This is a genomic window from Brevundimonas sp. TWP2-3-4b1, from assembly GCF_049897665.1.
GTDB classification, from domain to species: Bacteria; Pseudomonadota; Alphaproteobacteria; order Caulobacterales; family Caulobacteraceae; genus Brevundimonas; species Brevundimonas subvibrioides_B.
This window is the reverse complement of sequence record NZ_JAFCWQ010000011.1, coordinates 1-54,530: the sequence shown is the minus strand read 5'-3', so window position 1 is coordinate 54,530 and position 54,530 is coordinate 1. Positions and strand designations below refer to the sequence as shown.

Sequence of the window (54,530 nt, the reverse complement as noted above, 5' to 3'; positions counted from 1 at the left end):
AGCATGACGCGGCCGAGATCTGGGCTGCGACGCTGCAGACCTGTCGCGAGGTCATCAAGACCGCAGGCGGCGTCGGCCGGTTCGCGGCCATCGGCATGACCAACCAGAGGGAGACCTCGGTGCTGTGGGACGCCGCAACCGGCGAGCCCCTGCACAGGGCCATCGTCTGGCAGGACCGACGGACGGCGGACGTCTCGGCGCGCATGGCGGCGGAGGGGCATGAGGCCATGGTGCAGGCGGCGACCGGCCTGATCCTCGATCCCTATTTCTCGGCGACCAAGTTCGCCTGGCTGCTGGACGCCGTGCCGGGGGCGCGGGAGCGGGCCGCGAAGGGCGAGGTCAAGTTGGGGACGATCGACAGCTGGCTGGTCTGGAAGCTGACGAACGGCGCGCGCCACGTCACCGATGCGACCAACGCCAGCCGTACCTCCCTGATGGACCTCAGGACGCGCGAGTGGCGCGACGACCTGTGCGAACTGTTCAGGGTTCCGAAAGTCGCCCTGCCCCGGATCGTCGGCTGCGCCGAGGTCTTGGGCGAGAGCGATCCCGGCCTGTTCGGGCGCGCCCTGCCGATCGCGGGCTCTGCGGGAGACCAGCAGGCGGCCCTGGTCGGGCACGGCGCGCTGAAGCCCGGCGACGCCAAGATCACCTATGGCACCGGCGCCTTCCTGGTCGCCAATGTCGGCGCCGATCCGGTGGCCTCGTCGAGCAGGCTGCTGGGCACCCTCGGCTATCAGGTCGGGGAGACCGTCGCCTGGGCGCTTGAGGGGTCGATCTTCTCGGCCGGGTCGGCGATCCAGTGGCTCAGGGACGGGGTCGGGATGATCTCCGACAGCCGCCAGTCCGAGGCGGTGGCCCAGGGACTCAAGGACAATGGCGGGGTCTATCTGGTTCCCGGATTCACCGGCCTGGGGGCGCCGTGGTGGGAGCCGGATGCGCGCGGCGCGGTGATCGGCCTGACGCGGGACACGAAGCCGGCCCATTTCGTGCGGGCGGCGCTGGAGGCCCTGGCCTATCAGACGCGCGACCTGCTGGACGCCCTGGCGAAGGACGGTGCGCCGAGATTCAGCGTGCTGAAGGTCGACGGCGGGGTCACGGCCAACGCCTTCGCCATGCAGTTCGTGGCCGACATCTGCGAGGTCACGGTCGAGCGCCCGGCGTTTCAGGAGATGACGGCGCTGGGCGCTGCAAGACTGGCGGCGCTGGGCGTCGGGCTGATCGACGATCTGGAACCCCGCAACGAGGAGGCCCCGGCCGTGTGGAAACCGCGGATGTCGGCGGAACGGCGTGAAGCGCTGCTGGGGGGCTGGCATCGCGCGGTCAAGGCCGCCATTGTCGCCGCGCAATGACCGACAGTTCCACAGATCCCCAGGCCGCCTTTTCCGGAACACGGGAGGTCGACCCTCGCTACCGACTGGACGAGGCCGCGCTGGATGTCTGGATGGCCGCGAACGTCGAGGGCTATGCCGGGCCGCTGACCCTCCGCCAGTTCAAGGGCGGACAGTCGAACCCCACCTATGAACTGTCCACGCCGGGCGCGGCTTATGTGCTGCGCCGGAAACCGCCGGGCGTGCTGCTGCCCTCGGCCCATGCCGTGGATCGGGAGTTCGCGGTGACCTCGGCTCTGTACAAACAGGGCTATCCAGTCGCTCGGCCCTATGCTCTGTGCACGGATGATGCCGTGATCGGATCGATGTTCTACGTCATGGACAAGGTCGAGGGCCGGGTCCTGTGGGACCTGAAGCTGCCGGGGATGGAGCCGGCCGAACGTCGCGCCATCTTCGAGGCCCAGACCGATGCGCTCGCCGACCTGCACAAATTCGATCCCGCCGCGATCGGGCTGGCCGACTACGGCAAGCCGGGAAACTATTTCGCGCGTCAGGTCGGGCGCTGGACCAGACAGTACCGCGCCTCCGAGATCGATCCGATCCCGGAGATGGACCGGCTGATCGACTGGCTCCCGCAGGGTCTGCCGGCCGAGGGACCAACGCGAATCGTCCACGGCGATTTCCGCCTCGACAACATGATCATGGCGCCCGGGTCGGCCGAGGTATGCGCGGTGCTGGACTGGGAACTGTCGACGCTCGGCGACCCGATGGCGGACTTCTCCTATCTGCTGATCGGCTGGGTCCTGCCACCGACGGTGCGCAACGGCCTGGCGGGCCTGGACCTGCCCGCGCTGGGCATTCCGACGGTCGAGGAGACGATCGAACGCTATGTGGCGCGCAGCGGGCTGCGGCCGCCGGAGAACCTCGACTGGCTGATGGCCTACAACCTGTTCCGGCTGGCGGCGATCTGTCAGGGCATCGCCGGACGGGTGCGCGACGGCACGGCGGCCTCGGCCCATGCCCTCGAGACGGCGAAACAGGTGGTCCCGCTGGCCAGGGCGGCGTGGGGCTTCGCGGTGAAGGCGGGGGCTTAAGCCACGTCTCCTCCCCGTCGCCACTTGGCGATGGGGAGGTGGCAGCGAGCCCTTCGCGAGCTGACGGAGGGGTTCTTCGCTCGCGCGGACAGAACCCCTCGGTCTCCTCCGCTTCGCTGCGAATCCACCTCCCCATCGCTGCGCGACGGGGAGGAGACCCCTGATCCTAGTTCGTCAAGATCTGCACCCGCGACCAGACCTCGCCGCGGTTGACGATCTCGATGCGGATCGGGCCGGCCTGGGGGCGGGCGACGGTACAGACCGGGTAGTGGTCGAGCGAGCCGTCGGAGCAGACGACGGCGCCGTTCTCGTCCCGCAGCGCGAGGTCGATATTGGTGTCGCCGTCGCCGATGGCGGCCACGCGCAGCACTTCGTTGCGACGGGCCTCGATGGTGAAACTATAGGTCGCGCGCGCGCGCAGGCGGCGCACCACAACGATCGGACCGGCACCGAAAGGCGAGGCGCGCACACCCTTGTCCGGCGACCGTTCGCGCGAAATCTGGTCCAGCAGGACGCGGTCGCCCCCGGCGAAGGTCTCGGCTTCGTCCAGCAGGGCGGCATGGGTCAGGAAGGGTTCGTCGCCGTTCTCGCGTCGGGTCGGGATGTCGCCCAGCATGCGGGCCGCAACGATCATCGCCGGGGCGTCGCGACGTTCACGCGCCCAGTCGGCCACTTCGGCGGCAGTGACCATCCGGGTGATGGCGCGGGCCTCGAGATCGGGGTTGGGAGCTGACGCCGGACGGGTTTGCGACCCGGCCGGCGCCGCCGTCAGGGTCAAGGACGCGACGGCTGCGACGATGGCGAGCGCGGCGGCGATAGGGGTGCGTCCCCCGACGACCCGACCCGCGCGCTCAATCATCTTCGCTCCCCCAGAGCGCCGCCATCGGATGGCGACGAATCGTCAATAGCGACGATCGTTTCACGGCGGACAGTGACCGAAACTGATAGGGGCGCCAAGGGTTTGGCTGACTCGGACAACGGAAGGCGTCAACGCGCCGCGGCGCTGAGAATCCGCCGATCGGCGCGCGACTGGACCATCACGACAACCTTGTCCTGGGGATCGACGGCCTCGGGCAGGTCGAGCAGGATCGGACGACCGGTCCAGTCGCCGAGCCGGGTCAGGCTCTGGACGACATTGATGTGGCGGACGTCGCGGCCCCGGTTGTCGCCCCCGGCCACGGTCACGGTCTGCAGCCCCGGACGATAGACAACGGCCCAGACGTCGGCGCCGCCGGAGGGCGCGCGGCCCGAGCCGACCCCGACCGCGTCGCCGCTCTCGCGGAACTGGACCTGCGGCGGGAAGTTGCGCCGGGCGGCTTCTTCGTTGACGGCGACCTGGATCGCCTCCCCTTGCGCGCCCGAGACCTGTCGACGCCCGTCGATCACGATCTGGGGCGTATAGACGTTCCGCAGACGCATGGCGGTCTGATAGGCACGCTGGCGCTGGGCGAACTCGGGCTTGGCGAAGGTGTCGGGCCAGCCGAGGTAGTCCCAGTAGTCGACGGCGTAGGTCAGGGCGATGACGCCCGGCTCCCCGGCCAGACCCTCGACCACCTGGTTGGCGGCGGGACAGCCGGAACAGCCCTGGGCGGTGAACAGCTCCACCACCACCGGCTCGGCGGTCGTCCCCGACAGGCGAACGGGGCGTGCGCCCGCCGACTGGGCGGTCGAACCAACCGCGCCGAGCAGACCCAGGGCGGCGACGCCCGCGACGATGATGCCCCTAGCCTTCATGGGCTGGAGTCCTAGCGGGAGCAGAGTTCGCGCGCGCCTCATATTCCCGTGAAGGGAGGTCTCCTCCCCCATTGGGGGAGGTGGCGCGGCGCGCCTTCGCGACGTGACGGAGGGGGCCAGCCGCGCACACCGTGTTTGGCCCAGGCCCCCTCCACCACTTCGTGGTCCCCCTCCCCCGATCGGGGGAGGATCGCTAATCCATCAGCTGCTGACTCAGATAGACATAGTGCCGGGCCCACCGCCGCGCGTTGGCGACCGGGTCGGCGTCGTTGGAGTGACCGCCCGAGGTCTCCTCGTAATAGAGGTGGTCGTGGCCCTGGTCGCCCAGGCGGGCGGCGAATTTGCGCGCATGGCCGGGGTGGACACGGTCGTCGCGGGTGTTGGTGGTGATGTAGAGGCGCGGATACTCCGCCTCCGGACGCAGTTGCTGATAGGCCGAATACTGGCTGATGAAGGCGGCGTCGCCGGGAATGCGCGGGTCGCCGTATTCGCCGATCCACGACGCGCCGGCCGGCAGGTCCTGATAGCGTAGCATGTCGATGAGGGGGCTCTCGATCACCGCGCCGTTGTAGAGCTCAGGGTGCTGGGTGATCGAGACCGAGGTCAGGACCCCGCCGTTCGACCGGCCGTAGATGCCCAGGCGGCGGGCGGAGGCGACACCTCGCGTCGCGAGATCCCGGGCCACAGCGGCGAAGTCGTTGAAGGCGCGCTGGCGGTTCTCGCGCAGGGCCGCCTGATGCCAGGCCGGACCGAACTCGCCGCCGCCGCGAATATTGGCCACCACATAGGCGCCGCCATTCTCAAGCCACAGCTTGCCCAGCTCCGGCTTGTAGGCGGGCGGGAAGGAGACCTGGAAGCCGCCGTAGCCGAACATGATCGTCGGGGTGGAGCCGTCCATGGGGGCATTGGTCGGCCGGACGAGGAAATAGGGGATCTTCGTCCCTTCCGAAGAGGTCGCCTCGAACTGCTCGACCACATGGGTGGAGGCGTCGAACATCGCCGGGCCGGACTTGAGCGTCGTCAGTTCGTCGGCATTCGTCGGCAGCAGGCTGAGGGTAGGCGGCGTCAGGAAACCCTGGGTCGAGACGAACATCCGGCCCGAACCGCGCGACACGTCGCTGATCCCGACGGCGCTGTTGGCGGGGGCCTCGACCGGGGTCGAGCTCCAGGCCGCGCGGCCGCCCTGACCGAAGGCGAGCCGGTGCAGCGTGCCCACGACGTTGTCGGAGACGCCGACCACCAGACCGTCGTCCAGCACGGCGACATCCTGCACCGACTGGCGGGCGGTCGGCTTGAAGATGGTCTCGGGATCGCTGTCGGGCGATGGCGGCGGCATGGTCGGTTGGGCCAGGTCGTCGAGCGACAAGGACAGCAACGTTCCCTCGGCGACGGGGAAGCCGCCGCGATCCCATGCCTCGTCCAGCCCGACGATCAGTCGGCCGTTCTGGACCCCGTGGATGGCGACGCGTTCGGGCAAATTCAGGCGGATGGCGACGCCGCCGTTCAGCCGCCAGGTCTCTGCGCGATAGGTGTCGAGCGGGCGGGAGATGATGGTGGCCAGAACCTCGCCCGTGCCGTCGCGGAAGACCGAGGGGCTGACGCCATAGCCGCCATCAGAGATGTCGCCGCGATAGATTTCGATGCCGTCGGCCAGGGTCTGGCCGCGCTTCAGCCGCTTGACGATGAAGGGATAGCCGCTCTCGGTCAGGGTGCCGGGACCGAAGTCGCTGGCGACCAGAAGCGTATCGATGTCGAACCATTCGAGCCGATGCTTGCCTTCGGGCAGGATGAAACCGTCCTCGACGAAGGCCTTGGTCATGGTGTCGAACTCACGCACGACCACGGCGTCCTTGCCACCCTCGGAGAGAGAAACCAGGCAACGGGTCTCGTCCGGGGCCAGGCAGCGCGCGCCCTTCCACACCCAGTCTCTGCCCTCGGCGCGGGACAGGGCGTCGACGTCGATCAGGGTCTCCCACTCAGGCGCGTCCGTGCGGTAGCTGCCCAGCGTCGTGCGGCGCCACAGGCCCTTGGGATTGGTCGCGTCCTGCCAGAAATTGCCTATGCCGTCGCCGAGGAAGCCCGGCCCCGGGATGCGGGCGGTGGAGGACAGGATGTCGAAGGCCTCGGCGCGGAAGGTCTCGTAGCGCCGGTCACCGGTCAGGGCGGCCAGGGACCGCTCGTTCTCGGCCCGGACGAAGGCCATGGCCTCGGTCCCCTCGACCTCCTCCAGCGCCAGATGATCGTCGGCGGCGCGCACGCCGGCCGGCGACAGGTCGGCGGGGAAGTGCGGCGGTGGCGTCTGGGCCAGGGCGGGGGCCGAGATGGCGATGGCGGCGACGCCGAACAGGAGAGAACGCAACATGGGAACGACCTTGATTGGCGAAAGCACGGGGTGCTCGCTTTCGCGGGGATGAGCGGATGCCGAAACCTATTCCTGCGCCGGCGCGTCCATCAGGCGGCGCGAAAGGTAGGTGTATTCCAGCGCGATGCGGCGGGCCGTTTCGCGCAGGTTGGCGCCGGCCGCGTGCCCGCCGTCGGTGTTCTCGTAGAACAGGACCGGATAGCCCAGTTCCTCCAGACGCGCCGCCGCCTTGCGGGCGTGGCCCGGGTGGACGCGGTCGTCCTTGGTCGAGGTGTGAATAAAGACTTCCGGGTAGGGCTGGCCCGCGCGCAGGTTCTGGTAGGGCGAGTATTCGCCGATCCAGGCGCGTTGTTCCGGGATGTCCGGGTCGCCGTATTCCGCCCGCCACGAGGCGCCCGCGAGCAGGCGGTGGAAGCGGAACATGTCGAACAGGGGCACCTGGATGACTGCCGCGTTGATCAGGTCCGGACGCTGGGTCAGCATAGCCCCCATGAACAGCCCGCCCTGCGATCCGCCCATGATGCCGAGCCGGGGCTGGGAGGTGATGTTGCGGGCCTCAAGGTCTAAAGCCACGGCCTGGAAGTCCTCGTGGGCGCGCTGGCGGTTCTGCTGCAGGGCCGCCTCGTGCCAGTTGGGGCCGAACTCGCCGCCGCCGCGGACATTGGCGACGACATAGACGCCGCCCCGCTCCAGCCACAGCTTGCCGACCGTGGGCGAATAGCCGGGCAGTTGCGACACCTGGAAGCCGCCGTAGCCGTAGAGCAGCGTCGGGTTGGACCCGTCGAGCGCCATATCGGTCTTATGCACCACGAAATAGGGGATCATCGTGCCGTCGGCCGAGCGGGCCTCGAATTGTTCCACAGTCATGCCCGAGGCGTCGAACTTGGCCGGGATCGACTTGACCTGGGCCATCTCGCCGGTGGCCGCGTCGACCAGCGACAGGGTCGAGGGGCTCAGGTAGCCGGCGACGCTGACGAAGATGCGATCGTCCTGTTTCGAGGCCGAGCCCAGACCGACGGTCGAGTTGGCGGGCAGGTCGAGACGGGTGCGCGACCATTCGCCGGACCGGTTCGGCGTATAGACATAGGCGGCGCCGCGCACGTTTTCGTACAGGGCGACGACCAGCTTGTTGCGGGTGGCGGTGACGGATTCGACCGACTCGCGCGCGCCCGGGCGGATGATCAGCCGGGCCGGCGCGGCCTGGTCGGCCAGCCAGGCGTCCAGGTTCCAGGCGACGACGTCACCGGTCTTGAAGGCCTGCCCGGACGGCGCGGTCCAGTCTTCCTTGACTGTCACGACCAGCTGGCCCTGGACCAGGGCGTCGATGTCGGACTTGGCCGGCAGTTGCAGCCGGGTCGTGGTCCCGTCCGCGTTCAGCAGATGGGTCTCGCTCTCGTAGAAGTTCACGCCGCGATTGATGATCACCGCCTGGATCACGCCATCCGCGTCGCGCAGCGTGCCTGCGCCGACCGAAACATCCGAGGGCTGGCCGGTGAAGAGGGTCTCGGCCTGTTCGATCGACTGGCCGCGCTTCAGCCGTTTGACGATCATCGGATAGCCAGAGGAGGTCATCGTGCCCGGACCGAAGTCGCGGGCGATCAACAGGGTGTCGGCATCGACCCAGGTGGCGCTGCCCTTGGATTCCGGCAGTTCGAAGCCGCCGTCGACGAAGGTGCGGCTCTCGGAGTCGAACTCGCGCACCACCACGGCGTCCTTGCCGCCGTCGGACAGGGAGATCAGGCACAGACGTTCTTGCGGCGGCAGGCAGGACGAGCCCTTGTAGACCCAGTTCTTGCCCTCGGCCGTCGACAGGGCGTCGAGGTCGAGGATCGTCTCCCACTGCGGTGCGTCGGTGCGATAGCTGGCGATCGTCGTGCGCCGCCAGATGCCGCGCACATGCGTCGCGTCCTGCCAGAAATTGTCGATGTGGCCGTCATGGGTGAAGCCCGGTGACGGGATGCGGTCGCGCGCCTGGACCAGGGCCAGGGCCTGTTCGTGCAGGCCTTCGTAGCGCGGATCGCCCTGGAGCACGCCGAGCGAGCGGGTGTTGTGGTCCTCGACCCAGGCCATGGCGCGGGCGCCGTCGACCTCTTCCAGCCAGAGATAGGGATCGGTCGCGTCGGTGGTGGCGAAGCCCCCCTCGACCAGCGGCGGGTTGGGCGGGGTGTGGGTCTGGGCCAGGGCGGAAGTTCCAAGAATGGAGGAGGCGAGGAGGGCGGCCGTGAGGCTCAGCGAACGACGCATGCGGGGGCGCTCCGAAATAAGGATGGCGCACCTTAGTCGCGAGGGGGCGGGCGGCAAGGCGGCGAACCTTACCGTTTTGTCACGTGGGACCGACCCTGGCGAATCAGACGGCGCCCTCGTCGGGTATGCAAAGAAGGTTGCCGCAGGCCTTGCAGTGGACGGCGTCAGGGTCATGGACCTGAAGGCCGCACTTCTCGCACGGATAGCGGACCTTGTGCGGCCGGAGCAGGGTCTGGCCCAGTCGCACGAACAGGGTGACGCCGACCAGCATGATGACGATCGACACGAGCCGCCCCCAGATGCCCGGCAGCAGGATATCGCCGTAGCCCGTGGTCGTCAGGCTGGTGACCGTGAAATACAGGGCGTCGACCCAGCCGCTGATGCCTTCATAGCGGCCCATGAAGCCGGTGTAGACGAAGCCCGTGGCGACGAAGACGAAGGTGACCAGGGCGACGACAGCCTTGGTGGTGTCCTCGACCCGGGTGTCATCGTATTTGCGGCCGACGGTGCGCCAGAAGAAGTCCGAGCTGACCAGGGTCCACAGCCGGATCACCCGCAGGAAGCCCAGGTTGAACAGCCAGGCCGGGAACAGCAGGGTCGCGAGAATGAACAGGTCGACCCAGACGATCGGCCGTTTCAGCCAGTCCCGGATGTCGGAGTAGGCGAGGGCCCGGGCCGCGAGGTCGGCGGCGAGCAGCGCCGCCACCACATAGTCGAGCACATAGAAGGCGGGGCCCGCCTGCTTCAGCAGCGGCGCGGCGATGAAGAAAGCGACGATGATCAGGTCGACGGTCAGGACCGCCAGCCGGAACCGGACAGCCGTGCGGGACGAGCCGTGATAGAGGGCGCGCAGTCGGGCGCGGATGCGAGTTCCGCTCCGCGGAAGCCGGTCGGTGGCTGTCATGCCATCCCTCTAGTCGCGCGATCGCCCGGTCGCCACGGTCCGGCAGGCCGGACCGTGGCGACCGGATCAGGCCTTGCCGATGGCCGCGGCGATCTGGTCGGTCGAATGGCCGGTCAGGTCCTTGGAGATCTCGCCCACGAGCCGCGAGGAGAGTTCCCTGTGCCAGTGCTTGCGCAGCTCGCCGAGCGTCTTGGGCGCCGCGATCACCAGAAGCTTGTCGAACTTGCCGCCCAAGGCCCATTTGTTGAGCACCTCGGCCACGCCCATGGCGAAACCGTCCTCGGCCTGGGTGTCGTTGTCCGGATTGGCCTCGCTGGAGCCGCGACCGGCCGAGCCCGAGGCCCGCTCCTCGATTTCCGGGTTCGACAGGGCGGTCAGGGCGACGTCGTTGTGGCCAGTGTTCTTGAACAGGGCCAGCTTCTCGCCGTCCACCACTGCCACCATCGCGCCATTGGGAAGATTCATTGGTAAGGCCTCGTCGTCCGTTTCAGAGAAGAGACTAACGAGTCGCGGCCGGGGGCGTTGCGTGACTGCGACCTTGGGGCCTTCGTCCGACGTGTCTATATGGCGTCCATGAGCGGCGCGCCCTCCAGACCCTTCGTCAAGATGAACGGCGCTGGCAACGACTTCGTCGTCGTTAATGCGCTGGACCGGCCCTTCACGCCGGGCCCCGACGCCGTGCGCGCGCTCGGCGATCGCAAGATCGGCGAGGGCTTCGACCAGCTGATCGCCATCGAGCCTTCGGACACGGCCGACGCCTTCATGCGGGTGTGGAACGCCGACGGCGGCACGGTCGAGACCTGCGGCAACGCCCTGCGCTGCGTCGCCTGGATGCTGATGCAGGCCAACGGCTCGGACGAGGTCACCATCGACACCCTGGGCGGGAAGACCGTGGCGAAGCGTGCAGGCAAGGGCGCGGATGGAGACCGGATCACCGTCGACATGGGTCCGCCCCGGCTGGACTGGCGCGACATCCCCCTGGCCGAGGAAATGGACACCCGCGGCATCGAGCTGCAGGTCGGGCCCATCGACGATCCGGTTGTGCATACGCCCGGCGCCGTCTCCATGGGCAACCCGCACGTCGTCTTCTTCACCGATCGGCTCGACGATGACTTCGTTGTGGGCGCGGGCTCCCTGATCGAGCACCACCCCCTGTTCCCGGAGGGAGTCAATGTCGGGTTCGCCAGCGTCCTGGCCCCCGACCGCATCCGCCTGAGGGTGTTCGAGCGCGGCGCCGGCCTGACCAGGGCCTGCGGCACCGGCGCCTGCGCGGCCCTGGTCGCCTGCGCGCGGCGCGGGCTGACGGGGAGGAAGGCCACGGTCGTCGTCGACGGCGGCGAACTGGTCATCGACTGGGATGAGGCCACCGGCCATGTCTTGATGACCGGCCCGGTGGAGGTCGAGCGCACGGGCGCCCTGGACCTCTGATCCTCGCCGCCCGGGCGTCGGCGGTTGTCCCGAGGGAAGGGCGCCGCTAGACCGGACGGGCCCAAACCGTCAGAGCCCCAAATGCCCGATCAGACCGACAAGCAGACCTTCTCCGACGAAGAAGCGCTCGATTTCCATCGTCTGCCGCACCCTGGCAAGATCTCCATGGCGCCGACCAAGCCCATGGCGACCCAGCGCGACCTGTCCCTGGCCTATTCGCCCGGCGTCGCCGTGCCGGTGCGCGCCATCGCCGAGGATCCGGACAAGGCCTACGACTACACCTCAAAGGGCAATCTGGTCGCCGTCATCTCGAACGGCACGGCCATCCTGGGCATGGGAAACCTCGGCCACCTGGCGTCCAAGCCGGTGATGGAGGGCAAGGCCGTCCTGTTCAAACGCTTCGCCGACGTCGACAGCTTCGACATCGAGGTGAAGGCCACCGATCCCGACGAGTTCATCACCGTCGTCAAGAACATCGGCGACAGCTGGGGCGGCATCAACCTGGAGGACATCAAGTCTCCGGAATGCTTCGTCATCGAGAGCGAGTTGCAGGACCTGCTGGACATTCCCGTCTTCCATGACGACCAGCACGGCACAGCGATCATCTCCACCGCCGGCCTGATCAACGCCTGCCACGTCACCGGGCGCAAGTTCGAGGACGTGAAGATGGTCCTGGTCGGCGCGGGCGCAGCCGGACTGTCGTCGCTGAGCCTGATGAAGTCGCTGGGCGTCAAGCCCGAGAACGCCACCGTCGTCGACCTGCACGGCGTTATCTATCGCGGTCGTACTGAGGGCATGGACCAGTGGAAGTCGGTGCACGCCATCGATACCGACAAACGGACCCTGGCCGAGGCCATGCGGGGAGCCGACGTCGTTCTGGGCCTGTCGGCCAAGGGCGCGATCACGCCCGAGATGGTCGCCTCCATGGCGCCGCGCCCGATCATCTTCGCCATGGCCAATCCGGATCCGGAGATCACTCCTGAAGAGGTGCTGGCCGTGCGCAAGGACGCCATCATCGCCACCGGCCGCTCGGACTATGTGAACCAGGTCAACAACGTCCTGGCCTTCCCCTATCTGTTCCGCGGCGCCCTGGACGTCCGGGCCAGACGCATCAATCACGAGATGAAGATCGCCTGCGCCCACGCCCTGGCCCAGCTGGCGCGCGAGGACGTGCCGGACGAGGTGGCCGTGGCCTATCGCGGTCGCAAGCTGAAGTTCGGCCCCGACTACATCATCCCGACGCCGTTCGATCCGCGCCTGATCTGGTACATCCCGCCCTTCGTCGCCCAGGCGGCGATGGACACCGGCGTCTCACGCGTCAGCATCGACGACATGGACGACTACCGCGCCCGGCTGCGCGGACGGGTCGACCCGTCCGCCGCCCTGATGCAGAAGATCTCGTCCGCCGTGCGCGCCGCGCCGAACAAGCGCGTGGTGTTCGCCGAGGGCGAGGAATCGACCGTCATCCGCGCCGCGTGGGCCTTCAAACAGGCCGAGCTGGGCACGCCGATCCTGATCGGGCGCGAGGATCTGGTCCGCAGGAACGCCGCCGAGGCGGGCCTCGACTTCGACGCCATGGGCATCGAGATCGTCAACGCCCGGGTGTCGGAGCGCAACGTCGAGTACACCGACTTCCTGTACGAAAAGCTGCAGCGGCGCGGTTACCTGCGCCGCGACGTGCAGCGCATGATCAACCAGGACCGCAACTATTTCGCTGCCGCCATGCTGGCGCGCGGCCAGGCGGACGCCATGGTCACGGGCACGACCCGCAACTTCAACATGGTGCTGAAGGAGGTCCGGCGCGTGCTGGACGTCGAGGGCGACAGCCTGATCGGCCTGTCGATCGTCCTGGCCAAGGGCCGCACCATCTTCGTCGCCGACACCTCGATCCACGAATTGCCCTCGGCCGAGGAACTGGCCGATATCGCCATCCAGGCCGCCGCGACGGTGAAAAAACTGGGTCGCATGCCGCGCGTGGCCTTCCTGAGCTATTCCACCTTCGGCAACCCGCCTGGAGAGCGCGGCGAGAAGGTGCGCGAGGCCATCCGCATCCTCGACAACAAGGGAGTCGACTTCGAATACGAGGGCGAGATGCCGCCGGAACTGGCGCTCGATCCGGACCTGCGGACCAACTATCCGTTCATGCGGTTGAGCCGCGAGGCCAATGTGCTTGTCATGCCGGCCCTGCATTCGGCCGCCATTTCGACCCAGCTGATTCAGGCCCTGGGCGGGGCGACCGTGATCGGTCCGCTGCTGGTCGGTCTGGAGAAGTCGGTGCAGATCGTCTCCCTCGGAGCCCAGGTCTCGGAGATCATCACCGCCGCCACCTTCGCCGCCTACGAGCAGGGCGTCAGCGTCGAGTTCGAACCCGAGGACGAGGACGCCACGCCGCACCCGAGCACCGCGGCCGAGCGGTCGATGACGGCGGTGCCGCCGACGGTCTGATCAGACCGTCAAGGCTCCGGTCCGGGCCAGCTTGCGGGCCTCGAACCCCAGCCGGACCCATTCGATCAGGACGAAGACGATGGCGATCACCCCCATCCAGGCGGCGATGACGAACATCGGCGCATAGCCCTGGGCATCGATGAGCTCACCGAGCGCGCCGCGCCCGAGCGTGCCGATGAGCAGGGCCAGAGAGATGAAGACGGCGAACTGGACCGCGCCGAAGGTCTTGTTTGACAAGGCCGACAGATAGGCCACGAAGGCGGCGCCCGCGAAGCCGCCGGCGATGTTCTCGCCCGCGATGGCCAGCATCAGACGTGACAGGGGCTCGCCCACGCCGATCGATCCGAACACGGAATAGAGACCGGTCGCCGACATGAAGGGCCCGATGCCGGGGGCGCCGAGCGCCAGGTCCATCATCAGGAGGTTGGTGGCTGCCGACAGGATGGCGCCGAGCAGCAGGCTCCACATCCGGCCGATGACCAGCAACGCCCAGCCGCTGAGCCCAATGCCGACGATGGTCATGATAACGCCGAAGGTCTTGGACGCCAGGGCGACCTCGGCGGCCGTGTGACCCAGAGCCCCGCCCGTGTCCCCCATGTAGAAGGGGAAGGCGAACGGACCCCAGACGCCGTCGGTGATGCGGTAGGTCAGGATCAGTCCCAGCACGATCACCGCGCCCCAGCCCAGACGGCCCATCAGCTCGACCAGCGGGGCCAGGATGGCGTCATAGAGAGTGTCGGCCAGCTTCGGCGCCGCCGTGGCCTCGGCGGCGGTCGCGGCGCGGCCCTTCCACACAATCAGGCCGGCGAGGGCGGCCGGCAGAACAACGGTGGCCCCGACGATCCAGGGGCCCCAGGAGCTGGTGAAGGTCCCGGCGCTCGGCGCCGGCGAGGTGGTCAGGGCGATAACCATGAAACGAACCAGCATAAAGGCGGCCCAGCCCCAGGCGGCCAGGGTGGCGACCAGCACGATCAGCCGCAGACGCGGCGACCCGCGCCGCTCGCGCGCAACCGCCGTCCGGGACGACGGGACGGGCTCGGGCGCGATCAGGGTGCCGATGATGCCAAGCCCCATCAGCAGGGCGGCGGTGATGAAGACGCCGGGCCAGCCGATGACCACGGACATCAGCAAAGACCCTGCGCCGCCGACGAGGGCGGCCGTGCGATAGCCCAGTTGATAGACGGTCGAGAGCAGGTCGATGGGCGTCTTCTCGTCTGCCACCTCGATCCGCCAGGCATCGATGACGATATCCTGGGTGGCGAAGGCGAAGGCTCCGAGCGCGGCGCCCAGGGCCAGCGGTCCGAGCACGCCCGCGCTCGGATGCGACAGGGCGACCAGACCCAGGGCAATGGCGATGATCACCTGAAGCACCAGCAGCCAGCTACGGCGGCGGCCGAGCCGCTTGCCGAGGCCGGGCGGCGTCCAGCTGACGGCCGGGGACCACAGGAAGCGGAAGGCGCCGAACAGGCCGATCCAGGAGAGGATGCCGATGGTGGCGACCGGGATCTTCTCCTCGGTCAGCCAGGCGTTCAGCGTGCCGATCAGCATGGCGAACGGCAGGCCGGCGGAGAAGCCCAGCAGCAGCATGGCCAGGGTGCGCCGTTCGCGGAAGGCGACCTTCAGAACGGCCAGCCCCTTGGGCTTCAGGTCGATCTCTGTCGGCGCAGTGGGGGGCGCGGCGGGAGCGGTCATGGAACGGAGCCTCTGTCTCGAAGGGGCTCCGATCTGATCGCCGGTTCGCCCTATGCGGCGGAGACCTTGGCGCGGATGTCGCCGCTCGTCCAGCGGGCCAGGGCGGCGCGCAGGGCCTCCATCTCCAGCGGCTTGACGAGGTGGTCGTTCATGCCCGCCGCGAGGCAGGCCTGACGGTCTTCGGCGAAGGCATTTGCGGTCAGGGCGACGATGGGGGTGCAGTCGCCGCCGGCTCGGATGGCCCGGGTCGCGGCCGGGCCGTCCATGCCGGGCATGCGCATGTCCATGAAGACGAGATCGTAGCGGGCCCGCTTCAGGGCGGCGAGGGCCTCGTCCCCCGTTGCGGCGGTTTCGACCACGCAACCCTCGCGGCGCAGAAGGGTGCGGGCGAGGAGAGCGCCGACCGGATTGTCCTCGACCAGCAGGATTCGGGTGCCGGCGAAACGGATGGGAACAACCCGGTCGTCCTCGGGCGGGAGGCCGCGCGGGACGCCGACGGTTTCTCCAGCCGTGGCGGCGGCCAGCACCCGTTCGACGAGCGAAGCGCGGCGCAGGGGTTTGATCAGATAGCCATGGAAACCGACCGACCGGTAGCGGGCGATCAACTCGCGTTCCGACGGCTTCAGCAGAATCACGCCGCGTCCGCCCTCGGGCAAGGCTGCCAGCGACAGGCCCGATACGGCAGTTTCGGCGTGGTCGACGAGGGTGACGGGCGCCACATCGCCGGCGGGCCAGACGGAGCCGCCCGACGCGGTGATCTGGGCCTCTGCGGCGGCGCGGACGAAGGCGTCAGGGGTGCGGACGGCGACCGCCCGATCGGTCAGGGGCCGGGCGCGGGGCGTGGCGCCCGGAGCGACGGCGAAGGCGGCCTCGAACACGAAGCGCGAGCCGTGAGCGGCCTTGCCGCCCGGCGCATCCTGGACCCGCACCACCCCGCCCATGGCCGTGGCCAGTTTCTGCACCACTGCGAGACCCAGACCGGCCCCGCCGTGGCGGGTGGCGTCGGAGGCATCGACGTGGCCGAACTCCTCGAAGATGCGGCCGCGGGCCTCGACCGGCACGCCGGGGCCGGTGTCGTCGATGATGAATGCCAGCCGCGGCCGATGATCGGAACCCCCGGCGCGTTCAACCGAGATACTGACGCCGCCGGCGTCGGTGAACTTCACCGCATTGCCCGCGAGATTGAACAGGACCTGACGCAGACGGCCCTGGTCGGCGAGGACATCGGGGGCGTCGGGCGAGACCGACCAGACAATCTCAAGCCCCTTGTCGTGGGCGCGGGGGCTGAGCAGTTCGGCGACGCCGCGCACCAGACCCTCCAGCTCGACGGGCGCGGGATCGAATTCCAGTTTCCCGGCCTCGAGCCGGGCGTAGTCGAGCAGGTCGTTGACGAGGCCCAGCAGGTGTTCGGCGGATTCGCGCGCGGCCTCGGCATAGGCGCGCTGGGCTCCGTCCAGCCGGGTGCGGGTCAGGAGGCCGATCATGCCGATGACGCCGTTCAGGGGCGTGCGCATCTCGTGGCTCATGAGCCGCAGGAAGGGATCGGCGCCGCCCGCGCGGATCGCCTGCCCGGTTTCGCCCGCCTGCTCCGTCTTCCGTCGCGCCATGCCGCTCTCCGTTTCGGGAGGATCATGCAGGATCAGGCGTTAAGGCCGCTTCAACTGCGTGCTGAAGGCTACCAGGCCGGGAGACTGGTCCGGGCGTCCTGCTGCCGTTCGAACTGGTCCTGGGCGCCGACCGTCGTGCGGCGATAGATCAGGGCCTCGGCGATGTGGCGGCGCAGCACCCCGGTCGACCCCTCCAGATCGGCGATAGTGCGGGCCAGACGCAGGGTCCGGGTCCAGCCGCGCGCCGTCAGTCCCCCGGCCTCCCCGGCCCGCATCAGCAGGGCGCGGCCCGCCTCATCCGGAGTGGCGAACCGTTCCAGCACATCGCCGGACGAACGGGCGTTCAGCGCCTGAAGCGGGTCGAGGCCAGCCTCGCTCACCCGCTCTTCCTGCATGGCGCGGGCGACGGCGACACGGGCGGCAGCTTCGGCCGTGCCCTCGGCCGGGCTCGGCAGGGCCATGTCGGCGGCCGTGACGGGCGGGGTCTCCACCGTCAGGTCGATGCGGTCGAACATCGGGCCCGAGATGCGGTTCTGATAGTCGCGCTGGCAGCGCGGGGCCTTGCCGCACGCCCCCTTGCCCGCCCCGCCGACGCCGCAGCGGCAGGGGTTCATCGCCGCGACCAGCTGGAATCGCGCCGGATAGCGCACATGGGCGTTGGCCCGCGCCACCACGATCTCGCCCGTTTCCAGCGGCGCCCGCAGACTGTCGAGCGCCTGGGCCGAATATTCGGGCAGTTCGTCCAGGAACAGGACGCCGTTGTGCGCCAGGGACGCCTCGCCCGGCTTGGCGCGCAACCCCCCGCCGGTCAGGGCGGCCATGGAGGCGGAATGGTGGGGCGAACGGAACGGCCGGTCGCGCGTCAGGGCGCCCCGCTCGATCAGTCCGGCGACGGACCAGACCATGGAGGTCTCCAGCAGTTCCTGCGGCGTCAGCGGCGGCAGCAGGCCGGGCAAACGCTGGGCCATCATCGACTTGCCCGAGCCCGGCGGGCCCACGAACAGGATGTTGTGCCCCCCGGCAGCGGCCACCTCCAGCGCCCGCTTGGCGCTCTCCTGTCCCTTGACGTCGCGCAGGTCGGCGGCGCTCGCGCCGATCTTCACCGGCCCCGGCTCCGGCGGGCGCAGCACGGTCGTACCCTTGAAGTGATTGATCAGGCCGATCAGCGACCGCGGCGCGAGGAGTCGGACGTCGCCGGCCCAGGCCGCCTCGGGCCCATTCGCCTCGGGACAGATCAGGCCGAGCCCCATGGCGGCGACCGCGACGGCGGCGGGCAGGGTTCCGCCCACCGGCTGGATGCGGCCGTCCAGCCCCAGTTCGCCCAGCGCCGCCCAGCCCTCCAGAGCGTCCGGCTGGATCACCCCCAGGGCGGCGAGCAGGGCCAGGGCTATGGGCAGGTCGAAATGGCTGCCCTCCTTGGGCAGGTCGGCGGGGGCCAGGTTGGCGATTATCCGCTTGGCCGGCAGGGCCAGGCCGATGCCGGCGAAGGCGCCGCGCACCCGCTCCCGGCTCTCGGCCACGGCCTTGTCGGGCAGACCGACGATCGAGAAAATGGTCGGGCCGTCGTTGCCGACCAGCTGCACCTCGACAGCGACGCGCCGCGCCTCGACCCCCTCGAACGCCACCGTCGCGATACTGGCCAGCATGATGCTCTCCTTGCTGCGCTAACGCATGTCGCGCTGCTTGAGCGCGAAGAGAACGAACCATGAACATGTCCAGATTGCAAGAGCGCCGTTATGCGCTCGGAACGTGTTTCGCCTCGATCACGTCCCACAGGATTGCGGCGGCGTCGATGCCGGTGAATTCCTTCAGCTGCACGGCGCCCGTCGGCGAGGTGACGTTGATCTCGGTCAGGTAGTCGCCGATCACGTCAATTCCGACGAACAGCAGGCCGCGCGCCTTCAGCTCCGGCCCGATGATGGCGCAGATCTCCAGGTCGCGGGCCGTCAGCTCAACCGGCGCCGCCGTGCCGCCGACGCGCAGGTTGGACCGCACCTGACCCTCGGCCGGGACGCGGTTGATGGCGCCGACCGGCTCGCCGTCGATCAGGATGATGCGCTTGTCGCCCTTAGAGACGGCGGGGATGAATTTCTGGATCACCAGCGGATCGCGCGATCCGGACATGTGGATCTCGATCAGAGCCTCCAGGTTCGGATCGTCGGCCTTGAGGCGAACGACGCCCGAGCCGGCCGCGCCGTGCAGGGGCTTCAGCACCACATCTCCGTGACGCTCGTGGAAATCGACCAGGGCGACGGGATCGGACGAGATCAGGGTCGGCGGCTGGACGCCCTCGAACCGGGTGGCGAACAGCTTCTCCGGCGCGGACCGGACCTCGGCCGGGTCATTGACCACCAGGGTGCGCGGATGGACTGTCTCCAGCAGATAGGTGGCCGTGACATAGGCCATGTCGAAGGGCGGATCCTGGCGCATCAGGATGACGTCGACGTCACGGCCGAGATCGAGCTTCACCTCGTCGCCGAGGGTGACATGGTCGCCATGCACCTGACGGATCACCGCCGGGCGCGCGCGACAGAACAGGGCGCCGTCCTCCAGCGCCAGGGTGCGGAAGTCGTAGACCCAAAGCGGATGACCGCGCTGCTGCGCCTCCATGGCCAGGAAGAAGGTCGTGTCCGAGGCGATGTTGACCGCCTCGATGGGGTCCATCTGGATGGCGACTTTGAGCATGGAGAAGGACTTCCTTGGTGCGCTATCGCCAGGCCCCTCTTTGAAGGTTGGGACGCCTCGCTGCTTGAGCGCGTTCGCGCCTGGCTTTCAAGTAGTACGAAGCGCGACGGTTCCAAGCAGAAGCGTCAGTTCAGCCGCATCCGCAGCCGGTCGGCGGCCATCTGATGCATCTCGTCGTCCTGCCCCGCCACGGCGCGGGCGCGACGCAGGGCCTCGAGGGCGCCGGTCAGGGCGCCCTGTTTCTCGCGCGCCGCCGCGACATCCAGCCACGGCCGGTGATCCTCGGGATCCAGCAGGGCGCGGCGGACGGCCGACCGTTCGGCGCAGAGATAGTCCCCCGCCTTGATGGCGCGGCTGAACAGGACGTTCTGCAGCCGGATCAGGCACTCACGGTCGCTGACCGGGGCCATCAGCACGTCCAGACGGTCGGCGACGTGCGGCGTCAGGCCGGCGCGCAGGGCGCGGCGGGTCAGCTCCGACGGCATGACGACCCGGCCCTGGCTGAACGGGTCCAGCGCGACAGGACCAGAGGGGGTCTCGACCCGCAGCAGGAAATGGTTGGGAAAGTCGACGCCCTGGGCCTTCACGCCCGCGCGGCGGGCGGCGTCGAGATAGAAGACGGCCAGAGCCGCCGACAGCCCCCGCCTCCGCTCCGCGACGTCGAGCACATCGGTATTGGCCGGATCGGCATAGCGCAGCAGGTCGCCGTTCAACCTCAGATCTGAGGCCATGGTCTCGGCAAGAGCGTCGTCGGGGCTCTCGCCGCCGATGCGCTCGGCCAGCCGTTCGGCGGCGGCGTCCGCGAGGACGCGGGCCGGCGAGGAGTCGCGGAACGGATAGTCATGCAGGGCGCAGGCGATCGCCGCGTCCAGCAGCGGGAACGCGTCGTCGTCGGCCCGACCGGCCTCTTCCAGTGCGACTTCCGCCTCTTCGCGCGTCACAGCCCCGTCCCCCGACGACCCGTTCCCACCCCCCAGTGGAACTATAGATTGCGACGATGGCGCGGAACTCGTCCTGGCGCCAGCGCTACGGTATCGATCCGCAACCCAAGACCGGCCAGGCTGGGCCTTTGACGCAACAGTGCGGCGCCGGCGGCACGCAGTCTCTCTAGCTGATGGGGATCCACGGCGTTCAGGGCGGCCTCGATCGTGGCGCGGCGTTTAACCTCGACCACAACGGCGGTCTTCCCCTGTCGGGCGAGAATGTCGATCTCCACGCCCCTGGCCTTCAGACGGAAACCCAGCACCTGATAGCCCTTCAGCATCAGGAAGGCGGCGGCCAGCCATTCGGCGCCGTGACCCTCGCGAAACGCCTGCCCGCCCAACGCCTGACGCCATTCCGCCTTCGGCTTCGCGGGAAGCGCGGCGCGGACCTTCGACGGCCTCATCCCTTGCCCTGAAGCTCGAGCGCCCGGCGGTAGAGGGCCTTTCTTGGGAGGTCGAGGGCGCGTGACACCTCGGACGCCGCCTCTCCGGGGGCCAAGCGCGCGAGGGCTTCGGTCAGGGCCGCGTCCGCATCGGCGGCGCTGGCGGTCTCGACCTCACCGGGGCCGATGACGATGACGATCTCGCCCCTGGGGTTGTCGCAGCGCGGGTCGACGGCGAGCGCGGCCAGGGTGCCGCGCACGGCCTCCTCATAGAGTTTGGTCAGTTCGCGGGTCACGGCGGCGGGGCGCGGACCCAGCACCTCGGCCATGTCGGCGAGGCTGGCGGCCAGACGCGGGCCGCTCTCGAAGAAGACCAGGGTCTGGCGCGCCGCCTTGACCTCGGCCAGGGCCGTCTTCCGCGCGGCGGACCTGGGCGGCAGGAAGCCGGCGAACAGGAACCGGTCGGACGGCTGGCCGGCGATGCACAGGGCGGCCAGCAGGCTGGAGGGGCCGGGGATCGGATGCACCGGCAGGCCGGCGGCAATGAAGGCGCGGGCGACGACGAAGCCGGGGTCCGAGATCACCGGCGTGCCCGCGTCGGAGACCAGGGCCACGACCTGGCCCTCGCGCACCCGCTCGATGGCCAGTTCGGCCGCATGGGCCGAGGCGTGGTCGTCGCAGCGTTCCAGCTTCGCCTTCAGTCCGTAGGCGCCGAGCAATTTACCGGTGACGCGGGTGTCCTCGGCCAGGACCAGGTCCGCGGCGGCGAGGACGTCGAGCGCCCTCAGCGTCATGTCCCTGAGGTTCCCGATCGGGGTGGCGACCAGATAGAGCCCGGGCGACACGGGCCGGGGTGGCGGCGCGGTCGGGGGAAAGGGGCTGGGCTGGCTCATCGCCCGACCGTGCCACAATCCGCCGCCCGAGCGAAGGTCAGGTGAGCAGCGCCTTCAGCACCGCGTCGAGGACGGGGCGGCCCTGAGGGGTCGCTGCGACGCGGTCGTCGGCGAACGTGAGGAAGCCGTCGGTGATCAGGTCCGCGACAGGATCGGCCGCAGGCGACAGGCCCAGCGCCGCCAGATCGGCCAAGGCGACCCCCTCGACGGTGCGCAGCCCCAGCAACAGACGCTCCTCGGCGGCGGCGCGGGGGTCCAGCATGTCTTGGTGGGACCAGGGCGTTCCGGCAGCGACGCCCTCGACATAGGCGGCGATGCGGCGCTGTGCGACCGTGGCGGTGCGGATGCCTTGCAGCGTCAGCCGCCCGTGGGCGCCGGGGCCGACGCCGACATAGTCGCCGCCGCGCCAGACATGCAGGTTGTGGGCGGAGCGGGCCGCGGCATCCCGGGCGTGGTTGGACACCTCATAGGCTTCGAACCCGGCGACCCCGAGGACGGTCTGGGTGGCTTCGTAGAGGTCGGCGGCCGTGTCCTCGTCGGGCGGCACGAGCGAGCCCCGCTCGGTCGCGCGGGCGAAGGCGGTGCCCTCGGCGATGGTCAGTTGGTAGGGGGAGACGTGCTCGAACCCCATGGCCAGCGCCTCGGTCATGGCGGCATTCCAGACGTCGACCGTCTGGCCCGGCAGGGCGTAGATGAGGTCGATCGAGAGCCGGTCGAAGACGCCGGCGGCGACGGCGATGGCCCGGCGCGCCTCGTCGGCGGAGTGGTTGCGGCCGAGCAATTTCAGGGCCGCGTCGTCCAGCGACTGTACCCCCAGCGACAGACGATTAACCCCCGCCTGTCTCAGCGCGGCGAAATGGGCGGCTTCGGCGTCGGTGGGATTGGCCTCGAGCGTGATCTCGACCGCGCCGCCGGGGAACAGCGTCCGCGCCCGCTGGATGACCCGCGCCACGTCCTCCGCCCGCATCAGGGACGGGGTGCCGCCGCCGAAGAAGATGGAGGCCAGCGGGCGCGGTCCCAGCATCGCCGCGTGGGCCTCCAGATCGCACAGGATGGCCTCGACCAGCACAGCCTGTTCATCGCGCCAGCCCCGGTCACGTACGACGTTGAAATCGCAATAGGGGCAGATACGGGCGCAGTAGGGCCAGTGGACGTAGACGGCGATGGCCCCATTCCCCGCTTTCGGCGCAGCGGCGTCGGGGCGAGGCTCAGTCAATCAGGGCCGCCTTGAGCATTTCGAAGGCGCGGGTGCGGTGGCTTAGGCTGTCCTTCAGCTCCGGCGTCATCTCGCCGAAGGTCAGGTCATGGCCATCCGGAATGAACAGAGGATCGTAGCCGAAGCCGTGCTCGCCGCGTGGCGGGAAGGTGACGACCCCGTCGACCCGCCCCTCGACCACCACACAGGGGCCGTCAGGCCAGGCTACCGCGAGGGCCGAGGTGAACCAGGCCGACGGGTCGATCGCCCCCAGTTCCTCCAGCCGCGTCTCGATCTTTCGCATCGCGGCGGCGAAGTCCCGCTCCGGCCCACCCCAGCGCGCCGAAAAGATGCCGGGGGCGCCGTCCAGAGCCGCGACTGACAGGCCGGAATCGTCGGCCAGGCTGACTTCGCCCGAAAACTGGGCGGCATGACGCGCCTTCAGCATGGCGTTGCCGACAAAAGTGGTCTCGGTTTCTGCTGGTTCGGGCAGATTCAACTCCCCGGCGGTAACCACCGTGTAATGTCCGTCCAGAAGCGCGTCGAATTCCCGCGCCTTTCCGGCGTTGTGAGTGGCGGCCACGAGCCGCATCCCTTTGATAAGCCTCAACTTCATACGCGATCACGCTCCTGAAACATTTCATTGCCTAAGTTTAATATCGTTAAACGATATGTAACGTGACTGCACGGCACGCACGGCCTATCTATGATCTCAAGAACGGCGGCCACAACGTTCCCCGGAAAGACCCAGAAGGGCAAATCCGAACCCCGTGGCGCACAGAAGCGGGCATTAATGACCCGCCTCAGGATCGAAGGATAGAACGATGAACACGATGAACGCCTCGCTGATGATGGACAAGGTCGGCGCGGTGCTGATCAACGCCGCCCTGCTCGCCGCCCTGCCGACCGCCCTGGTCGCCATCCTGGTGCAGTCTTTCTAACCTGGGTCGCTAACGTTCGCCCCCCGGTCCGATCTTCGATCGGCCGGAGGACAGGCTAAGCGGTCGCTCATTGCTTGAGCGACCGTCGAAGAGAAGAGGCCCCCCTTTCGTTGCTCAGGCAGCGAGGCTCCACGAGCCGAGCGATAGCAACACAAAAGAAGGCTTCGGCGTTGAAGAAGATCGCGATGTATAAGACCGCGTAGGGGTGTTCCCGAACCCCACGCGGTCCTCGCGGCCAAGATTTCCGGTCCAGTGTCCTTTCCGAGCTGTCGATGCCCCTCACACGGCCTGAGCTGCGCCTGCCGAAGATGCCCAGAGGCATCCGCGCGCCGTTCAAGACCATTGGGCCCAGCTCTGTTTCCAGCCTGCTGAAGATCGCGCTGGACGTGGCCTATGTGCTTCTGATGATCATCACCGCGGTGCTGCTCCTGGTCTTCCTGGCCTCGATCTTCATTCCACTGGCCAATCTGAACATCACCGTCTCCAACGAATCCGGCGGCCGCCAGCAGCCGCTGACGCGGCCCCTGCTACTGTTCGGCGTGGGGGCCCTGACCGCCTATTTCGGCGGGTTCCTGCTGATTCTGAGAAATCTGCGGATGATCTTCCGCACCCTGACCGTGGGGGATCCGTTCCGCCCCGAGAATGTGCGCCGCCTGCGCCAGATCGGCCTGATCCTCGCCATCGTTACCGGCGGCGTCTGGCTGATCCAGGGGCTGGTCGCCGCCCGCCTGGCGCCTGGCGTGATGGATTCACAGGGGGTCGGCGAGCTATTGACCCCGGTGTTCTCGGTCCTGGTCGTCTTCGTCCTGGCCGAGGTGTTCAAGGAAGGCGCGCGTCTGCGCCGGGAATCCGAGTTGACCATATGACCGCCAGAGCCGGCCCGCGCGCTCAAGCAGCGAGCGACCGCTTAGCCTGTCCTCCGGCCGATCGAAGATCGGACCGGGGGGCGAGCGGTAGCGCCCCGAAGGGCCACTAGAATGGCGATACGGGTTCAACTGGACAAAATCCTGGTCGAGCGGCGCATGTCGCTGACCGAACTGGCGGATCGCGTGGGGGTGACCCTGGCCAATCTGTCGATCCTGAAGACCGGAAAGGCGCGGGCCGTCCGGTTCTCGACCCTCTACGCCCTGTGCCGCGAACTGGACTGCCAGCCGGGCGACCTGCTGGTCTTTGAGCCCGGTCCGCCGGAGCCGGACGCCGACGGCGAAGACGACTGATCCCGTGGCGCGGCGACCGCCTCCCGACCTGACGACCGAGGACCGCCGCATCTGGGCCCGGGTTTCCGGCTCCGTCACGCCTCCGAAGACCCGAAAAGCCGCGCGCGTGACGCCGGGCGCCATCCTGCCCGATGAGCCGCTGAAGCCCGAGACGATCAAGGCCGCGCCCCGCTTGCCGGTGCTGGGCAAGCCGAAGTCGTCTACGAAAATCCGGGGCGCCGCTCCGGCCCCGAAGCCGGCGCCCGCGCCCACGCCTGCGCCCCGGTCCGTGCCCGAGGAGCTGGAACCTCGCCGCCAGCGCCGGCTGTCGCGCGAGCGCGATCCGATCGAGGCCTCCATCGACCTGCACGGCTTTGGCCGGTTCGAGGCCGAGGACCAGCTGCGTGCCTTCCTGACCCAGTCCCGGGCGCGCGGCCTCCGCGCCGTACTCGTCGTCACGGGTCAGGGACGCCGTCTTTCGCAAGGAGGGGGCGGCGGCGTCATCCGCGCCTCGATCCAGGAATGGCTCCAGGGTCACGCCCTGCGCGGCATCGTCTCCGGCTTCGCCATGGCCCACCGGCGCCACGGCGGCGACGGCGCGATTTACGTCACATTGAAACGCTAGCCCGAAGGCGGAGGATCTCGATGATCGCAAACCGCCTCGCCATATGGGTTTTCGCCGTCGCCTTGACCGCGGTTGCGGCGCCGGCTCTGGCCTGTTCGCCACTTGTTGACGCCTCTCAGGACGCCGCCGCAGAGCGTGTCAGAAATCGTCAGGCCGAGCTGTGGGCCCGGTCCGACGTGATCTTCCTGTCCCAGGCCAGCGCCTTCGAGCGCATCGAACTGGCAGGGGGTTACGGGTTCAGCGCCATGCTCGTGCCGTCGCTGGCGCTCAAGGGCGATCTGCCGGCCGGGCGGATCGCCATCCGCCACACGACCTTCACCGGTTGCGGGCCCATTCCCTTCCTCGACGCCCTGTCGGGCCGCGAGGGTGAGTGGTTCGTGACCTATGGTCGCTACGTCGGGTCACGGCTGTCGATCGACGCCACCGTTCCGGTCGCGAATCTGGTCGACGACGAAGGCCTGCGCGCCTGGCGCAAGGCCTTCGATGCGGAACCCTTGGCGGACTAGACGGTCAGCGTCAGGCCGTTCTCGGCGGCCAGATCGGCCAGCTTCACCATCGGACGCGGACCCCAGTGGGCGATCACTTCCGAGGCGGCCAGCGAGCCGAGCTGGCCCGACTGTTCCAACGTCAGGCCGCGTGCGACGCCCAGCAGGAAGCCGGCGGCGTACTGGTCGCCGGCGCCCGTGGTGTCCTGGACCCTGGCCACCGGATAGGCGGCGACCGAGACCCGCTCGTCGCCCGAGAGGATGACCGAGCCGTGCTCGCCGCGGGTGACGGCGGCGATCTCGACCATCGAGGCCAGTTTCGCGGCGGCGGCGTCGAAGTCATCCGTCTCGAACAGGGCCGCCAGTTCGCCTTCGTTGGCCAGGACGATGTCGGCCGAGGCCTCGATGAAGGCCAGCAGTTCGGCGCGCCAGCGGGCGACGACAAAGGTGTCCGACAGGGTGATGGCGACCTTGCGGCCCGCCTTGTGGGCGGCGGCGGCGGCGGCCTCGAAGGCGGCGCGGGCCGGGGCCGGGTCGAACAGATAGCCTTCCAGATAGACGATGGCGCTGGACCCGATCAGCTCGGCATCGATGTCCTCGACCCCGAGCTGGTTCGCCGCGCCCAGGAAGGTGCACATGGTGCGCTGGCCGTCCGGGGTGACGTTGATCAGGCAGCGGCCGGTGCCGGCGCCGCCTTCCAGAACGGGGGTGTCGAAGTGGACGCCCGAGGCGCAGATGTCGTGGCTGAAGACGCCGCCCAGGGTGTCCGGCGCGACCTTGCCGACATAGGCCGCGCGGCCGCCGAAGCTGCCGACGCCCGCCACAGTATTGCCGGCAGAGCCGCCCGAGGCCTCCACGCCCGCCGCCATGGCGTCGTACAGGGCCGCGCTCTGGATCTCGTCGACCAACTGCATCGAGCCGGGCGTCAGGGACTGGGCGGCCAGGAAGGCGTCATCGCACGGCGACAGGACGTCGACGATGGCGTTGCCGACGGCGCAAACATCATAGGTGGCGGTGTTCTGGGTCATGGCGCGCCCCATAGCGGGCCGGATCGTCACGCGCCAGAGGCGGATTACCGAAGCTTCACTTGCCGCCCGACCGGCGGTTCGCAAGATCGCCGCCGCTTTCCGGGAGATCGCCATGCTCAGCCTGCTCGCCGCCCTAGCCCTTCAGATCGCCTCGCCGACGGTCGTCCCGGATGGCGGGCGGATCAGCGAGGAGCGAAAATGTTTCACTCTGAGCATGACCCGCGACGGCGCCTCGCGGCCCATTGGCGTGACCTGGCAGACGATCGAGCGCGACACCGTCGCAGGCAATCCCGTGCTGCGGGTGGTCGTGCATCAGTCGGTCCACGGCGGCGCCTTCGACATGCGCGACGAGTTTCTGCTGGAGGCCGCGAGCCTGCGGCCGATCTCCCTGATCAACACCCGCCAGGGTCAGGTCCATGCGCGCCTGTCCTATGGCCCCGACCGGATCACCGGCGAGAGGATCGAAGGCGGCGTCTCCAGGCCCATCGACGTCCCCCTGACCGGGCCGGTCTGGGAGGGCAATCTGTTCGGCCAGACCTTCGCCGCCCTGCCGCTGGCCGAGGGCGCGACGTTCTCCCTGCCCTACTGGCAGTACGACAAGGGGTTCGGGACCTTCTCGGTGCGGGTCGTCGGATCGGAGACGGTGCGCACCCCCGACGGTCCGATCGAGGCCTGGGTCGTTGAGGCGGGCGCCGAGCCAGGCCGCACCCTGACCGATCTGATTTCAACATCGGGAAATCGCGAATTGGGCTATCGGGCAGCGCAAGGATCGCAGGCCCTCGGCGGCGATTGTTCCTCGCTGGAGACCGCGTCCTGACCCAGATCGCCATCCTGACGCCCGCCGCCGACGACCCGGCCTACAAGAGCCACTGGCCCGTCGTGCTGGAGCGGCTGTCGATCGCCCTGGCGATGGCCGATGTGAGCGCCGTCCCGACCGCCTGGACCGACCATGTCGAGGACGCTTCGGGCCTGACCGGCTATCCCCTCGTGCTCGGCGTCCTGACCTGGGGCTACTATGAGCGGCACGCCGACTGGCTGGCGGCGGCGACCCTGTGGGGCAAGGCCGGGGTGCGGATCGCCAATCCGGCCTCGGTGCTGGGATGGAACTCCGACAAATCCTATCTGCGTCGGCTGGAGACCGCAGGGATCCCGATCCCGCCCACGGCCTGGAGCGATCAAGTCACGCCAGCCGAGGTCGACGCCGCCTTCGGCCGGTTCGGAACCGACACCCTCGTCGTGAAACCGACCGTCTCCGGCGGGGCATGGAAGACGGTGAAGGTCTTCCGCGGCGAGACCCTCACCGACGCCCCCGACGGCGCGGCGATGATCCAGCCCTTCCTGCCCGAACTGGTGGCCAACGGGGAGCTGTCCCTGCTGTTCTTCGACGGGCGGTTCAGCCATGCGGTCATGAAGCGCGCCACAGCGGGTGATTTCCGTGTCCAGGTTCAGTACGGCGGCAGCTATGTCTATGTCGCCGAGCCGCCCGCCGGGGCCGTCGCCCTAGCCGAGCGGGTGTTGGCCGCGATCGAAGAGCCCCTGCTGTACGCCCGCATCGACATGGTCGAGTCCCCTGCAGGGTGGGTCCTGATGGAGGCGGAACTGGTCGAGCCCGACTTCTATCTGTCCCAGGCTCCGGACGGCGGGCGTCTGTTCGCCGGAGCCGTGAAGGCCAGACTGTCCGGCGGCGCCTAGTTCGCGGCGTCGCGCCGCTCTTGCGCTTCATCGAGCGTCGTCGCCGTCGGCAGCGGCCGGGACGGGGCGACCAGCGCCGCGGTCAGGCGCTCGACATTCTCGTCGGTCAGCAAAGGGCCGGCGGATTTGGCGACGATCCGGCCCATGGCGTCCACGGCGAAGCTTTCCGGCACGCCTGAAACGCCGAGGTCGAGGCCGGCGCGGCCTTCCCGGTCGACAAGGACCATGGCGAAGGGGTCGCCCAGTTCGTCGAGGAAGGCCTGGGTCGCCTCGGGCTCGTCCTTGTAGGCGACTCCGACGACGGCGATCCCCTGCGCCTCCAGGGCCAGCAGGCGCGGATGCTCGAGGCGGCAGGGGGCGCACCAGCTGGCGAAGACGTTGACGATCATCGGCTTGCCGACGCCGGCCGTGCGGATGTCGACGTTCTGGGGCCCGGCCACGCCGTCCTGAAGGATGGGCAGGACGGTCTCGGGCACGGTCTGGCCGACCAGGGCGTCCGGCTTGAACGCGGGATCACGCTTCAGCGACCAGCCGATGAACAGGGCCGCCAGGGCGGCGAGGACGACCAGCGGGACAATCGAAAACCATCGGCTCATTTTTGGTCGCCTGTCGCGCTTTGCGCCATTTGAGCCACGGCTTCGCCGTCGTCCTCAAGCCGCTTCAGCTCGGCCTTCCATTTGCGCGAAGCCGAGACGGCGCCGGCGATGACGGCGCCGAGCACCAGGGCGCTGATCCCCCAGGCGGGCCAGACGAAGGCGGCGTAGGGGCTCATGTCGAGATCGGGCATCAGTCTGACTCCGTCATGCGTCCAACGCCTGTCGGGCGCGCAGTGTCTGGACCCGACGGCGGGTGATCTCGGTGCGGATCGCGGTCAGCCAGATGGCCAGGAACAGGGCCCCATAGGCCGCCATCATGATTAGCAGCGGGGCGAGGAATACAGGGTCGAGGCTTGACCCGCCCGCGCGCAGCAGGGAGGCCGGCTGATGCAGGGTGTTCCACCAGTCGACCGAGAACTTGACGATCGGCAGGTTGATGAGGCCGACGAGACCGAGGACTGCGGCCGCGCGGGCGGCCTTCTGTTCGTCGTCGATCGAGGCTCTGAGGGCCATGTATCCGAGGTAGAAGAGGAACAGCACCAGCACCGAGGTCAGGCGCGCATCCCAGACCCACCAGGTTCCCCACATCGGCTGGCCCCACAGGGAGCCGGTGATCAGGGCGAGCGCCGTGAAGGCCGCGCCCGGCAGGGCGGCGGCGCGGGCGGCGGCGTCGGCCAGCGGATGGCGGAACACCAGGGCCAAGAAGCTGGAAACGCCGAGCGCCGCATAGGCGCCGAGGCCGAGCGTCGAGGCCGGCACATGCACGAACATGATCCGCACGGTGTCGCCCTGCTGATAGTCGCCGGGCGCCGCGAAGCTCAGCCAAACGCCAACCACCAGCAGCACGGCCGCGATCGCCCACAGCACCGGCGTCAGCGGCCGGGTGAAACTCATGAAGCGGGCGGGGTTGGCGAGGCCGAACATCGTCAGCGCGATTACGCGCCAAGGCGGGATGGAGCAAGCGCACGCCGGGTCGCGGATACGAAAACGGGGCCGGGGCTTTCGCCCCGACCCCGCTCGAGCATGATCGTTTGAGACAAATCCGCTTAGCGGATTTGGCGAGAGCGTGAAGCATGCTCTCGCTAAACTCTGGAGCTTGATTGACGGCATCAGCGAAATCGCGAAGCGATTTCCCCTCAGCCGATCAAGCTCTGGTCACTTGAAAAATCCGTGAAGGACTATTCAGCGGCCTTCAACTGACCGGCAGATTCCTTGCCGGTGCGACGGTCGCGTTCGACTTCGTACGAGACCTTCTGGCCTTCGTTCAGGCCGTTCATGCCGGCGCCTTCAACGGCCGAAACGTGCACGAACACGTCCTTGCCGCCGTCCGAGGGCTCGATGAAGCCGTAGCCTTTAGTGGAGTTGTACCATTTGACAGTGCCGGTAGCCATTTTAAGGACCTCCGTTAGCAGTTTGCATCAGGCAAGAGCGCCTGAAGCCTGTCGGGTCTGAATGGGATCGGCCAGAAACTCGGTGCGTTCGCAAAGAGAGAGGGGCGTTACGCAGAGAGATCGACAGCGCTTATATGGACGCAAAACGCCCTGTGCACAACCTGAGTCTTGATTCGGCGAGTTGTCAGGCCGGAACCGGGCCGTCCTCCTCGTCATCTTCGAGGTCGGAATCAGCCGACGCGGGCGCTACATCGCCCCCCTCCGGGGCGATGTAGTGGGCGACGCAGAGCTTGCGCAGGGCGGACGTCAGCGAGCCGCCATACAGGCGATCCTGGACACGCTCGTGTCCCTCCTGCTGAAGGCGGGTCTTGATGTCGCCGACTGTGCGGCACTCGCCGCCGCGGGCGAGTTCGTAGGCGCGTTCGAGGGTGGTCGGGCGAAAGTTGTTGCTCATAGACAGAGAGATAAGGCGAACCGACCGATTTTGCGACTCCGCTCAGAGGCGCGGGCGGTTTCTCCGCCGCGACAGGCGGTCGGCCAGAGCCTCGGCGTGCTTCAGGGTGAAGGTCAGGGCGGCGTGGCTGCCGCGACGCGGACCGATACTGTCGGCCATGACCGCGCCGCGCTCTCCGATCGCCGCAGGCGAGCCGGTGGTGGTGTCGATGGCGGTCTGGTGCTCGATCTCGGCGTTCACCTCGGCGCCCATCAGGATCACCTGAACGGAAATCCAGGTCCACAGCAGGAAGCCCATGGCGGTCGCCAGCGGACCGTAGGAGTCCAGCCGCACGAAGTTCGTCAGATACCAGCTGAAGATGAAGGACACGATCACGCTGAGGGTCGCCGCGAAGAGCGCCCCTGGCGTCAGCCAGCGCCAGCGGGCCCGCTGGCGGCAGGGGCCGAAGCGATAGATGACCGTCAGAGCCCCGACGTAGCCGAGGAACAGCAACGGCCAGCGCAGGGGGGCCAGTCTCTCCCACTCGTCCGCTAGGCCGAAGACGCCCAGCGCGATCGGCACGCCCACGACCAGGGCCGCGGTCATCAGCACCGCCGCCAGCCCCGTCAGGGTGAAGGCGAACCCCAGCAGATTGTACTGGACGATATTGCGCCGCTCGACCTCGTGGTAGGCGACATTGAGCCCGTAAAACAAGGTCTTGATGCCGTTGTTGGCCGTCCACAGCGACAGGGCCAGGGTCCAGACGAGGGTGAAGGTCAGCTGGCCGGTCGAGCCCGCCGCCAGTCGCGTCAGCTCGGCATTGATGAACTGGGCGACGTTCGAGGGCAGCACCGAATAGAGGGAGGCGATCCGCCCCGATGCGTCGTTCGGATCGGCGAACAGGCCGTAGATGGTGACGAACGCCGCCAGCGCCGGGAACAGCGACAGCAGGATGAAAAAGGTCACCCCGCCCGAAACGAATCCGACGCGGTCGCCGAAATAGGAGCCGCCGACGCGCCAGGCGATGTCGGTCCAGCCCTTGTGCGGGATCTGATGGGGCCGTTCGGCCATGCGGCCGCGGCCGGGCTCGCGGGCCTCGTAATCTTCCGGCGTCGGCGGCCGGGGCGGCGTCGGTTCGGGCCGGCGGGGCCTCAGTTCGACCCCGTATTTGTGACCCTGGGTATAGATGAGGTGCGCGGCCCCGGCCCCGGCGGCGAGCCCCCCGACGATCGCGCCAACGAAGGCCCAGGGGCCGGAAATGAGGGTGCGCCGCGGGGAAGGCCGGATCGGAGACGGGAGTTGCATCGGCGGGTCAACGGTCCAGCGGCGGGCCGTGTTCCGGCTGAGCTTCATCTTGCCTGAATTCGCTCGCTGGGGCACTGACCGGCCGTGGCCGAGACTTCTTCCGCATCTGTCGCCGCCCTGTGCCGCCATCCGGTCAAGGGTTTCACGCCCGAGCCGCTGGAGCGGGCGATGCTGACGGCCGGCCAGGCCTTTCCCGGCGACCGGTTGCGGGCCGTCGAGGTCGGGCCCTCGGGCTTCGATCCCCGGGCTCCGGCTCATATCTCGAAGATGCGGTTCACTGTGCTGGCGCGACTGCCGGAGATCGCGCGGGTTCGCACACGGTGGGACGAGACGACCGATACCCTGCATGTGTCGAGCGAGGGCGCGCCAAACCTGTCGGTGAAACTCGGCGACCCCGAGGACGACCGGCGGCTGGAGGACTGGCTCACCGATTTCCTCGGCGAGGCGGCGACCGCGCCGCTGCGCCTCCTGGGCGGCGGCGGACATCGGTTCATGGACGATCCCGCGGGGGCGGTCTCGGTGCTGAACCTTGCCAGCGTGCGCGACCTGTCCGCACGGCTGGGCGTCACGGTCGACCCCCTGCGGTTCCGCGCCAACGTCTGGGTCGAGGGCTGGCCCGCCTGGGCCGAGAACGACTGGGTCGGGCGCGACTTGGCGCTCGGCGAGGCGAGGCTGACGGCGATCAAGCCGATCGTTCGCTGCGTCGCCACCCATGTGGGCCCGGAAACAGGAACGCGGGACATCGATGTGCTTTCCGCTCTCCATGACCTTTACGGCCACCGCTGGTGCGGCCTCTATCTTTCGGTCGGAACCAGCGGCGCGCTGACCGTCGGCGACCGCGCGGAGCTTTGCTGAATGACCGAACCCACCACCCTCGTCGCCGCCTGGAAGGCTGCGCAAGGCGCGTTGAAGGCCGCCCGCATCGACAGCCCGGCCATCGACGCCCGCCTGTTGCTGGAGGCCGCGACAGGCGCCAGCCGACTGGACATCCTGACCGATCCGCACCGGCCCCTGACGCCCGACCAGTCGGCGACCCTGGCCGGCTATGTCGAACGCCGCCTGCGCCGCGAGCCGGTGTCCCGCATCCTGGGCCGCAAGGGCTTCTGGAAGATCATGCTGAACGTCACCCCCGACGTGCTCAGCCCGCGTCCGGACACTGAGACCATCCTCGACGTCGCCCTGCTGGCCTTCGAGCCGGCCCAGGCCTTCAGCGTCATTGATCTCGGGACGGGGTCAGGCGCTATCCTGCTCGCAGTGCTGGGCGACCGCCCGGGCGCGCATGGCGTCGGGACGGATATCTCATCGGAAGCTTTGGCCGTGGCGAAGGAAAACGCCGCCAACCTTGACCTCGACGGCCGCGCGGCCTTCCTGCGCACCGAATGGGCGGCAGGGTTCGGCGACCACAGCTTCGACCTGGTCGTCTCCAATCCGCCCTATATCCCGTCCGACGATATCCCCGCCCTGGACCCGGAGGTGCGCGACCACGATCCGCTGCTGGCGCTGGACGGGGGGCCGGACGGGCTGCAGGCCTATCGCGACCTCGCGCCAGAGATCGCCCGTATCCTCAAGCCCGGCGGAGTCTTCGCCGTCGAGATCGGCTGGGACCAGGGCCAGGCGGTCAAGGCGTTGTTCGAGGCCGCCGGTCTGACGGGTGTCAAGGTGGTCAAGGACCTGGGCGACCGTCACCGCGTGGTGACCAACGGTCCGGATCCGCGCACGACGCCGATCCGTCAGGGCTGAGGTTGATGTCGCCTCCCCATTCGCGAAGCGGCGAACGGGGAGGCGAGGCCGTAAACAAACCTCTTGGAAACCTCCCCGGCGCGCGCTAAGTCCTTGGTTGTCTCCCTCCCTTCCGCATCTCGTTGAACCGTCTCAGGTCCAGCGACGCTCGGCCGGGACGCGCGTGAAGGTCGGCGGTGTTCATCGCCTGCGGACCACGACGGGCGACGAAGATCCTTCCGATAACATCGCCGCCGGGGATTGGCCCCCAAGCGAACCGGAACCACAGACAACCGGCCTGACCCCCTCGCCACAGTCGCGCAGGGACACGCCAAACCAGCACGGTAAGCCTCGATGCGAGATTTCAAGGGCATGAAGCGCCAGCGCGGTCGCAACCGGAAACCCGGTGGCGGCAGTGGCGGCAATGCCAATGCGGCGAACCCGAACCGTTCGTGGGACTCGCAGGGTCCCGAGAACATCAAGGTCCGCGGCAACGCCCAGACCGTCTACGAGCGCTACCAGCAACTGGCCCGCGACGCCGGTTCGTCGGGTGACCGGGTTCTGGCCGAGAATTACCTCCAGCACGCCGAACATTATTTCCGCGTCCTGCGCGCCCTGCAGCCGCAAAGGCCGGTCAGCGAGATCGCCGCGCGCGAACTGTCCAACCAGGGCTATGACATCGATTTCGAGGACGAGACGGGGGCCCAGGCCGCCGCCTTCCTCGCCGCGCAACAGGCCGCCGACCGCATCCAGCAGCAGAGCGACGCCCGCGACGCCGAGGCCGCCCAGGGGGCGCAGCAGCCGCGCGAGCAACGCGAGTGGACGCCGCGTCCGCCTCGCGACGAGAACCAGAACCGTGACGGCCAGAACCGCGACCGCGAATGGACTCCGCGTCCTCCCCGCGACAACCAGACCCGCGACAGCCAACCCCGCGACAACCTGCCCCGCGACAACCAGGACGGCGGCCAGCCGCGCGCCGACGGCGACGTCCAGGGCGAAGGCGGTCGCCGTGAGACCCGCCGTGAACGCTGGGAGCGTCGTCGCGAGGAACGCAACCGCCGCTATGAAGCCGAAGGCGGCACGCCCGACACCCGCACCTATGAAGAGGCCGAAGGCGGTCGCTCCGAGGGCGGGCGTTACGAAGGCGGACGCAATGAGGGCCGCACCGACGGCCCTCGTTCGGAGAACGCGCGCGAAGGCGGCGATTTCATCGCCTCCACCGCACCGGTGACCTATACGCCGCCGGTCGACGCCGCTCCGGCGGACGCCGCGCCGGAACAGGCGGAACGTCCGGCTCGTCGCACCCGTGCGCCGCGCGCCGAGGCGCAGGCCGATACGACACAGAGCCTGCCCGGCTTCCTGACCCGTTCGGCTGCTCCCGTCGCACAGGCGTCCGCCCCGTCGGACGACGGCGAAACGCCCGCGCCCAAGCGCAGGGCCCCGCGCAAGAAGGCCGAGACTCCCGCCGAAGGCGAGTAGTCTCTCTGCGAAGAACAATCTCAAGATTATGATGACGCCGCCCATGACACATCCTCCGGCTCCGGAGGATGTGTCATGGGCTTCGTTCTGCCTGTCGTCGCCGTGGCGCTGGCGAAGCGACAGTTCGCGTGTCTCGGGCTGCCGCGACCATCACACCAGGCCGCTCGACCTTCGCGCCCCGGGATCGGTTGAGGATGATCGACCGAAGGCGGCGGCCTAGAGTCGGTCCAGTCGGGCGACGAAGAAGCCGTCGAGGCTCCCGTTCTCGGCCCACATCGAGGGCAGGATGCGCAACCAGCCTTGGGGCGTCAGGGCCTCGGCCGGAGCACCCAGGGCTGCCGGATCGGCGGGCGTGGTCCTGAAGGCCGGGTTGCGGCGCAGGAAGGCGATGACCTGGGTCTCGCCCTCTTCCCGCTCCAGCGAGCAGACGCAGTAGACCAGACGACCGCCAGGCGCGACGCGCTCGGCTGCGGCGTCGAGCAGCCGGTGCTGGACATCGGCAAGCTTCGCCACCTCAGCGGGCTTGGTGGCGCGCAGGACTTCAGGATTGCGACGCAGGGTGCCGGTGGCGGTGCAGGGCGCGTCCAGCAGGACGGCGTCGAAGGTGCGCGGGTCGTTCCAGTCCTCGCCGGGCGTGACCACGATCTCGGCGATCAGTCCGGTACGTTCCAGATTCTGGCGCAGACGACGCAGGCGCGGTTCGGACCTGTCGAGCGCCGTCACGGTCGCGCCGGACGCTGCGAGCTGCAGCGTCTTGCCGCCGGGGGCCGCACACATGTCCAGCGCAGTCTCGCCGGCCTTGGGGGCCAGCAGGCGGGCCGGCACAGCGGCGGCGGCATCCTGAACCCACCAGCCGCCGGTCTCGTAGCCGGGCCAGGCCGCGACATCGCCGCGCACGCCCGAACGCACGGTTCCGCCGGGCAGGACGGTTCCTTCGATGGCGTCGGCGAGAGCCTGCCCGTCTTCGCCGGGCTTGAGGCTGAGATCGGTCGGCGGCTCGTCGCGGGCGGCGAGCGCGATGGCGGCCAGGGTCGCCGCGCCATAGGCCTGTTTCCAGCGCGCCGAGATCCAGTCGGGCAGGTTGGATTCTGCCGTGGTCAGACCCGGGCCTTCGCGCTCGATGCCGCGCAGGACCGCGTTGACCAGCGCCTTGTAGGGGCGGGTCTTGGCGTCGCGCTCGGCCAGTTTCACGGCCGTGGAGACGGCGGCGAACGCCGGGGTCTCCAGCACCAGCGTCTGCGCCAGCGAGACGCGCAGGATGGTGCGCACCGCCTCTGGCGGCGACTTCTGCAGGCGTCGATTCAGGATGGCGTCGATCTCACCCAGGCGACGCAGGGCGGCCATGGCGACGGCGCGGGCGAAGGCGCGGTCGGGACCCGGCAGGGACTTCAGCTCCGGCAGGGCCATGGCCTCGTCCAGCCCGTTCCGGCGCTCGAGCGCGGCGTTCAGCAGGACGCCGGCGGCGATGCGCGCCTCGACGCCGATATCGGCCGCGCCGTCCGGTTCGGTCGTGCGAACGATCGGCTCACGGCGAGGGCCGCGCGCCTTGTCAGCCATGCGGCGCCCGCGCGCGCCCGAGTTCTTGCCCTTGGGCGTTCCCCCGCTCACACCGAAACCTGGGTGCCGAGCTCGACCACGCGCCCGGGCGGGATGTGGAAGAAGTCGGTCGGGTTGGCCGCATTGCGCATCAGGAAGATGTAAAGCTTGTCCTGCCACAAGGGCATCCCCTGCGTCGCCGAGGGCACGACAGAGCGGCGGCCGAGGAAGAAGCTGGTCGACATGATGTCGAACTTCAGCCCCTGTTTGCGGCACTGGCTCAGGGCGCGAGGCACGACCGGGCTCTCCATGAAGCCGTAGCTCAGGGTGATCTTCTTGAAGTCGTCGTTGATCGGTTCGATCAGCACGCGCTCGCTCTCATGCACGCGCGGCCGGTCGGTGGTGCGGACCGTCAGGATGACATTTTTTTCGTGCAGCACCTTGTTGTGCTTGAGATTGTGCATCAGGGCGACCGGCGCGACGTCGGGGTCCGAGGTCAGGAAGATGGCCGTGCCCGGCGAACGATGCGGCGGGCGGGCGCGCAGCATCTCGATCAGGTCGGTCAGGGGCAGGCTGTCCTTCTTGGACTTGGCCGAGAGGATCTGGGACCCCCGCGTCCAGGTCCACATGATCAGCACCAGGACCGCGCCGAGCACCAGCGGGAGCCAGGCGCCGTCGGGGATCTTCAGCAGGTTGGAGGTCAGGAAGACGCTGTCGATGAAGCCGAACGGAACAAGCGCGCCCAGTGTCGCCCACAGCGGCCATTTCCACTTCTTGGTGATGACCGAATAGCTCATCAGGGTGTTGATCAGCATCACCCCGGTGACCGCGACGCCGTAGGCCGCCGTCAGGTTGTGCGAGCTCTGGAACACGAACAGCAGCACCAGCACCCCGATCATCAGGAAGGTGTTTACCGCCGGGACGAAGATCTGGCCGGCCTGGGTCTCGGAGGTGAAGCGGATGTCGATGCGGGGCAGGAGTCCGAGTTGGACCGCCTGCTGGGTCACCGAGAAGGCGCCGGTGATGACGGCCTGTGAGGCGATGACGGTGGCGATGGTCGCGAGGGCGAGCATCGGCCAGTAGGCGAACTCGGGCACCATCGACCAGAACGGATTCTCAGCCGCACCGGGATCGGCGAGGATCAGGGCGCCCTGGCCCAGATAGTTCAGGGTCAGGCAAGGCAGGACGAAGCACAGCCAGCCCATGCGAATCGGCGCTTTGCCGAAATGTCCCATATCGGCGTAGAGCGCCTCGGCCCCGGTCACCGCCAGGAAGACGCTGCCCAGGATGATGAAGCCGAGAAAGCCGTCGTTGACCAGCAGCATGACGCCGTAGTGGGGCGACAGGGCGCGCAACACCGAGAGGTCGTCGAAGATGTGGTAGAGGCCCAGCGCCCCCAATGACAGGAACCACACCGCCGTCAGCGGGCCGAAATATTTCGACAGGCTGGCCGTGCCGCGTGACTGGACCAGGAACAGGCCGATCAGGATGGCGGCGGCGATCGGCACGATGAAGGCGTCCAGACGCGTGCCCACGCCGGGGGCGTCCTTGACCCCCTCGATGGCCGAAAGAACCGAGATGGCGGGCGTGATGATGCCGTCGCCGTAGAACAGCGCCGCGCCGCAGACGCCAAGGATGAAGATCCACGCCGACCGCCGGCCGATCGCGTGGGTAGCGAGCGCCATCAGGGCCAGGGTCCCACCCTCGCCCTTGTTGTCTGCTCTCATCAGAAAGATGACGTATTTGAACGTCACCACGATCATGAGGGCCCAGAAGGCCAGGGAGACGACGCCGATCACGGCCAGTTCGCCGCCGATGCCACGCTGGGCATGGCCGATCGCTTCGCGCAGGGCGTAGAGGGGGCTGGTGCCGATGTCGCCGAACACCACGCCGATGGCGCCGATGGTCAGGCCCCAGAATCCAGCCTTGCCCACGCCGTGCGCGGTGGAGCCATGCGCGGCGGGGGCGCCGGCAGGGCCGTTCTCGGGCGCGGACCTGGAAGCGGTCGACGGAGCAGGCGGGGCGGGGGAAGCGCCGTCGCCGGGGGATGCGTCCCCTGCCATGAATATCCTCCGGGCGCCGCGGTCGGCGGGCCCATCAAAGCGGAGGGCCTGTAGGCTCATTCCGCGGTCGGTTCAATCGCATGGAAACGGTTTCAGTTGCACCGTGTTCGGCGGGCAATCGGCCGGGATTTGTGAATCCCGTCCCGGGCGCCTACCTTGAGGACTGGAACCGGACGAAAATGTCAGACAGTCAACGCTTTCCCGTCGCCGCCCACGCCCTGGCCTATCTGGCCCACAAGGGCGCGTATGACGCCGCCCATGCCTGCCCCAGCGCCATTCTGGCGGCCTCGGTGCCGACCAATCCCGTGGTCATCCGGCGGGTCACCGCCCTGTTGTCCAAGGCCGGGCTGATCGCCACCCGTCCCGGCGCGTCCGGCGGATCCTGGCTGCTGCGGCAGCCGGAAGAGATCCGGCTGGATGAAGTTCTGAAAGCGGTCAACGGCTGCGCCCATCTCGGGTCGCCGCCCCTGGGCGCCAAGGGCTGCCCCATCGGGGAGCATATTCCGCGTCAGGTGGCCAAGGTCCTGACCCTGGCCGACCGGGCCGCGTCGGACTCGTTGAGGAAGATCACCATCGCCGACCTGCTGGCCCAGAAGTCCGCCGCCCTCGATGGTCTGGAAGAGCACCCGGCCTGCGCCGAAGCGATCCGCGCCGCCGGCGCTGTCGCCGCCTAGCCAACCCTTCTTTCGCCATCCTCCGGCAAGCCGCGCTTTCGTGGCGCAGACCGGGGGACCCCGCGGCCCCGAAGGCGATCTTTTCGCGCGAGATTTATTGCGTCGCAGTGTGCGACAGTTTCGGGCTCATGCGCGCCGCTGGGTCTCCCGGTCTTCGCTGCGCTTCCCCGGAGGATGACGAAAGAAATGAAGCGCGCCATCCTCATTACAGGAGCTTCGGCAGGAATCGGCGCCGCCCTGGCGCGCGTCTATGCCGAAAAGGGCTGGGACCTGATCCTGACCGCGCGCCGGGAGGCGGCCTTGACGGTGCTGGCCGCCGAGATCAGCGCCCGATACGGCGTCGCCTCGACCGTGATCACCGCCGACCTCGCCGAGCCCGAGGCGCCCGCCCGGCTTGTCGAGGCCATCGCGGCGCGCGGCCTTGTCGTCGACGGCCTGATCAACAACGCCGGTTTCTCGCGCACGACGGGCTTCCTCGCCACCGACCCGGCCCAGCATGCGGCCATGGTCCAGGTCATGTTGTCAGCGCCCGTCGCTCTGTCCAGGCTTCTCCTGCCGGGCATGGTCGCGCGCGGCTTCGGGCGGATCATCAATGTCGCCTCTCTCGCCGGACAGATGCCCGCGACCGGCGGCGACACCCTCTACGGCCCGATCAAATCCTTCCTGATCAAGGCGTCCCAGGGGCTTTGGCTGGAGACGCGCGGGACCGGGGTGCACGTCACCGCCCTGTGTCCCGGCTACACCCTGACGGAGTTCCACGACGTCAACGGCTCGCGTGAGCAGGTGTCCTCCGCCTATCCCCCATGGATGTGGCAGACGGCCGAGCACGTGGCCCGGGTCGCCTACGACGCCTGCGAGGCGGATCGGCCGAGGGTGACGCCCGGGGCGATGAACAATGTCCTCGCCGCACTCGGCAAGCTGCTGTCGGAGGGCCTGGCGCTCAACATGGTGGCGGGCCATGCGCGGCGGCTGAAGCGGATTTGAGCCGCGTGGGTTGAGAAAGGCGGCAAATCACCGGAACACCGGACCATGTCGCAGCACGCCCCCACGTTCGGCATCATCGGCACGGGCGGTTTCGCGCGCGAAGTCCTGCCCGTCGCCCGCGCCTTTCTCAGACATCGTCCTGAGCTGAAGATCGAGCCCGGCCGGGTTGTCTTCGTCGACCGCCACGGCGGGGAGCCCGTCAACGCGGCGCCGGTTCTCTCCGAGGCGGAGTTTCTGGCCCTCGACGGCAACCGTTATTTCGCCCTCGCGATCGCCGACGGCGCCATGCGCCAGACCATCGCCGAACGGCTGGAGGCGGCGGGATGCCTGCCCCTGTCGATCCAGGCGGACAATGTCCTGCTCTCCGAGGACCTCGACTGCGGCTCCGGTGCGGTGTTCCAGCCCTTCAGCATGGTGACGGCCGACGCCCGGATAGGGCGCCAGTTCCAGTGCAACATCTACGCCTATGTCGCCCATGACTGCGTGATCGGAGACTATGTCACCTTCGCGCCCCGGGTCAGTCTGAACGGCAATGTCTTGGTCGAGGATCACGTCTATGTCGGCACAGGCGCGGTGATCCGTCAGGGGACGCCCGACAAGCCGCTGGTGCTGGGGCGCGGCTGCGTCATCGGCATGGGGGCGGTGGTGACGAAGGATGTAGCGCCGGGCGTCACCGTCATCGGCAATCCCGCCCGCCCGCTGGAGGCGAAATGACTGCTTCTGTCTTCTTCATTGCCGAGGCCGGAGTGAACCATAACGGGGACCTCGGCCTGGCTCTGCGGCTGGTCGAGATCGCGCACCGCGCCGGGGCCGACGCGGTCAAGTTCCAGACGTTCACGACCGAAAAGGTGATCGCCGTCGACGCCCCCCTGGCCGAATACCAGAAGGCCAATGCCGGGGCGCCGTCGGCCGTCGAGATGCTGAAGGGGTTCGAGCTGCCCCACGCCGATTTCGCCCGCATCGCCGACCACTGCCGCGTCCTCGGCATAGAGTTCATGTCCTCGCCCTTCGACCTCGACAGCGCCGCCTTCCTGGCCGGGATCGGGATGACGAAGTTCAAACTGGCGTCCGGCGAGATCACCAACGAACCCTTCGTGCGCGGCGTGGCCCGGCTGGCGGCCGACCACGGCGGATCGGTCATCCTGTCCACCGGCATGAGCACCCTGGACGAGGTGGCCGAGGCGGTCGGCTGGATCGAGGCGGGCGGCAATCCGCCCCTGACCATCCTGCACTGCGTTTCCAACTATCCGGCCCCCGCGAAGGACGCGAACCTGCGGGCCATGGATGCTTTGGGAGAAGCTTTCGGACGGCCGATCGGCTGGTCGGATCATACGCTCGGCGACGCCGTCTCCCTGGCCGCCGTGGCGCGCGGGGCGACGGTGGTGGAGAAGCATTTCACCCTCGACAACGACCTGGCCGGTCCCGACCACGCCATGTCGATGGACCCGAACGGCCTCGCCCGCCTGATCGCCGGTATCCGCACCGTCGAGGCCTCGCTTGGCGACGGCGTCAAACGCCCGGTGGAGGCCGAGCGCGAGATCATGACTGTCGCCCGCCGCAGTCTGTTCGCGGCGCGGGACATCGCGGCGGGGGCGGTGATTGCTGCCGACGACCTGATCGCGCTGCGGCCGGGGGACGGGATTTCGGCGGCGAAGCAGAGGGATGTGGTGGGGAAGACGGCCACGCGGCGTATCGCTGCCGGGACCAGGCTCAAGCCGACAGATCTGACCTAGAGCCTGATCGTTTGAGACGGAAGCGCTGCGCGCTTCTGTCGAAAGCGTGAATCAGGCCCTCGCTGCTCTAGAGCTGGCTTTCTACCTCCCCATAAAGGGGAGAGAGACAGGGTCAGTGCCCGCCTGCCGGATAGGGCGCCGTCACTCTGATGGCGAACATGCCCGGCAGGGCCTCGCCCAGACCCGCGAGGATGAACTGGATCGCCAGGGCGCACAGGATCAGGCCCAGAACCCGCACGATGATGGCCATGCCGACGTCGCCCAGCACCCGGCTGATCGGTCCGGTGGCGGCGAAGGTGATGAAGGTGGCGAGGGCCGCCGCGCCGATGGCCAGAAGCCCCGCAATGGTGCCGGCGTAGCCCAGCTTGGTCGCCTCGCCGGCCTGGATGATGATGGTCGAGATGGCGCCCGGTCCGATCAGCAGCGGAATGGCGAAGGGGACGATCAGTCGCTTGAACCGGCGACTGGCGTAGCCGCGCACGTCCTGGGCATCGGTCAGGGCGTCCTTGTCGGCGAACATGGTCAGGAAGTCGCCGCGCGTCATGTCCAGACCCAGCAGCAGCAACAGGATGCCGCCCGCGATCCGGAACGCCGCCAGCGAGATGCCGAAGAATTGCAGCAGCCACAGGCCGGTGAAGAAGAAGAAGACCAGGAAGGCGGCGATGAACAGGCAGATCAGGGCCGATACCGACAACCGCTGGCGGGCGCTGGCGCCGGCCGTGGCGGCGGCGAAGATGGGGATGTTGCCGATGGGATCGACCAGGGCGAACAGGGCCACGAACAGGTTGACCCCCAGATCGAGCGCGTCCATTGCCTTTTTCCTAGCCTACATCATTGAACGCCGGTCCGCCGACGCACCCCTGTGCGCCGGGTCTAGCCGGTCACGCGGAGCCCGTCGATGACCTCGCCTCTCCTGTCCGACCCGCGCCTGATCGTAGGGCTGGACCTGCCGTCCATCGAAGCGGCCCGTGAATTGGTCCAGCGGATCGGCAACGGGGTCGAGAGCTACAAGGTCGGGCTGACCCTTCTGGCTCGTCCCGGCGGCGTCGCCTTCGCCCACGAACTGCGCGCCATGGGCAAGACGGTGTTCCAGGACTGGAAGCTGCATGACATCGGGGCCCAGGTGGAGGGGGCGGCGCGCTCGGTCGCCGAGGGCGGCTGCGACCTGCTGACCGTCCATGCCGAACCGCAGGTGATGCGGGCGGCCGTCAAGGGGCGGGGCGCCCAGGCCACGAAAATCCTCGCCGTCACCGTCATGACCAGCCTGTCGGATGAGGACCTGCAGGAGATCGGCTATTCGGCCAGGGCCGCCGACCTGGTCGAGGCGCGGGTGCGTCAGGCTCTGGACTGCGGCGTTGACGGGGTGGTCTCCAGCCCCCTGGAGGCCGCCCGGGTGCGCGAGATCGCCATCGAGGCCGGGCGTCCGGACTTCCTGATCGTGACCCCCGGCGTGCGCCCGGCCGGCGGCGACCTGGGCGACCAGCAGAGGGTGGCGACGCCCGCCGACGCGCTCCGGGCTGGAGCGACCCATCTGGTGGTGGCGCGACCGGTGATCGCGGCCGAGAACCCGGTAATGGCGGCGGCCCGGATCGCCGCCGAGATGGACGCCGTCCGCTAGGTATTCAGTCCCGAGGTCCAGTGGACCGGGTCCGAGGTGAAGCGAGTGGCCGGCGCTGTCCGATCCGGACCGGGCGGGGTGCGGCGGTCCGTGCCGGCGACGGCGCTGACGTCAGGGAGCCTTGACCATAGGGTAGCCGTCCCGTTCGCCTGGGCTCTGTCGCGGATCCAGCAGCACCCCCGACACGGTCGCGGCCAGGATCCGCGGCGCAAACGGCAGTCGGGCGAGCTTGCCCAGTACATGGTCGCGGACCCAGGGCAGGGCCTGGCCGTCGGCCTGATAAAAGGGGGTGAAGCCCATCGACAGCCCCTGATACAGCCGCACATGCCAGCGACGGATGCGGGCGTAGGCCAGCAACGCCTCGTCCAGCTCGGCGTGGGTCGCCAGCGCCTTGGACAGGGTGATGGCGTCCAGCAATCCCATGTTCACCCCTTGCCCGAGCTGCGGGCTGGTCGAATGGGCGGCGTCGCCGACGACGGCGAGCCGGTCGGCGACAGGCAGGGGCAGGGTGTGGTGGCCGTAGCGGGCGAGGGTCAGGGACTCGGGATCGGGAATGGTTTCCAGCAGGCCGGCGACCTCGGGCCACAGGCCGCGCACCTCGGCCTTCCACCGCTCCATCCCGGCGCGCAGCCAATAGTCGTGGTCGGCGGGCTTCAGGCTCCAGAAGAAGGTGGCGAGCCGGTCGGGACTGTCGGGGCGGGCGCCGACGGGCAGGATTCCGATTATGCGCGAGGCGCCCCGATAGACCTGTTCCAGGGCCGTGGCGTCGAACGGATCGCCGGGCCAGGGCACGGTGGCCCACAGGGCGCCCCAAGCCAGTTCATGGCGGCGACTGCCCTGCCGGACCAGCAGGTCGCGGGCGATGGGCGAGCGGGCTCCCGCCGCGTCGACGACCAGGTCGAACTGCGGGCCGGTCCTGCCGCTGGCGTCGGTCAGGCGGCCGTCGGCGGCGGCGGCGATGTCCCGGCGGGTCTCGAACGCGACGCCCCCGGCCAGGCAGGCGTCGTAAAGGACCTGGAAGATGGCGTCGCGGTGGACGCCCAGGGCGTTGACGCCGCCGGGGCGGGGCGACCTCAGGTCGGCGTAGCTGACGTCGAGGACGAGGCGGCGACGACGCGCCTCGCGGCCAAAGATGTGTTCGAGGGGCTGGCCGAGCGCTTCGACCCTGTCCGTCAGGCCGAGGCGGTCGAGCACATGCAGGCCGGTCGGCTGGAGCATGAAGCCGGCGCCGATCGGGCGCGGTTCGTCGAACCGTTCGTGGACCACGACGCGCCGACCCTGACGCGCCAGCATGAGGGCGAGGGCCAGGCCGGTCGGTCCGGCGCCGATGACGGCGACGGTCCCGGGCACCTTAGTTGGGGACCAGTTCGATCAGGTCGAGGTTGGACTCGTTCTGGGGCCAGGGGAGAACGAGGCGCCAGCGGGCCTCGCCGATCCGCTCCAGCACGGCGACGATGTCGCGGTCCGGGCGCTGGCCATAGGAGTTGGCGGGCGGCTCGGCGGCGAGGGCGATCGAGCCCAGCATGACCATCTTGCGGGCGTCCTCGGGGAACAGCAGGCCGGAGGGGCGCTGGGAGCCGGTGGTCTTGGAGAATTTCAGGCCGCGCGGCGTCTGTTCGATGCGGCAGTCGAACCAGCCGTAGACGACGAAGCCGAGGCCGGTCTCTCCGCCCTGGGAGCCCAGTTTGATGGTGCGGCAGCGGTAGTCGCCGGGCGGGGGCGCGACGCTGTTGCGCGCCGCGTCCCTCTCGATCAGGTCTCCCAGCGAGGAGAGATCGCCCGAACCGGGCTGGCGGCGAGCCTGCTCCAGCGCCAGGCGCCAGGCGGCGTCCCTGCGGGCATAGCGGTCGCGGTCGATGGCGGTGATGATGCTGCGCCAGTCCCGCAGGACAGGGGCGCCGGGCCCCGAGGGCGGTGGAGGGGGAGGGGGCGGCGTACTCGCGCAGGCCGCCAGAATTAGTGTCGTCGTAAGGGCGAGGATGCGCATCGCCGCAAGGGGCCTCACGCCTTGGCTGACGTCAAGCCGTCAGACGATCATCACCGTGCCGAGCAGCAGGTGGCAGCCCCGGCGGCCCATGATGATGTTGGTCGCCGATTGCAGCTGGGCGGCCAGGCGTTCGACGTTCGGTACGCCGCCGGGCAGCAGGGTGTTGGCCTCGCGCTGGACCAGGATGTTGAACACCGCCCGCATGCGTGGCTGTGACTGTTCAGCGCGCAGTTTCAGGGCGGCGTCAGGGGCGTCGACCCCGGTCTCTACCGTCATCACGCCCCGGCGGCCGTCGGCGCGCATCGTGCTGGCGGTGACGGTGGGATAGCGGACATAGCCGCCGGTCGATCCGCCTCCGCCGCCGCCGGACGCGAGGGCAGGGGTGGCGGCGAGGGCGAGCGGGGCGACGAGAAGGGCGCGACGTTTCATGCGCCCCTTGTGACATGGAGGCGGTTAAGGGCGGGTTTGCGTATTTCTCCCTCCCCTTCATGGGGAGGGTGGCTGAGCGAAGCGAAGTCGGGTGGGGCGGCAAGGCAAACCTCACGGGCCTGCATCCCCATCGCACGGTCCTCCCCACCGCGTCGTTGCGCGAAAATCCTTCCCCGGGGTGGGAGGGAGATTTCGTCTAAGCCGCCGCCTCGACCCGCGCGGGCTCCATCGGCTTCAGATCCAGCAGGGCGAACAGCCGGGCGTCCTCGTCCTGTTCCGGGTTGGGCGTCGTCAGCAGCTTGCCGCCGACGAAGATGGAGTTCGCGCCGGCGAGGAAGCAGAGCGCCTGCATCTCCGGGCTCATGGTCTCGCGTCCGGCCGACAGGCGGACCATGGCGCGGGGGCAAACCAGGCGGGCGACGGCGACCGTGCGCACGAACTCGATCGGATCGATCTCGCCCTCTTTCAGGACCCGCTCCCCCAGGGGCGTGCCAGTGACCGGCACCAGGGCGTTGACCGGCAGGCTGTCAGGATGCGCCGGCAACGTCGCTAGGGCGTGGAGCAGACTTGCGCGGTCCCGCCGGCTCTCGCCCATGCCCACGATGCCGCCGCAGCAGGTCGACATCCCGGCGTCTCGGACGTGCTCCAGGGTGTCGAGACGATCCTGATAGGTCCGGGTCGTCACGACCTCGGCGTAGTATTCCGGCCCCGTGTCGAGGTTGTGGTTGTAGTAGTCGAGCCCGGCCGCTTTCAGCTGCTTCGCCTGATCGGCGGTGAGCATCCCGAGCGTCGCGCAGGTTTCCAGACCGAGCGCCTTCACGCCCGAGATCATGGCGGCGAGTTTCGGCGTGTCGCGATCCTTCAGCTCGCGCCAGGCCGCGCCCATGCAGAAGCGTGACGCGCCGCCCGCCTTCGCGGCCATGGCCTCGGCGAGGACGGCGGTCGTGTCCATCAGCTTTTCGGCCTTCAGGCCCGTGTCGAAGCTGGCCGATTGCGAGCAGTAGCCGCAGTTCTCGGCGCAGCCGCCGGTCTTGATCGACAGCAGTTGCGACTTCTGGACCTCCGACGGATCGAACCAGCGGCGATGAAGGGTCGCGGCTTCGAACACCAGTTCCATAAACGGACGGGCGAACAGGGCCTCGACTTCGGCCAGGGTCCAGTCTTGGCGGGGGGTGCTGAGATCGGTCATGGCGGGGTGGTGACTCAGTCGGCGATCGGACGCAAGGGCGTCAGTTCTCCAGGATCAGTTCGCCGCGCTTGAGATCGATGATCACTGTCTCGAACAGGCCCAGCACGTCTGTGCCCAGCAAGGCCGCCGGGCGATCGGACAGGCCCCACAGGTCGAATGTGTGGAAGTCGCCGACGAGGACGGGGACATAATCGAGGCCGATGCCCGCGAAATGCAGGTTGCGCAACTGCATCGGGCGGGCCTCCACACTCAGCCCCGTGGGGGAGAAGAGCGTCCGGCTCGTCGAGCCGTCGTCGAGAACGATCGGCGAGGCCCGCGCCGCGCGGGCGAAGGCGGTGTTGATAATGGTGACCTCGGCGCCGGTGTCGAGAATGGCCTTGGCCTGGGCCGTGCGGGAGCGAGCGTCGATCATCAGCAGGCCGCGCAGCCGCTCTTCGGCCGGGGTCTGGAAGCGGGCGGTCGGTCGGCGCGGATCGAGTATGCTGTCGTCGACGCGGCGCGATCGGCTGATCGCGGCCCGGGCCCCGCCACGGAAGTTCAGCAACAGCCGGTGCTCCGCCAGCAGGTCGCGCCCGATCAGGCCGTCGGCGCCGATTAGGCCTGTCCGGGGCGCGAGGGCGAACCGGACCGTCTCGGCGTTCAGGTCTCCGGAGCGGACGTTGCGTGCGCTGACCGTCTCGACGATCTCGCGCGCGATCAGGGTGTGCATCCCTATTGGTCCAGCAGACGGCAGGGCCAGCTGCGTCGCCAGGTCGTCGGCGATCACCGAGGCGTTGGCCGCGCTGTCGACAGCGAAGTCGAACGGCCCCCGGCCGTCGATAAAGACCGGGATCGACAGCCGCCCGCCCCGCAGGCGTTCGACGCTTTCGACGGACGAGACCGGGGGCGCGTCCTGCGCCCGGGCGAGGCCGGAAAGAAAAAGGGCGGGAGCGGCGGCGAGGAGGGCGCGGCGGAGGAGCGTCGCGTGACCTCTAGAGGTCCTCGTCATGGCGATAGATCCGCCCGTCGCGCATGACGAACCCTACCGACTTCAGCACGGTCACGTCGGTCAGCGGGTCCCCCTCGACCGCGATCAGGTCTGCGCGTTTGCCGGGCTCCAGCGTGCCGACCTCCGTCGACAGGCCCAGCAGGTCGGCGGCGTTGACGGTAGCGGCCTGGATCGCGGCCATGGGCGTCATGCCGTACTGGACCATCAGTTCGAACTCGTCAGCGTTGCGGCCGTGCAGGGATACGCCCGCATCGGTGCCGAAGGCGATGCGGACGCCGGCGGGATATGCGACCTGGAGCGACTGGCCGGTGATCGAGATACGCCACAGGATCTTGGGCAGGACCTCGGGCGGATAGGCATTGGGATCGGCGGCGAGGCGCGAGCGATAGCCGTTCACGGTCGAGAGCGTGGGCACATAATAGGCGCCGCTCTCGCGGAACAGCCGGATGGTGTTGTCGTCGAAAATGGTGCCGTGCTCGATGGAGTCTGCGCCGAGCCTCAGGGCCAGGTCGATGCCGTCAGCGCCGTGGGCGTGGACGGCGACCTTCTTGCCGTACAGGTGGGCCGTCTCGATCAGGGCGCGGGCCTCGTCCTCGAACATCTGCACCCCGAGGCCGGCGCCGATGCGGCTGTTCACCCCGGCGGTGGTGGCGATCTTGATGACGTCAGCGCCGCGCCCGACCTGGATGCGCACGGCCTCGCGGCAGCTTTCGACACCATTACAGACGTTCTCCTGATCGCCCATCATCTCGCGCACGTCGTCGGCGAGGCTGAGGCGGCCGTCCATATGGCCCGAAGTGGTCGAGATGGACTCGGCCGCGTCGATGATGCGCGGGCCGGCGATCTCGTGCCGGGCGGTGGCGTCGCGCAGGGCCAGGGTGACGCCGCCCGAGTCGCCGAGGTTCCGCACGGTGGTGAAGCCGGCCATCAATGTGTCGCGCGCGTTGCCGGCCGCCTCATAGGCGCGGGCGGGCAGGCTGTCGGTGAAGTTCGCCAGCAAGCCTTGTTGACCGGCGCGGTCGGAGGTCAGGTGCACATGGCTGTCGATCAGGCCGGGCAGGACGAACCGGTCGCGCAGGTCGACGACGGTCGCAGCCGGATAGGCCTCGACGCCGACGAAGCCGTCCCGGATCGCCTCGACCTTGCCGTCGCGGATGACGACGGTGGAGGCGCCGCGCGGCGCCTGCCCCGGACGATCCAGCAAATGGCCCGCCTGGACCAGGGTGACGGCGCCGGCGGCCGGAGCGGTGGTCCCGTCCTGGGCCGCCGCCACCGTTCCCGTCAGCAGGGCGAAAATGGCCCCCGCGATCACAGCCTTCATGAACGGACTCCCCTGTTTGATCGAGTTTAGGCATGTCGAGGCGACAAGGGGAATGGGCGGGGCCTATTCCTCCGCCGCTGGTGGAGAAATCGATCATATAAAGACATCCTTATATGATTCTTGCCCTATGTCCCTTCGCGGGCTATATGCGCGCGCAATCTTCGAACCCTGCCGCGCTCAAGGAGCCGCCTTCATGACCGACTATATCGTCCGCGACATCTCGCTCGCCCCCTTCGGCAACAAAGAGATCGCCATCGCCGAAACCGAGATGCCGGGCCTGATGGCGCTGCGCGAAGAGTTCGGCGAACAGCAGATCCTCAAGGGCGCCCGCATCGCCGGCAGCCTGCACATGACGATCCAGACCGCCGTGCTGATCCAGACGCTGGAAGCCCTGGGCGCCGACGTGCGCTGGGCCTCGTGCAACATCTTCTCGACCCAGGACCACGCCGCCGCCGCCATCGCCGCCAACGGCACCCCGGTGTTCGCCACCAAGGGCGAGACGCTGGAAGAATACTGGGACTATGCCCACAAGATCTTCGAATGGGCCGACGGCGGCTATCCCAACCTGATCCTCGACGACGGCGGCGACGCCACCCTGCTCTGCGTGCTCGGCCCCAAGGCCGAGAAGGACCTGTCCCTCCTGTCCGACCCGCAGAACGAGGAAGAGGAAGCCCTCTACAAGGTGATGAAGCGTTACATCGCCGAGAAGCCCGGCTTCTACTCCGCCATCCGCGACGCCATCGGCGGCGTGTCGGAAGAGACCACCACCGGCGTCCACCGACTGTACGAAATGGCCAAGAAGGGCGACCTGCCGTTCCCCGCCATCAACGTCAACGACAGCGTCACCAAGTCCAAGTTCGACAACCTGTACGGCTGCCGTGAATCGCTGGTCGATGCGATCCGTCGCGGCACCGACGTCATGCTGTCGGGCAAGGTCGCCGTGGTCTGCGGCTACGGCGACGTGGGCAAGGGCTCGGCCGCCTCGCTGCGCCAGGGCGGCGCCCGCGTGAAGGTGACGGAAGTCGATCCCATCTGCGCCCTGCAGGCCGCCATGGAAGGCTATGAGGTCGTCACCGTCGAGGACGTGGCCCATGAGGCCGACATCTTCGTCACCGCCACGGGCAACCTGGACGTCCTGACGGTCGATCACATGCGGGCGATGAAGAACAACGCCATCGTCTGTAACATCGGTCACTTCGATTCGGAGATTCAGGTCGCCGGCCTGAAGAACTTCAAGTGGGACGAGATCAAGCCGCAGGTCCACCACGTCGAGTTCCCGGACGGCAAGAAGATCATCCTGCTGTCGGAAGGCCGTCTGGTGAACCTCGGCAACGCCACGGGCCACCCCTCGTTCGTGATGTCGGCGTCCTTCACCAACCAGACCCTGGCCCAGATCGAACTTTGGACCAACATCAAGGCCTATGAGAACCAAGTCTACACCCTGCCCAAGCACCTCGACGAGAAGGTCGCCATGCTCCACCTGGCCAAGCTGGGCGCCAAGCTGACCGTGCTCAACAAGGAACAGGCCGCCTACATCGGCGTGCCGACCGAAGGCCCGTTCAAGCCGGAAGCCTACCGCTACTAGGAACGACAACGGGTCTCCTCCCCGTCGCGCAGCGGTGGGGAGGTGGCTCGAAGCGAAGCGGCGAGACGGAGGGGTTCTTTCCGCGCGCACGAAGAACCCCTCCGTCAGCTCGCGAAGAGCTCGCTGCCACCTCCCCATTCGCCAAGCGGCGAACGGGGAGGAGACGGTAGGTTTCTAGGCCGCCAGCGCGAGCACGTCCGGTCGTTCGCGGCCGGACAGGCTGGTTTCGAAGTCCGCGAGCAGGTCGAGCAGTTCCTCCGCCCCCGGCGCGGACTTGTCGCCGCTCATCCGGTAACGCCAGAAGCTGACGATGTGCTGGATGGCGCCCAGACGTTCGCCCAGCCGTGCGAACAGGATCGGCGCATCCCGCAGGAAGTCCCGGAAGGCGGTCGGCTTGCCCTCGAGCGTCAATCCCCGGAACGCGTCGTCATAGACCCGCAGCATGTCGGCCGTGGCCTCGCAGGTCAGATGGATGCGACGGCGGACCTGTTCCTTCGCGCGGTCGATCGCGGCGTGCTGCTCGGCGCCCACGCGGCCCCGGGGGCGGACGCGGCGAACGCTGTCCACCACCCAGCCGATGTCGCCGGTGATCGTCTGCAGCGCCCATTTGTAGTAGAGGAAGCCCTTCCAGCAGAAGACGCCCTCCTCATACTCCTCCGGCGCCAGCATCAAGGTCTGGCCGAGCGCGCTCATGTCTTCGCCGGCCGAGTTCGACATGATCTTGGCGGTCAGGCGCGCCACGGGATTGTCAGCCGCCAGATCAATGTCTGGTCCCAGGCTGAGGTCGACGAGCGGCGTGATCTCTCTGGCCACGAAGTCCGCCATCCGGATCAGGTCGGCTTCGGAAACGTTGAAGTAGCAGGGGGCCGGCATGTGGCCGTTGCGACGCAGCTGCTCGCGCAGCAGGAAGGGGTCCAGGCTCGGCAACTCGTCGATCAGCGACAGGATCCTGCGGTCCGGATGTGACGGCCGGATGCCGAACGACTGTTCCAGCATCCCGTCGAACCCGACCTGATCCACGAACAGATAGCGGCCGCCGGCTCGCAGGTCCGAACCGTCGATGGGCAGGATGATCTTGGTGGCGACGTATCGGCGCACCCGGAACTCGTCGATCTCGTTCCTGCGCAACCGGTGCTTGATGATCAGGCTGCGGTTCAGGGTCGGGTTCTGGAACAGGGGCGCCGCGCGCCAGCCATCGGTGCGACCGTGCTCATGACTGACCCGCAGCAGGTTGAGCACCCGCGCGGTCGACGCGGAGGCCCTCAGATTGTCCAGATTGCGGAACGTGCGGTCGGTCATTCAGGCTCCTGACCCCGCTACAGTCCAGGGCAAAGGTTAGGATCGCGCCGAGAAGCAGGGTTAGCCGAAGCTGAACAGCGGTAAGGAGTCGCGCCGTCGGTCGCTGGCGCAGGCGTCTGGAGAGGCCTAGGTTGGCCCCATGAACGTCTTCGACATCCTCGTCCTGATCGCCATCGGTGCGGTCGCCATCACCCTCGGGTTCGGCATCTATTCGCTGTATCGCGGCGGCGACTACGCCCGGTCCAACTCCAACAAGCTCATGCGGCTAAGGGTGGCGCTGCAGGCGACCGCCATCGTGCTGCTGATGACCGGTCTGTGGTGGAAATCCACGCACGGGGGCTGAGGGCGTGGTCGTCCTCAACAGGATCTACACCCGCACCGGCGACGGCGGCGACACGGGCCTGGCGTCCGGCGCCCGGGTGTCCAAGTCCGATCCCCGTGTCGAGGCCTACGGGACGGTTGACGAACTGAACGCCGTCCTCGGCGTCGCCCGGCTGCATTCTGGCCAGAATGACCGGATCGACGCCATGCTGGGCCGGATCCAGAACGAGTTGTTCGACCTCGGCGCCGACCTCGCCACCCCGCTCGATCCGCCGCCGAAATGGGAGGCCCTGCGCATCGTCCAGTCCCAGATCGACCGGCTGGAAGCCGAGATCGACTGGATGAACGAGAGCCTGAAGTCGCTCGACAGCTTTATCCTGCCGGGCGGCTCGCCCCTGTCGGCCCACCTGCATCTGGCCCGTACGGTGGCCCGCCGGGCCGAACGTGACGCCATCCGTCTGGCCGAGACCGGAACCCCGGTGACCCCCGAGGCGGTCCGCTATCTGAACCGTCTCTCCGACCACCTGTTCGTCGCCGCCCGCCGCGCCAATGCCAATGGCGCGGGCGACGTGAAATGGGTGCCGGGCGGGACCAGATAATCCTTTTCCTTCTCCCGGTGGGAGAAAGTGGCCGCGAAGCGGACGGATGAGGGTTCGGCCTCACCGGTAAGGCGCAACCCTCACCCTTTGGCGTTTCCAATCGCTTCGCTCCTGGACGCTCAAGCCCTCTCCCACAGGGAGAGGGAAGCATTGGGTTTCTCGCCCGACCGCGCTAAACCGCCCGCCAATCAAGAACAGTCAGACTTCAGGGAACTCCCCATGCGCGACATCAACCATTTCATCGACGGCGCGTCCTTCACCGGCGCCTCGGGCCGGTTCGCCGATGTGTTCAATCCCAACACCGGCGAGGTCCAGGCCCGGGTGCAGCTGGCCTCGG

At 68.6% G+C, this 54,530-nt stretch carries 54 protein-coding genes (1 of these 54 running past the window's edge); 22 read left to right on the top strand and 32 right to left on the bottom strand.

Translation table 11 applies throughout. The annotated features are described in order from the left end of the window. Together glpK and ACP7A5_RS10230 are read left to right on the top strand one after the other, a co-directional pair. Positions 1-1,349 carry the 3' portion of a glycerol kinase GlpK gene (gene glpK, locus ACP7A5_RS10235; RefSeq protein ID WP_426041828.1) on the top strand. 145 nt of this gene lie to the left of the window's left edge, so only the last 1,349 of its 1,494 coding nucleotides appear in the window; its start codon lies beyond the left edge, outside the window; the stop codon is at positions 1,347-1,349. Next, positions 1,346-2,422, top strand: a complete 1,077-nt coding sequence (locus ACP7A5_RS10230; RefSeq protein ID WP_426041827.1) for a phosphotransferase family protein — start codon at positions 1,346-1,348, stop codon at positions 2,420-2,422. Before glpK ends, ACP7A5_RS10230 begins: the two co-directional genes overlap by 4 nt. A gap of 166 nt (positions 2,423-2,588) precedes the next feature. Here ACP7A5_RS10230 and ACP7A5_RS10225 read toward each other — a convergent pair whose 3' ends face one another. From ACP7A5_RS10225 to ACP7A5_RS10200, 6 genes are all read right to left on the bottom strand, one after another. Next, the gene (locus ACP7A5_RS10225) at positions 2,589-3,281 is read right to left on the bottom strand and encodes a hypothetical protein (protein WP_426041826.1); all 693 of its coding nucleotides are present in this window, start codon (positions 3,279-3,281) and stop codon (positions 2,589-2,591) included. 128 nt (positions 3,282-3,409) lie between these two features. Beyond that, positions 3,410-4,156 (bottom strand): DUF1223 domain-containing protein, encoded by a 747-nt coding sequence (locus ACP7A5_RS10220; protein WP_426041825.1) that lies wholly within the window; start codon positions 4,154-4,156, stop codon positions 3,410-3,412. Positions 4,157-4,349: 193 nt separating this feature from the next. Beyond that, positions 4,350-6,518 carry a prolyl oligopeptidase family serine peptidase gene (locus ACP7A5_RS10215; protein ID WP_426041824.1) on the bottom strand — a complete coding sequence of 723 codons (2,169 nt, stop codon included), beginning with the start codon at positions 6,516-6,518 and terminating at the stop codon, positions 4,350-4,352. A 66-nt stretch (positions 6,519-6,584) separates the two neighbouring features. Then, a complete protein-coding gene (locus tag ACP7A5_RS10210; protein WP_426041823.1) occupies positions 6,585-8,762 on the bottom strand; it encodes a prolyl oligopeptidase family serine peptidase in 2,178 nt (725 codons plus the stop codon). A 103-nt stretch (positions 8,763-8,865) separates the two neighbouring features. Continuing rightward, positions 8,866-9,666, bottom strand: coding sequence for a potassium channel family protein (locus ACP7A5_RS10205; protein ID WP_426041822.1), 801 nt, complete (start codon positions 9,664-9,666; stop codon positions 8,866-8,868). Positions 9,667-9,732: 66 nt separating this feature from the next. Next, positions 9,733-10,131 carry a host attachment family protein gene (locus ACP7A5_RS10200; protein WP_426041821.1) on the bottom strand — a complete coding sequence of 133 codons (399 nt, stop codon included), beginning with the start codon at positions 10,129-10,131 and terminating at the stop codon, positions 9,733-9,735. A gap of 99 nt (positions 10,132-10,230) precedes the next feature. On the opposite strand from ACP7A5_RS10200, the gene dapF reads away from it, so the two are divergent. Further along, positions 10,231-11,094 carry a diaminopimelate epimerase gene (gene dapF, locus ACP7A5_RS10195; RefSeq protein WP_426041820.1) on the top strand — a complete coding sequence of 288 codons (864 nt, stop codon included), beginning with the start codon at positions 10,231-10,233 and terminating at the stop codon, positions 11,092-11,094. An 81-nt stretch (positions 11,095-11,175) separates the two neighbouring features. Continuing rightward, positions 11,176-13,539 carry an NADP-dependent malic enzyme gene (locus ACP7A5_RS10190; RefSeq protein ID WP_426041819.1) on the top strand — a complete coding sequence of 788 codons (2,364 nt, stop codon included), beginning with the start codon at positions 11,176-11,178 and terminating at the stop codon, positions 13,537-13,539. Here ACP7A5_RS10190 and ACP7A5_RS10185 read toward each other — a convergent pair whose 3' ends face one another. From ACP7A5_RS10185 to rdgB, 9 genes are all read right to left on the bottom strand, one after another. Continuing rightward, complete coding sequence (locus ACP7A5_RS10185) at positions 13,540-15,231, bottom strand: AmpG family muropeptide MFS transporter (RefSeq protein WP_426041818.1); 1,692 nt, start codon at positions 15,229-15,231, stop codon at positions 13,540-13,542. It abuts the gene before it with no gap. A gap of 50 nt (positions 15,232-15,281) precedes the next feature. Continuing rightward, positions 15,282-16,838 (bottom strand): response regulator, encoded by a 1,557-nt coding sequence (locus ACP7A5_RS10180; protein WP_426041817.1) that lies wholly within the window; start codon positions 16,836-16,838, stop codon positions 15,282-15,284. A 68-nt stretch (positions 16,839-16,906) separates the two neighbouring features. Continuing rightward, a complete protein-coding gene (locus ACP7A5_RS10175; protein ID WP_426041816.1) occupies positions 16,907-18,484 on the bottom strand; it encodes a YifB family Mg chelatase-like AAA ATPase in 1,578 nt (525 codons plus the stop codon). Between the two features lie 88 nt (positions 18,485-18,572). After that, positions 18,573-19,523 carry a glutathione synthase gene (gene gshB, locus ACP7A5_RS10170; protein WP_426041815.1) on the bottom strand — a complete coding sequence of 317 codons (951 nt, stop codon included), beginning with the start codon at positions 19,521-19,523 and terminating at the stop codon, positions 18,573-18,575. Between the two features lie 125 nt (positions 19,524-19,648). Continuing rightward, positions 19,649-20,464 carry a SirB1 family protein gene (locus ACP7A5_RS10165; RefSeq protein WP_426041814.1) on the bottom strand — a complete coding sequence of 272 codons (816 nt, stop codon included), beginning with the start codon at positions 20,462-20,464 and terminating at the stop codon, positions 19,649-19,651. A gap of 41 nt (positions 20,465-20,505) precedes the next feature. After that, positions 20,506-20,910: a YraN family protein gene (locus tag ACP7A5_RS10160; protein WP_426041813.1), complete on the bottom strand. Its 405-nt coding sequence runs from the start codon at positions 20,908-20,910 to the stop codon at positions 20,506-20,508. Continuing rightward, positions 20,907-21,782, bottom strand: coding sequence for a 16S rRNA (cytidine(1402)-2'-O)-methyltransferase (gene rsmI, locus ACP7A5_RS10155; RefSeq protein ID WP_426041812.1), 876 nt, complete (start codon positions 21,780-21,782; stop codon positions 20,907-20,909). The genes ACP7A5_RS10160 and rsmI overlap by 4 nt, the downstream gene beginning before the upstream one ends. 37 nt (positions 21,783-21,819) lie before the next feature. After that, on the bottom strand, positions 21,820-22,998 hold the full coding sequence (gene hemW, locus ACP7A5_RS10150) for a radical SAM family heme chaperone HemW (RefSeq protein WP_426041811.1): 1,179 nt from the start codon (positions 22,996-22,998) through the stop codon (positions 21,820-21,822). Then, on the bottom strand, positions 22,991-23,593 hold the full coding sequence (rdgB, locus tag ACP7A5_RS10145) for an RdgB/HAM1 family non-canonical purine NTP pyrophosphatase (protein ID WP_426041810.1): 603 nt from the start codon (positions 23,591-23,593) through the stop codon (positions 22,991-22,993). Before rdgB ends, hemW begins: the two co-directional genes overlap by 8 nt. A gap of 597 nt (positions 23,594-24,190) precedes the next feature. Between rdgB and ACP7A5_RS10140 the strand changes: the two genes are divergently transcribed. From ACP7A5_RS10140 to ACP7A5_RS10125, 4 genes are all read left to right on the top strand, one after another. Next, positions 24,191-24,784, top strand: a complete 594-nt coding sequence (locus tag ACP7A5_RS10140) for a DUF2975 domain-containing protein (RefSeq protein WP_426041809.1) — start codon at positions 24,191-24,193, stop codon at positions 24,782-24,784. Between the two features lie 111 nt (positions 24,785-24,895). Then, on the top strand, positions 24,896-25,135 hold the full coding sequence (locus ACP7A5_RS10135) for a helix-turn-helix domain-containing protein (protein WP_426041808.1): 240 nt from the start codon (positions 24,896-24,898) through the stop codon (positions 25,133-25,135). A gap of 4 nt (positions 25,136-25,139) precedes the next feature. Then, positions 25,140-25,739 carry a Smr/MutS family protein gene (locus ACP7A5_RS10130; RefSeq protein ID WP_426041807.1) on the top strand — a complete coding sequence of 200 codons (600 nt, stop codon included), beginning with the start codon at positions 25,140-25,142 and terminating at the stop codon, positions 25,737-25,739. 20 nt (positions 25,740-25,759) lie between these two features. Next, positions 25,760-26,245: a hypothetical protein gene (locus ACP7A5_RS10125; RefSeq protein WP_426041806.1), complete on the top strand. Its 486-nt coding sequence runs from the start codon at positions 25,760-25,762 to the stop codon at positions 26,243-26,245. Here ACP7A5_RS10125 and ACP7A5_RS10120 read toward each other — a convergent pair. Further along, positions 26,242-27,252: an adenosine kinase gene (locus ACP7A5_RS10120; RefSeq protein ID WP_426041805.1), complete on the bottom strand. Its 1,011-nt coding sequence runs from the start codon at positions 27,250-27,252 to the stop codon at positions 26,242-26,244. The two genes, ACP7A5_RS10125 and ACP7A5_RS10120, sit on opposite strands and share 4 nt — an antisense overlap. On the opposite strand from ACP7A5_RS10120, the gene ACP7A5_RS10115 reads away from it, so the two are divergent. Beyond that, positions 27,251-28,069: a hypothetical protein gene (locus ACP7A5_RS10115; RefSeq protein ID WP_426041804.1), complete on the top strand. Its 819-nt coding sequence runs from the start codon at positions 27,251-27,253 to the stop codon at positions 28,067-28,069. The two genes, ACP7A5_RS10120 and ACP7A5_RS10115, sit on opposite strands and share 2 nt — an antisense overlap. Beyond that, positions 28,042-28,944: an ATP-grasp domain-containing protein gene (locus tag ACP7A5_RS10110; protein WP_426041803.1), complete on the top strand. Its 903-nt coding sequence runs from the start codon at positions 28,042-28,044 to the stop codon at positions 28,942-28,944. The genes ACP7A5_RS10115 and ACP7A5_RS10110 overlap by 28 nt, the downstream gene beginning before the upstream one ends. On the opposite strand, the gene ACP7A5_RS10105 is transcribed toward ACP7A5_RS10110, so the two are convergent. The 6 genes from ACP7A5_RS10105 to ACP7A5_RS10080 form a co-directional block, all read right to left on the bottom strand. Then, entirely contained in the window at positions 28,941-29,540 is a 600-nt protein-coding gene (locus ACP7A5_RS10105) for a DsbE family thiol:disulfide interchange protein (protein WP_426041802.1), read from the bottom strand. The two genes, ACP7A5_RS10110 and ACP7A5_RS10105, sit on opposite strands and share 4 nt — an antisense overlap. Next, positions 29,537-29,731 carry a heme exporter protein CcmD gene (ccmD, locus tag ACP7A5_RS10100; RefSeq protein ID WP_426041801.1) on the bottom strand — a complete coding sequence of 65 codons (195 nt, stop codon included), beginning with the start codon at positions 29,729-29,731 and terminating at the stop codon, positions 29,537-29,539. The genes ACP7A5_RS10105 and ccmD overlap by 4 nt, the downstream gene beginning before the upstream one ends. Before the next feature lie 13 nt (positions 29,732-29,744). Then, positions 29,745-30,464 (bottom strand): heme ABC transporter permease, encoded by a 720-nt coding sequence (locus ACP7A5_RS10095; RefSeq protein WP_426041800.1) that lies wholly within the window; start codon positions 30,462-30,464, stop codon positions 29,745-29,747. 254 nt (positions 30,465-30,718) lie between these two features. Continuing rightward, positions 30,719-30,931, bottom strand: coding sequence for a cold-shock protein (locus ACP7A5_RS10090; protein ID WP_298158945.1), 213 nt, complete (start codon positions 30,929-30,931; stop codon positions 30,719-30,721). Positions 30,932-31,115: 184 nt separating this feature from the next. After that, entirely contained in the window at positions 31,116-31,385 is a 270-nt protein-coding gene (locus ACP7A5_RS10085; protein ID WP_426041799.1) for a hypothetical protein, read from the bottom strand. A gap of 42 nt (positions 31,386-31,427) precedes the next feature. Beyond that, positions 31,428-32,669: a YihY/virulence factor BrkB family protein gene (locus ACP7A5_RS10080; RefSeq protein ID WP_426041798.1), complete on the bottom strand. Its 1,242-nt coding sequence runs from the start codon at positions 32,667-32,669 to the stop codon at positions 31,428-31,430. Positions 32,670-32,753: 84 nt separating this feature from the next. Here ACP7A5_RS10080 and ACP7A5_RS10075 point away from each other — a divergent pair, with 84 nt between their 5' ends. The 3 genes from ACP7A5_RS10075 (at position 32,754) to ACP7A5_RS10065 (ending at position 35,867) form a co-directional block, all read left to right on the top strand. Beyond that, positions 32,754-33,524 (top strand): MOSC domain-containing protein, encoded by a 771-nt coding sequence (locus ACP7A5_RS10075; protein ID WP_426041797.1) that lies wholly within the window; start codon positions 32,754-32,756, stop codon positions 33,522-33,524. Further along, positions 33,525-34,409 (top strand): peptide chain release factor N(5)-glutamine methyltransferase, encoded by an 885-nt coding sequence (gene prmC / locus ACP7A5_RS10070; RefSeq protein WP_426041796.1) that lies wholly within the window; start codon positions 33,525-33,527, stop codon positions 34,407-34,409. 333 nt (positions 34,410-34,742) lie between these two features. After that, a complete protein-coding gene (locus ACP7A5_RS10065) occupies positions 34,743-35,867 on the top strand; it encodes a DUF4167 domain-containing protein (RefSeq protein WP_426041795.1) in 1,125 nt (374 codons plus the stop codon). A gap of 216 nt (positions 35,868-36,083) precedes the next feature. Here the strand turns inward: ACP7A5_RS10065 and ACP7A5_RS10060 are convergent, their stop codons facing one another. Further along, positions 36,084-37,424, bottom strand: a complete 1,341-nt coding sequence (locus ACP7A5_RS10060; protein WP_426041794.1) for an RsmB/NOP family class I SAM-dependent RNA methyltransferase — start codon at positions 37,422-37,424, stop codon at positions 36,084-36,086. A 47-nt stretch (positions 37,425-37,471) separates the two neighbouring features. Beyond that, on the bottom strand, positions 37,472-39,466 hold the full coding sequence (locus tag ACP7A5_RS10055; RefSeq protein ID WP_426041793.1) for a potassium transporter Kup: 1,995 nt from the start codon (positions 39,464-39,466) through the stop codon (positions 37,472-37,474). Positions 39,467-39,645: 179 nt separating this feature from the next. Between ACP7A5_RS10055 and ACP7A5_RS10050 the strand changes: the two genes are divergently transcribed. From ACP7A5_RS10050 to neuB, 4 genes are all read left to right on the top strand, one after another. Beyond that, positions 39,646-40,140 (top strand): Rrf2 family transcriptional regulator, encoded by a 495-nt coding sequence (locus ACP7A5_RS10050; RefSeq protein ID WP_426041792.1) that lies wholly within the window; start codon positions 39,646-39,648, stop codon positions 40,138-40,140. Between the two features lie 186 nt (positions 40,141-40,326). Further along, a complete protein-coding gene (locus ACP7A5_RS10045) occupies positions 40,327-41,124 on the top strand; it encodes an SDR family NAD(P)-dependent oxidoreductase (RefSeq protein WP_426041791.1) in 798 nt (265 codons plus the stop codon). Between the two features lie 45 nt (positions 41,125-41,169). Next, complete coding sequence (locus ACP7A5_RS10040) at positions 41,170-41,838, top strand: acetyltransferase (protein WP_426041790.1); 669 nt, start codon at positions 41,170-41,172, stop codon at positions 41,836-41,838. After that, positions 41,835-42,857: an N-acetylneuraminate synthase gene (gene neuB, locus ACP7A5_RS10035; protein WP_426041789.1), complete on the top strand. Its 1,023-nt coding sequence runs from the start codon at positions 41,835-41,837 to the stop codon at positions 42,855-42,857. The genes ACP7A5_RS10040 and neuB overlap by 4 nt, the downstream gene beginning before the upstream one ends. Before the next feature lie 112 nt (positions 42,858-42,969). On the opposite strand, the gene ACP7A5_RS10030 is transcribed toward neuB, so the two are convergent. Next, a complete protein-coding gene (locus ACP7A5_RS10030; protein WP_426041788.1) occupies positions 42,970-43,668 on the bottom strand; it encodes a MarC family protein in 699 nt (232 codons plus the stop codon). A gap of 87 nt (positions 43,669-43,755) precedes the next feature. Here ACP7A5_RS10030 and pyrF point away from each other — a divergent pair, with 87 nt between their 5' ends. After that, complete coding sequence (gene pyrF / locus ACP7A5_RS10025; RefSeq protein WP_426041787.1) at positions 43,756-44,475, top strand: orotidine-5'-phosphate decarboxylase; 720 nt, start codon at positions 43,756-43,758, stop codon at positions 44,473-44,475. A 111-nt stretch (positions 44,476-44,586) separates the two neighbouring features. Here the strand turns inward: pyrF and ACP7A5_RS10020 are convergent, their stop codons facing one another. From ACP7A5_RS10020 to ACP7A5_RS09995, 6 genes are all read right to left on the bottom strand, one after another. Next, entirely contained in the window at positions 44,587-45,825 is a 1,239-nt protein-coding gene (locus ACP7A5_RS10020) for an FAD-dependent oxidoreductase (protein ID WP_426041786.1), read from the bottom strand. Between the two features lies 1 nt (position 45,826). Next, a complete protein-coding gene (locus tag ACP7A5_RS10015; RefSeq protein WP_426041785.1) occupies positions 45,827-46,462 on the bottom strand; it encodes a DUF4893 domain-containing protein in 636 nt (211 codons plus the stop codon). A gap of 39 nt (positions 46,463-46,501) precedes the next feature. Then, positions 46,502-46,891, bottom strand: a complete 390-nt coding sequence (locus ACP7A5_RS10010; protein ID WP_426041784.1) for a Tat pathway signal protein — start codon at positions 46,889-46,891, stop codon at positions 46,502-46,504. 196 nt (positions 46,892-47,087) lie between these two features. Continuing rightward, positions 47,088-48,080 carry a biotin synthase BioB gene (gene bioB / locus ACP7A5_RS10005; protein WP_426041783.1) on the bottom strand — a complete coding sequence of 331 codons (993 nt, stop codon included), beginning with the start codon at positions 48,078-48,080 and terminating at the stop codon, positions 47,088-47,090. 40 nt (positions 48,081-48,120) lie between these two features. Then, on the bottom strand, positions 48,121-49,068 hold the full coding sequence (locus tag ACP7A5_RS10000; RefSeq protein WP_426041782.1) for an aspartyl protease family protein: 948 nt from the start codon (positions 49,066-49,068) through the stop codon (positions 48,121-48,123). Further along, positions 49,052-50,389, bottom strand: coding sequence for an amidohydrolase family protein (locus ACP7A5_RS09995; protein ID WP_426041781.1), 1,338 nt, complete (start codon positions 50,387-50,389; stop codon positions 49,052-49,054). Before ACP7A5_RS09995 ends, ACP7A5_RS10000 begins: the two co-directional genes overlap by 17 nt. Before the next feature lie 193 nt (positions 50,390-50,582). Between ACP7A5_RS09995 and ahcY the strand changes: the two genes are divergently transcribed. Further along, positions 50,583-51,974 (top strand): adenosylhomocysteinase, encoded by a 1,392-nt coding sequence (gene ahcY / locus ACP7A5_RS09990; RefSeq protein WP_426041780.1) that lies wholly within the window; start codon positions 50,583-50,585, stop codon positions 51,972-51,974. A gap of 174 nt (positions 51,975-52,148) precedes the next feature. On the opposite strand, the gene ACP7A5_RS09985 is transcribed toward ahcY, so the two are convergent. Beyond that, complete coding sequence (locus ACP7A5_RS09985; protein ID WP_426041779.1) at positions 52,149-53,273, bottom strand: hypothetical protein; 1,125 nt, start codon at positions 53,271-53,273, stop codon at positions 52,149-52,151. Between the two features lie 139 nt (positions 53,274-53,412). On the opposite strand from ACP7A5_RS09985, the gene ACP7A5_RS09980 reads away from it, so the two are divergent. From ACP7A5_RS09980 to ACP7A5_RS09970, 3 genes are all read left to right on the top strand, one after another. Beyond that, complete coding sequence (locus ACP7A5_RS09980; RefSeq protein ID WP_425991169.1) at positions 53,413-53,616, top strand: twin transmembrane helix small protein; 204 nt, start codon at positions 53,413-53,415, stop codon at positions 53,614-53,616. A 4-nt stretch (positions 53,617-53,620) separates the two neighbouring features. Beyond that, entirely contained in the window at positions 53,621-54,193 is a 573-nt protein-coding gene (locus ACP7A5_RS09975) for a cob(I)yrinic acid a,c-diamide adenosyltransferase (protein WP_426041778.1), read from the top strand. A gap of 219 nt (positions 54,194-54,412) precedes the next feature. Beyond that, a partial coding sequence (locus ACP7A5_RS09970; RefSeq protein WP_426039459.1) for a hypothetical protein occupies positions 54,413-54,530 on the top strand: 118 nt, incomplete at its 3' end.

Excerpts from the sequence above, each read along its gene's own strand:
- bioB (WP_426041783.1), bottom strand. The coding sequence starts at position 48,080 with ATGACCGATCTCAGCACCCCCCGCCAAGACTGGACCCTGGCCGAAGTC.
- ACP7A5_RS10125 (WP_426041806.1), top strand. The coding sequence starts at position 25,760 with ATGATCGCAAACCGCCTCGCCATATGGGTTTTCGCCGTCGCCTTGACC.
- ACP7A5_RS10225 (WP_426041826.1), bottom strand. The coding sequence starts at position 3,281 with ATGATTGAGCGCGCGGGTCGGGTCGTCGGGGGACGCACCCCTATCGCC.
- ACP7A5_RS10095 (WP_426041800.1), bottom strand. The coding sequence starts at position 30,464 with ATGTTCGGCCTCGCCAACCCCGCCCGCTTCATGAGTTTCACCCGGCCG.
- ACP7A5_RS10140 (WP_426041809.1), top strand. The coding sequence starts at position 24,191 with ATGCCCCTCACACGGCCTGAGCTGCGCCTGCCGAAGATGCCCAGAGGC.
- ACP7A5_RS10045 (WP_426041791.1), top strand. The coding sequence starts at position 40,327 with ATGAAGCGCGCCATCCTCATTACAGGAGCTTCGGCAGGAATCGGCGCC.
- ACP7A5_RS10085 (WP_426041799.1), bottom strand. The coding sequence starts at position 31,385 with ATGAGCAACAACTTTCGCCCGACCACCCTCGAACGCGCCTACGAACTC.
- ACP7A5_RS10030 (WP_426041788.1), bottom strand. The coding sequence starts at position 43,668 with ATGGACGCGCTCGATCTGGGGGTCAACCTGTTCGTGGCCCTGTTCGCC.
- ACP7A5_RS10160 (WP_426041813.1), bottom strand. The coding sequence starts at position 20,910 with ATGAGGCCGTCGAAGGTCCGCGCCGCGCTTCCCGCGAAGCCGAAGGCG.
- ACP7A5_RS09985 (WP_426041779.1), bottom strand. The coding sequence starts at position 53,273 with ATGACCGACCGCACGTTCCGCAATCTGGACAATCTGAGGGCCTCCGCG.
- ACP7A5_RS10185 (WP_426041818.1), bottom strand. The coding sequence starts at position 15,231 with ATGACCGCTCCCGCCGCGCCCCCCACTGCGCCGACAGAGATCGACCTG.
- ACP7A5_RS10050 (WP_426041792.1), top strand. The coding sequence starts at position 39,646 with ATGTCAGACAGTCAACGCTTTCCCGTCGCCGCCCACGCCCTGGCCTAT.
- gshB (WP_426041815.1), bottom strand. The coding sequence starts at position 19,523 with ATGCTCAAAGTCGCCATCCAGATGGACCCCATCGAGGCGGTCAACATC.
- ACP7A5_RS10230 (WP_426041827.1), top strand. The coding sequence starts at position 1,346 with ATGACCGACAGTTCCACAGATCCCCAGGCCGCCTTTTCCGGAACACGG.
- prmC (WP_426041796.1), top strand. The coding sequence starts at position 33,525 with ATGACCGAACCCACCACCCTCGTCGCCGCCTGGAAGGCTGCGCAAGGC.
- ACP7A5_RS10180 (WP_426041817.1), bottom strand. The coding sequence starts at position 16,838 with ATGGCGCGACGGAAGACGGAGCAGGCGGGCGAAACCGGGCAGGCGATC.
- rsmI (WP_426041812.1), bottom strand. The coding sequence starts at position 21,782 with ATGAGCCAGCCCAGCCCCTTTCCCCCGACCGCGCCGCCACCCCGGCCC.
- ACP7A5_RS09980 (WP_425991169.1), top strand. The coding sequence starts at position 53,413 with ATGAACGTCTTCGACATCCTCGTCCTGATCGCCATCGGTGCGGTCGCC.
- ACP7A5_RS10105 (WP_426041802.1), bottom strand. The coding sequence starts at position 29,540 with ATGAGCCGATGGTTTTCGATTGTCCCGCTGGTCGTCCTCGCCGCCCTG.
- ACP7A5_RS10010 (WP_426041784.1), bottom strand. The coding sequence starts at position 46,891 with ATGAAACGTCGCGCCCTTCTCGTCGCCCCGCTCGCCCTCGCCGCCACC.
- ACP7A5_RS10210 (WP_426041823.1), bottom strand. The coding sequence starts at position 8,762 with ATGCGTCGTTCGCTGAGCCTCACGGCCGCCCTCCTCGCCTCCTCCATT.
- ACP7A5_RS10040 (WP_426041790.1), top strand. The coding sequence starts at position 41,170 with ATGTCGCAGCACGCCCCCACGTTCGGCATCATCGGCACGGGCGGTTTC.
- pyrF (WP_426041787.1), top strand. The coding sequence starts at position 43,756 with ATGACCTCGCCTCTCCTGTCCGACCCGCGCCTGATCGTAGGGCTGGAC.
- ahcY (WP_426041780.1), top strand. The coding sequence starts at position 50,583 with ATGACCGACTATATCGTCCGCGACATCTCGCTCGCCCCCTTCGGCAAC.
- ACP7A5_RS10215 (WP_426041824.1), bottom strand. The coding sequence starts at position 6,518 with ATGTTGCGTTCTCTCCTGTTCGGCGTCGCCGCCATCGCCATCTCGGCC.
- ACP7A5_RS10065 (WP_426041795.1), top strand. The coding sequence starts at position 34,743 with ATGCGAGATTTCAAGGGCATGAAGCGCCAGCGCGGTCGCAACCGGAAA.
- ACP7A5_RS10200 (WP_426041821.1), bottom strand. The coding sequence starts at position 10,131 with ATGAATCTTCCCAATGGCGCGATGGTGGCAGTGGTGGACGGCGAGAAG.
- ACP7A5_RS10015 (WP_426041785.1), bottom strand. The coding sequence starts at position 46,462 with ATGCGCATCCTCGCCCTTACGACGACACTAATTCTGGCGGCCTGCGCG.
- neuB (WP_426041789.1), top strand. The coding sequence starts at position 41,835 with ATGACTGCTTCTGTCTTCTTCATTGCCGAGGCCGGAGTGAACCATAAC.
- ACP7A5_RS10190 (WP_426041819.1), top strand. The coding sequence starts at position 11,176 with ATGCCCGATCAGACCGACAAGCAGACCTTCTCCGACGAAGAAGCGCTC.
- ACP7A5_RS10115 (WP_426041804.1), top strand. The coding sequence starts at position 27,251 with ATGGCGCGCCCCATAGCGGGCCGGATCGTCACGCGCCAGAGGCGGATT.
- ACP7A5_RS10205 (WP_426041822.1), bottom strand. The coding sequence starts at position 9,666 with ATGACAGCCACCGACCGGCTTCCGCGGAGCGGAACTCGCATCCGCGCC.
- dapF (WP_426041820.1), top strand. The coding sequence starts at position 10,231 with ATGGCGTCCATGAGCGGCGCGCCCTCCAGACCCTTCGTCAAGATGAAC.
- ACP7A5_RS09995 (WP_426041781.1), bottom strand. The coding sequence starts at position 50,389 with ATGAAGGCTGTGATCGCGGGGGCCATTTTCGCCCTGCTGACGGGAACG.
- ccmD (WP_426041801.1), bottom strand. The coding sequence starts at position 29,731 with ATGCCCGATCTCGACATGAGCCCCTACGCCGCCTTCGTCTGGCCCGCC.
- ACP7A5_RS10120 (WP_426041805.1), bottom strand. The coding sequence starts at position 27,252 with ATGACCCAGAACACCGCCACCTATGATGTTTGCGCCGTCGGCAACGCC.
- ACP7A5_RS10055 (WP_426041793.1), bottom strand. The coding sequence starts at position 39,466 with ATGGCAGGGGACGCATCCCCCGGCGACGGCGCTTCCCCCGCCCCGCCT.
- ACP7A5_RS10080 (WP_426041798.1), bottom strand. The coding sequence starts at position 32,669 with ATGCAACTCCCGTCTCCGATCCGGCCTTCCCCGCGGCGCACCCTCATT.
- ACP7A5_RS10060 (WP_426041794.1), bottom strand. The coding sequence starts at position 37,424 with ATGGCTGACAAGGCGCGCGGCCCTCGCCGTGAGCCGATCGTTCGCACG.
- ACP7A5_RS10135 (WP_426041808.1), top strand. The coding sequence starts at position 24,896 with ATGGCGATACGGGTTCAACTGGACAAAATCCTGGTCGAGCGGCGCATG.
- ACP7A5_RS10175 (WP_426041816.1), bottom strand. The coding sequence starts at position 18,484 with ATGCTGGCCAGTATCGCGACGGTGGCGTTCGAGGGGGTCGAGGCGCGG.
- ACP7A5_RS10090 (WP_298158945.1), bottom strand. The coding sequence starts at position 30,931 with ATGGCTACCGGCACTGTCAAATGGTACAACTCCACTAAAGGCTACGGC.
- rdgB (WP_426041810.1), bottom strand. The coding sequence starts at position 23,593 with ATGAAGTTGAGGCTTATCAAAGGGATGCGGCTCGTGGCCGCCACTCAC.
- ACP7A5_RS10220 (WP_426041825.1), bottom strand. The coding sequence starts at position 4,156 with ATGAAGGCTAGGGGCATCATCGTCGCGGGCGTCGCCGCCCTGGGTCTG.
- ACP7A5_RS10000 (WP_426041782.1), bottom strand. The coding sequence starts at position 49,068 with ATGACGAGGACCTCTAGAGGTCACGCGACGCTCCTCCGCCGCGCCCTC.